The 57671-nt window shown below is 36.3% G+C and carries 54 protein-coding genes and 1 rRNA gene; 36 read left to right on the top strand and 19 right to left on the bottom strand.

The features are described 5' to 3' along the window. Positions 1-56: 56 nt before the first annotated feature. Both ACIQ7L_RS14860 and ACIQ7L_RS14855 read right to left on the bottom strand, forming a co-directional pair. Entirely contained in the window at positions 57-203 is a 147-nt protein-coding gene (locus ACIQ7L_RS14860) for a BH0509 family protein (RefSeq protein ID WP_400570427.1), read from the bottom strand. Positions 204-356: 153 nt separating this feature from the next. Further along, the gene (locus tag ACIQ7L_RS14855) at positions 357-773 is read right to left on the bottom strand and encodes a pyridoxamine 5'-phosphate oxidase family protein (RefSeq protein WP_400570234.1); all 417 of its coding nucleotides are present in this window, start codon (positions 771-773) and stop codon (positions 357-359) included. 179 nt (positions 774-952) lie between these two features. Here ACIQ7L_RS14855 and cax point away from each other — a divergent pair, with 179 nt between their 5' ends. Together cax and ACIQ7L_RS14845 are read left to right on the top strand one after the other, a co-directional pair. Continuing rightward, entirely contained in the window at positions 953-2008 is a 1056-nt protein-coding gene (gene cax / locus ACIQ7L_RS14850) for a calcium/proton exchanger (protein WP_400570232.1), read from the top strand. An 86-nt stretch (positions 2009-2094) separates the two neighbouring features. After that, positions 2095-2892 carry a YfkD family protein gene (locus ACIQ7L_RS14845; protein ID WP_400570230.1) on the top strand — a complete coding sequence of 266 codons (798 nt, stop codon included), beginning with the start codon at positions 2095-2097 and terminating at the stop codon, positions 2890-2892. 44 nt (positions 2893-2936) lie between these two features. On the opposite strand, the gene yfkAB is transcribed toward ACIQ7L_RS14845, so the two are convergent. Further along, positions 2937-4064: a radical SAM/CxCxxxxC motif protein YfkAB gene (gene yfkAB / locus ACIQ7L_RS14840; protein ID WP_400570228.1), complete on the bottom strand. Its 1128-nt coding sequence runs from the start codon at positions 4062-4064 to the stop codon at positions 2937-2939. A 256-nt stretch (positions 4065-4320) separates the two neighbouring features. Between yfkAB and ACIQ7L_RS14835 the strand changes: the two genes are divergently transcribed. From ACIQ7L_RS14835 to ACIQ7L_RS14795, 9 genes are all read left to right on the top strand, one after another. After that, a complete protein-coding gene (locus ACIQ7L_RS14835) occupies positions 4321-4503 on the top strand; it encodes an SE1561 family protein (RefSeq protein WP_097898737.1) in 183 nt (60 codons plus the stop codon). Between the two features lie 238 nt (positions 4504-4741). Continuing rightward, positions 4742-6265, top strand: coding sequence for a class I fumarate hydratase (gene fumA, locus ACIQ7L_RS14830; RefSeq protein ID WP_400570226.1), 1524 nt, complete (start codon positions 4742-4744; stop codon positions 6263-6265). Between the two features lie 132 nt (positions 6266-6397). After that, positions 6398-7180, top strand: coding sequence for a delta-lactam-biosynthetic de-N-acetylase (gene pdaA, locus ACIQ7L_RS14825; protein WP_400570224.1), 783 nt, complete (start codon positions 6398-6400; stop codon positions 7178-7180). Between the two features lie 59 nt (positions 7181-7239). Next, entirely contained in the window at positions 7240-8103 is an 864-nt protein-coding gene (locus tag ACIQ7L_RS14820; RefSeq protein WP_400570222.1) for a DNA-3-methyladenine glycosylase family protein, read from the top strand. Between the two features lie 10 nt (positions 8104-8113). After that, positions 8114-9499, top strand: a complete 1386-nt coding sequence (rlmD, locus tag ACIQ7L_RS14815; protein WP_400570220.1) for a 23S rRNA (uracil(1939)-C(5))-methyltransferase RlmD — start codon at positions 8114-8116, stop codon at positions 9497-9499. Between the two features lie 498 nt (positions 9500-9997). Next, on the top strand, positions 9998-11599 hold the full coding sequence (gene dcuS / locus ACIQ7L_RS14810; protein WP_400570218.1) for a DcuS/MalK family sensor histidine kinase: 1602 nt from the start codon (positions 9998-10000) through the stop codon (positions 11597-11599). Further along, entirely contained in the window at positions 11596-12303 is a 708-nt protein-coding gene (locus ACIQ7L_RS14805) for a response regulator (RefSeq protein ID WP_400570216.1), read from the top strand. The genes dcuS and ACIQ7L_RS14805 overlap by 4 nt, the downstream gene beginning before the upstream one ends. Before the next feature lie 231 nt (positions 12304-12534). Then, positions 12535-13503 carry a 2-keto-3-deoxygluconate permease gene (locus tag ACIQ7L_RS14800; protein WP_400570214.1) on the top strand — a complete coding sequence of 323 codons (969 nt, stop codon included), beginning with the start codon at positions 12535-12537 and terminating at the stop codon, positions 13501-13503. 226 nt (positions 13504-13729) lie between these two features. Continuing rightward, the gene (locus ACIQ7L_RS14795; RefSeq protein WP_400570212.1) at positions 13730-15448 is read left to right on the top strand and encodes an NAD-dependent malic enzyme; all 1719 of its coding nucleotides are present in this window, start codon (positions 13730-13732) and stop codon (positions 15446-15448) included. Positions 15449-15841: 393 nt separating this feature from the next. On the opposite strand, the gene ACIQ7L_RS14790 is transcribed toward ACIQ7L_RS14795, so the two are convergent. Then, complete coding sequence (locus ACIQ7L_RS14790) at positions 15842-17290, bottom strand: L,D-transpeptidase family protein (protein ID WP_400570210.1); 1449 nt, start codon at positions 17288-17290, stop codon at positions 15842-15844. A gap of 585 nt (positions 17291-17875) precedes the next feature. Here ACIQ7L_RS14790 and ACIQ7L_RS14785 point away from each other — a divergent pair. Next, positions 17876-18736: a DnaD domain-containing protein gene (locus tag ACIQ7L_RS14785; protein WP_400570208.1), complete on the top strand. Its 861-nt coding sequence runs from the start codon at positions 17876-17878 to the stop codon at positions 18734-18736. A gap of 418 nt (positions 18737-19154) precedes the next feature. Further along, entirely contained in the window at positions 19155-19892 is a 738-nt protein-coding gene (truA, locus tag ACIQ7L_RS14780) for a tRNA pseudouridine(38-40) synthase TruA (protein ID WP_400570206.1), read from the top strand. A 162-nt stretch (positions 19893-20054) separates the two neighbouring features. Here the strand turns inward: truA and ACIQ7L_RS14775 are convergent, their stop codons facing one another. Further along, entirely contained in the window at positions 20055-20708 is a 654-nt protein-coding gene (locus ACIQ7L_RS14775; protein ID WP_400570204.1) for a helix-turn-helix domain-containing protein, read from the bottom strand. Between the two features lie 136 nt (positions 20709-20844). Here ACIQ7L_RS14775 and ytaF point away from each other — a divergent pair, with 136 nt between their 5' ends. Further along, positions 20845-21453, top strand: a complete 609-nt coding sequence (gene ytaF, locus ACIQ7L_RS14770; protein WP_400570201.1) for a sporulation membrane protein YtaF — start codon at positions 20845-20847, stop codon at positions 21451-21453. Between the two features lie 118 nt (positions 21454-21571). Next, positions 21572-21730 (top strand): hypothetical protein, encoded by a 159-nt coding sequence (locus tag ACIQ7L_RS14765; RefSeq protein ID WP_097898751.1) that lies wholly within the window; start codon positions 21572-21574, stop codon positions 21728-21730. Positions 21731-21751: 21 nt separating this feature from the next. On the opposite strand, the gene ACIQ7L_RS14760 is transcribed toward ACIQ7L_RS14765, so the two are convergent. Together ACIQ7L_RS14760 and glsA are read right to left on the bottom strand one after the other, a co-directional pair. Further along, a complete protein-coding gene (locus ACIQ7L_RS14760) occupies positions 21752-22093 on the bottom strand; it encodes a DUF3969 family protein (RefSeq protein ID WP_400570199.1) in 342 nt (113 codons plus the stop codon). 111 nt (positions 22094-22204) lie between these two features. Beyond that, on the bottom strand, positions 22205-23134 hold the full coding sequence (gene glsA / locus ACIQ7L_RS14755; RefSeq protein ID WP_400570197.1) for a glutaminase A: 930 nt from the start codon (positions 23132-23134) through the stop codon (positions 22205-22207). Between the two features lie 321 nt (positions 23135-23455). Here glsA and nagE point away from each other — a divergent pair, with 321 nt between their 5' ends. The 6 genes from nagE (at position 23456) to ACIQ7L_RS14725 (ending at position 32583) form a co-directional block, all read left to right on the top strand. Next, complete coding sequence (gene nagE, locus ACIQ7L_RS14750; protein ID WP_400570195.1) at positions 23456-24949, top strand: N-acetylglucosamine-specific PTS transporter subunit IIBC; 1494 nt, start codon at positions 23456-23458, stop codon at positions 24947-24949. A 265-nt stretch (positions 24950-25214) separates the two neighbouring features. Further along, positions 25215-26462, top strand: a complete 1248-nt coding sequence (locus ACIQ7L_RS14745; protein ID WP_400570193.1) for a serine hydrolase domain-containing protein — start codon at positions 25215-25217, stop codon at positions 26460-26462. Positions 26463-26742: 280 nt separating this feature from the next. Further along, positions 26743-27558 carry a sugar ABC transporter ATP-binding protein gene (locus ACIQ7L_RS14740; protein WP_400570191.1) on the top strand — a complete coding sequence of 272 codons (816 nt, stop codon included), beginning with the start codon at positions 26743-26745 and terminating at the stop codon, positions 27556-27558. A gap of 393 nt (positions 27559-27951) precedes the next feature. Then, positions 27952-30201 (top strand): formate C-acetyltransferase, encoded by a 2250-nt coding sequence (gene pflB, locus ACIQ7L_RS14735; RefSeq protein ID WP_400570189.1) that lies wholly within the window; start codon positions 27952-27954, stop codon positions 30199-30201. A gap of 68 nt (positions 30202-30269) precedes the next feature. After that, entirely contained in the window at positions 30270-31001 is a 732-nt protein-coding gene (gene pflA, locus ACIQ7L_RS14730; RefSeq protein WP_400570188.1) for a pyruvate formate-lyase-activating protein, read from the top strand. Positions 31002-31416: 415 nt separating this feature from the next. Further along, entirely contained in the window at positions 31417-32583 is a 1167-nt protein-coding gene (locus ACIQ7L_RS14725; RefSeq protein ID WP_400570186.1) for a diglucosyl diacylglycerol synthase, read from the top strand. A 362-nt stretch (positions 32584-32945) separates the two neighbouring features. Here the strand turns inward: ACIQ7L_RS14725 and ACIQ7L_RS14720 are convergent, their stop codons facing one another. The 4 genes from ACIQ7L_RS14720 to ACIQ7L_RS14705 form a co-directional block, all read right to left on the bottom strand. Next, positions 32946-33065 (bottom strand): YfhE family protein, encoded by a 120-nt coding sequence (locus ACIQ7L_RS14720; RefSeq protein ID WP_097898759.1) that lies wholly within the window; start codon positions 33063-33065, stop codon positions 32946-32948. Positions 33066-33189: 124 nt separating this feature from the next. Further along, positions 33190-33747 carry a GNAT family N-acetyltransferase gene (locus ACIQ7L_RS14715; RefSeq protein WP_400570184.1) on the bottom strand — a complete coding sequence of 186 codons (558 nt, stop codon included), beginning with the start codon at positions 33745-33747 and terminating at the stop codon, positions 33190-33192. Positions 33748-33996: 249 nt separating this feature from the next. Then, the gene (locus tag ACIQ7L_RS14710) at positions 33997-35118 is read right to left on the bottom strand and encodes an amidohydrolase (RefSeq protein ID WP_400570182.1); all 1122 of its coding nucleotides are present in this window, start codon (positions 35116-35118) and stop codon (positions 33997-33999) included. 208 nt (positions 35119-35326) lie between these two features. Beyond that, a complete protein-coding gene (locus ACIQ7L_RS14705) occupies positions 35327-36235 on the bottom strand; it encodes a TIGR01777 family oxidoreductase (RefSeq protein ID WP_400570180.1) in 909 nt (302 codons plus the stop codon). Between the two features lie 82 nt (positions 36236-36317). Here ACIQ7L_RS14705 and recX point away from each other — a divergent pair, with 82 nt between their 5' ends. Together recX and ACIQ7L_RS14695 are read left to right on the top strand one after the other, a co-directional pair. Next, on the top strand, positions 36318-37130 hold the full coding sequence (gene recX, locus ACIQ7L_RS14700) for a recombination regulator RecX (protein ID WP_097898763.1): 813 nt from the start codon (positions 36318-36320) through the stop codon (positions 37128-37130). 9 nt (positions 37131-37139) lie between these two features. After that, positions 37140-37457 carry a YfhH family protein gene (locus ACIQ7L_RS14695; protein WP_400570178.1) on the top strand — a complete coding sequence of 106 codons (318 nt, stop codon included), beginning with the start codon at positions 37140-37142 and terminating at the stop codon, positions 37455-37457. Between the two features lie 64 nt (positions 37458-37521). Here the strand turns inward: ACIQ7L_RS14695 and ACIQ7L_RS14690 are convergent, their stop codons facing one another. Then, positions 37522-37674 carry a YpzG family protein gene (locus ACIQ7L_RS14690; RefSeq protein ID WP_097898764.1) on the bottom strand — a complete coding sequence of 51 codons (153 nt, stop codon included), beginning with the start codon at positions 37672-37674 and terminating at the stop codon, positions 37522-37524. Between the two features lie 37 nt (positions 37675-37711). Beyond that, positions 37712-37870: a small, acid-soluble spore protein K gene (locus ACIQ7L_RS14685; RefSeq protein WP_002113845.1), complete on the bottom strand. Its 159-nt coding sequence runs from the start codon at positions 37868-37870 to the stop codon at positions 37712-37714. A gap of 121 nt (positions 37871-37991) precedes the next feature. On the opposite strand from ACIQ7L_RS14685, the gene ACIQ7L_RS14680 reads away from it, so the two are divergent. Then, complete coding sequence (locus ACIQ7L_RS14680; RefSeq protein ID WP_097898765.1) at positions 37992-38258, top strand: YfhJ family protein; 267 nt, start codon at positions 37992-37994, stop codon at positions 38256-38258. A gap of 28 nt (positions 38259-38286) precedes the next feature. Here ACIQ7L_RS14680 and ACIQ7L_RS14675 read toward each other — a convergent pair whose 3' ends face one another. Continuing rightward, the gene (locus ACIQ7L_RS14675) at positions 38287-39267 is read right to left on the bottom strand and encodes a metal-dependent hydrolase (RefSeq protein ID WP_400570175.1); all 981 of its coding nucleotides are present in this window, start codon (positions 39265-39267) and stop codon (positions 38287-38289) included. Positions 39268-39416: 149 nt separating this feature from the next. Here ACIQ7L_RS14675 and mutY point away from each other — a divergent pair, with 149 nt between their 5' ends. Continuing rightward, positions 39417-40514: an A/G-specific adenine glycosylase gene (mutY, locus tag ACIQ7L_RS14670; protein WP_400570173.1), complete on the top strand. Its 1098-nt coding sequence runs from the start codon at positions 39417-39419 to the stop codon at positions 40512-40514. 267 nt (positions 40515-40781) lie between these two features. On the opposite strand, the gene ACIQ7L_RS14665 is transcribed toward mutY, so the two are convergent. Then, positions 40782-40976 carry a hypothetical protein gene (locus ACIQ7L_RS14665; protein WP_400570171.1) on the bottom strand — a complete coding sequence of 65 codons (195 nt, stop codon included), beginning with the start codon at positions 40974-40976 and terminating at the stop codon, positions 40782-40784. Between the two features lie 108 nt (positions 40977-41084). Here ACIQ7L_RS14665 and ACIQ7L_RS14660 point away from each other — a divergent pair, with 108 nt between their 5' ends. From ACIQ7L_RS14660 to ACIQ7L_RS14645, 4 genes are all read left to right on the top strand, one after another. Next, the gene (locus ACIQ7L_RS14660; RefSeq protein WP_400570426.1) at positions 41085-41381 is read left to right on the top strand and encodes a gamma-type small acid-soluble spore protein; all 297 of its coding nucleotides are present in this window, start codon (positions 41085-41087) and stop codon (positions 41379-41381) included. A gap of 227 nt (positions 41382-41608) precedes the next feature. Continuing rightward, positions 41609-41863, top strand: coding sequence for a YgaB family protein (locus ACIQ7L_RS14655; protein WP_097898771.1), 255 nt, complete (start codon positions 41609-41611; stop codon positions 41861-41863). Positions 41864-42596: 733 nt separating this feature from the next. Next, positions 42597-43127, top strand: a complete 531-nt coding sequence (gene ntdP / locus ACIQ7L_RS14650) for a nucleoside tri-diphosphate phosphatase (protein ID WP_097898772.1) — start codon at positions 42597-42599, stop codon at positions 43125-43127. 53 nt (positions 43128-43180) lie between these two features. Beyond that, on the top strand, positions 43181-44941 hold the full coding sequence (locus ACIQ7L_RS14645) for an ABC transporter ATP-binding protein (protein ID WP_400570168.1): 1761 nt from the start codon (positions 43181-43183) through the stop codon (positions 44939-44941). Positions 44942-44954: 13 nt separating this feature from the next. Here ACIQ7L_RS14645 and ACIQ7L_RS14640 read toward each other — a convergent pair whose 3' ends face one another. From ACIQ7L_RS14640 to hemL, 3 genes are all read right to left on the bottom strand, one after another. Next, on the bottom strand, positions 44955-46043 hold the full coding sequence (locus ACIQ7L_RS14640; protein ID WP_400570166.1) for an aromatic acid exporter family protein: 1089 nt from the start codon (positions 46041-46043) through the stop codon (positions 44955-44957). A 351-nt stretch (positions 46044-46394) separates the two neighbouring features. Continuing rightward, a complete protein-coding gene (locus tag ACIQ7L_RS14635; protein ID WP_400570164.1) occupies positions 46395-50831 on the bottom strand; it encodes a glutamate synthase-related protein in 4437 nt (1478 codons plus the stop codon). Between the two features lie 277 nt (positions 50832-51108). Further along, entirely contained in the window at positions 51109-52407 is a 1299-nt protein-coding gene (gene hemL, locus ACIQ7L_RS14630; protein ID WP_400570425.1) for a glutamate-1-semialdehyde-2,1-aminomutase, read from the bottom strand. A gap of 121 nt (positions 52408-52528) precedes the next feature. On the opposite strand from hemL, the gene ACIQ7L_RS14625 reads away from it, so the two are divergent. The 6 genes from ACIQ7L_RS14625 (at position 52529) to perR (ending at position 56836) form a co-directional block, all read left to right on the top strand. Next, positions 52529-53542, top strand: a complete 1014-nt coding sequence (locus ACIQ7L_RS14625; RefSeq protein ID WP_400570162.1) for an ABC transporter ATP-binding protein — start codon at positions 52529-52531, stop codon at positions 53540-53542. Next, positions 53535-54326 (top strand): ABC transporter permease, encoded by a 792-nt coding sequence (locus ACIQ7L_RS14620; RefSeq protein WP_400570160.1) that lies wholly within the window; start codon positions 53535-53537, stop codon positions 54324-54326. Before ACIQ7L_RS14625 ends, ACIQ7L_RS14620 begins: the two co-directional genes overlap by 8 nt. 4 nt (positions 54327-54330) lie before the next feature. Next, positions 54331-55116: an ABC transporter permease gene (locus ACIQ7L_RS14615; RefSeq protein ID WP_400570158.1), complete on the top strand. Its 786-nt coding sequence runs from the start codon at positions 54331-54333 to the stop codon at positions 55114-55116. 70 nt (positions 55117-55186) lie between these two features. Beyond that, a complete protein-coding gene (locus ACIQ7L_RS14610; protein ID WP_097898780.1) occupies positions 55187-55591 on the top strand; it encodes a potassium channel family protein in 405 nt (134 codons plus the stop codon). A gap of 45 nt (positions 55592-55636) precedes the next feature. Further along, on the top strand, positions 55637-56092 hold the full coding sequence (gene bcp, locus ACIQ7L_RS14605; RefSeq protein WP_400570156.1) for a thioredoxin-dependent thiol peroxidase: 456 nt from the start codon (positions 55637-55639) through the stop codon (positions 56090-56092). 315 nt (positions 56093-56407) lie between these two features. After that, positions 56408-56836 carry a peroxide-responsive transcriptional repressor PerR gene (gene perR, locus ACIQ7L_RS14600; protein ID WP_170958192.1) on the top strand — a complete coding sequence of 143 codons (429 nt, stop codon included), beginning with the start codon at positions 56408-56410 and terminating at the stop codon, positions 56834-56836. A gap of 63 nt (positions 56837-56899) precedes the next feature. Here perR and ACIQ7L_RS14595 read toward each other — a convergent pair whose 3' ends face one another. Beyond that, a complete protein-coding gene (locus ACIQ7L_RS14595; protein ID WP_097898783.1) occupies positions 56900-57256 on the bottom strand; it encodes a YgzB family protein in 357 nt (118 codons plus the stop codon). A gap of 344 nt (positions 57257-57600) precedes the next feature. On the opposite strand from ACIQ7L_RS14595, the gene ACIQ7L_RS14590 reads away from it, so the two are divergent. Further along, a 16S ribosomal RNA gene (locus tag ACIQ7L_RS14590) occupies positions 57601-57671 on the top strand; the annotation flags it as partial.

Genomic DNA, 57671 nt, shown 5'->3' with positions numbered 1-57671 from the left:
CGCAGAAATATGGAAAGCCCACCTCGTATCCTTGGATAAGGTGGGCTTTCCATATTTTATTCTGCAATCTCCTCATATAGAAAGTAAGTTACATTATAAATGTGTTCTACTTCATCATCTGTCATAAATAACAAGTCTTCACGTTCAATTCCCTTTTTCTTTTCAATAAATTCAATCATATTTTTCCGTTCTTCTCTTTTCATCATCTTTCATTCTCCTCTCAATCTGTTTTAATACAGTTTATTTAAGTTAATAGTATTATATAACAGAATCTTTAGAAAGTTCCATATTTTTTATATATTTTTGATAAGAACTTTTCGACAAAACAAGTCCTTTTGAAGGGACTTGTTTTTATCTCAAAGTCGTAAAAACTCAGGCTGAGTCGTACCGGCACGATCAATGTAGTAAATTGTATCCGGATTAATTTTAATGAGTACATAGTTTGGATCTTCAGCTCCAAGTAACCAACGTTTTAGGCTATTATTCCAAAATTTGTTTTTGAGTGTTTGATCTTCTTCTATTGAAGCTATGCCTTCGACTTCAATATAATCTTCATCCAAGTTCTTTCCTTCGCGTCCAAGTAATACGTGTACATTTGGATTTTCTTCGATGTCCGTTAATTTTTTTGAATTACGATCTGTTGCAACGTATAATACAAAATCTTCATGAAAAAACATCATAAAAGCGCTATGAGGTCTATTGTCGCGTACAGTAGCAAATACGCCAGTTTTTTGTCCTTGAATAATGGTTGCGATTTTTTCTTTTAAGTGCATTTTTTTGCTCCTTTTCACTATTCATAATTTGTTTAGCATGAACTTTGAATTTCTTGAGATCTTTTATACTTTTTTCTTCAATTGCATTTTTTAAACGTAATTGTGATGAAATGGGACAAGTTAGGAGAAGAATAATGATAATGGTGAGGAGAAATACATAAGATGGAAGGATGGAATACATGTTTAATAAAATTTTTCTAATACTTGCACTTGTTGGAGTGCCACTTTCTATTCTTGGAAAAACAATGCATTGGCCACAGACAATTATGTTTGTTGTATATTGTATTACCATTATTGCACTAGCCGCTTTTATGGGAAGGGCAACAGAAAGTTTAGCGATTGTTTCTGGACCACGGATTGGTGGACTATTGAACGCGACTTTTGGTAATGCGGTAGAGCTGATTATTTCAATTTTTGCCTTACAAGCAGGGTTAATAGAAGTCGTGTTAGCTTCTTTAACAGGTTCCGTTCTTGGGAATTTATTATTAGTAGGAGGCCTTTCTTTTTTTGTGGGGGGGCTTAAGTACAAACGGCAAAGTTTCAATGTTTATGATGCGAGACATAATTCCGCATTATTAATATTTGCAGTTGTAGTAGCTTTTGTTATTCCTGAGATTTTTTCAATGAAGATGGATATAGGAAAAACACATCAATTAAGTGTTGGTGTTTCTATTATCATGATTATTATGTATTTAGCGGCCTTATTCTTTAAATTAGTCACACATCGTGGCGTGTATCAGCATAAAAGTGATGAGGTAGAGCATGAGGAAGAACCTGAATGGTCAAAAGGAAAAGCGCTGCTTATTTTAGCAATTGCAACAGTTGCAGTAGCTTATGTTTCAGAGGCACTTGTTCATACATTTGAAACGGTGGCTAAATCATTTGGCTGGTCAGAATTATTTATAGGGGTTATCATCGTTGCAATTGTTGGTAATGCCGCAGAACATGCTTCTGCAATTATTATGGCGTATAAGAATAAGGTAAATATTGCAGTTGAAATAGCGGTCGGTTCTACATTGCAAGTTGCAATGTTTGTTGCCCCTGTATTGGTACTCCTTTCCATGTTTTTTACAGTGAAAATGCCGTTAATATTCACGATACCAGAGCTTATATCTATGATCACAGCGGTCTTTTTGACAATCGCGATTTCAAATGACGGGGATACGAATTGGTTTGAAGGAGGCACATTATTAGCGGCCTATTTTATTATGGGAATTGGTTTTTACTTATTATGAAAAAAGTGGGATAACAATGTGATGGAGGGAAAACAATAGATAAAGTAAATCATTTACATACTGTTATGTAGGAAGGAGCCAGACAGGTGAAAAGAGTGTACAGTATATGCCTTTTAATTATAGCCACACTTATTTTATTATTTCCTTGTAGTAGTCTTGCGAAGACAACGATACAAGTAAAGGTGCCCTCATCTGTTTTAAATATTTCAAAAGACAATACGTATCCAAATGAAGCACAAGATTTACCGCGTTTGCAACCGAGTAAATTTGCAAAAGAATTGTTAAAAACATCAACGATTAGAATTGAAAATCCAGATTTAATTCGGATGTTGAATGAAACCTCGATTTCAAATGCGCCTCTTGCAATAGGGTATAAGGCAAAAATTTATTTAGGCCAATGGCCGTTAAATTATGAATCGACAGACACAACAATTAATTGGGAATATAAACAAGTGAATCGAAATGTATACGATAATCGAGGGGTAGAACGACTATATCCACTTCGCTATAAACAAGAAACACAAAGAACTGTAGAAGGTAATCTAACAGCAGATATTAAAGATGCAACAGATGTGAAAAAAATGATGCTTTTAAAGGCGTTGGAAAAAGTACAATTACCACTCTCTTTTAAAACAACAATTGGTTACGGTACAGGTCATGAGCGGGTATATAATATTAGTCCAAAACAAATGGGGTACTTATATGCTTATACACCAGCAGTAAATGAAAAAGGAAAAGTCACATTTGGAGAAGTGTATCTTGTTTTGAAAGGAAATCAAAAAAGACTTGTTATTAAAAATATTACATCGCAAGGAATTGGAGCAGCTATTCCGATTCAAGATCACTTGTCTTTTAAATTTATTTCGTCACTACAACCACAATGATAGTAATCGTTAAAAACGTCAGCATATGGAGCTGACGTTTTTAACTAGCGTGTAATATTGGTTTCTTTTGTTAAGAAATTTTCAGTTGGATAATAGCTATTTTTCACAAGAATATTTGGTCCAAGACATTTCACAGCTGGACAATGACAGCTTAATGATTGCGCTGTTTTTGAACTGCCCCATTTGTCATATGCTTCTTGTAATGTATTTGTTTGCACATTACCGAGAATAGGAATATCACCAAAATCTGTCACGATAATATTTCCATCAAAAATATTCACATTTAAACGAGAACGTCCATCTGGATCATTACGAACGGTCACGTTTTTGCTCTCATGTAATTTCTTTAATGTAGCTAAATCACGTTCATCATCACTACATGCATAGAAAGGTAATGTACCAAATAACATCCATACGTTTTCATCACGAATATCTAATAAATGCTCAATTGCACTTCGAATTTCAGCTTTTGTTAAAATTTCAAGGTTGCTAGCAAAATCACTTGGATACATTGGATGCACTTCATGACGTTTACAACCCATTTCTTCAACAATTTGACGATGGATGTTTTCAATATGTGGTAGGGTACGTTTATTTAACATTGTTTCTGCTGAGACAAGAACACCTGCATCTGATAGAGCTTTGCTATTTGTAATCATTCGTTCAAATAACTTGGCACGTTGTTCATAAGTAGGCTTGCGAGCCATCATCGCAAAGCCGCCTTCAACGAAGTCATCGATTGTTCCCCAGTTATGTGAAATATGCAACACGTCTAAATAAGGAATAATTTGTTCATACCGGGCTAAATCTATAGTTAAATTTGAATTGATTTGAGTGCGAACGCCTCGTTCATGGGCATATTTTAAGAGTGGTGTTACATAGTTATCGACGGATTTCTTTGACATCATAGGTTCTCCGCCAGTAATACTTAAAGAACGTAAATGAGGAATCTCATCTAACCGCTTTAATAAAAGCTCCATCGGAAGCGGATTTGGATCCTTCGGTTGTAATGTATAACCGACAGCACAATGCTCACAGCGCATATTGCATAACGTTGTTGTTGTAAATTCAACGTTTGTTAATAGTAATTTGCCGTACTCTTCAAGGTCCATATACGCTTCCCATGGATCGTAAGAAGGAGTAATCGGCTTCATTGTTTGTGATATACTCATCTGAAATACTCCTTTGACTATTGAAATAACAATTTGTCCATTCTCTATAATAGAAGAATATGGACTTTTTATAAAGTGAAACTTTTTGTAACGAGAATTACTTGATTTGTTTATTTCGCTTTTAAAAAAAGAAAGCGCCTTATATTTCTGTTTGCATAGAATGGAATTCTAGGGCAAAATTGATGAAAATTCATGCCCATGATACTCGTTTTTGCGGTATAATAAAAGCAACTCGAATAAAAAGGAGAGTGCCTTCGTGGGAAAAGCAATTCATGATAAAGATTCACAACTAGTATATTTAAAAGAACGTTTAAATATGTTCATTGAAGTAATTGATACAATTGAGCCAGAAGAAGTAGAACTAGAAGATGTAGATCGTCTTCTTGCAATGTTAGATGAATTAGAACTGAAATGTGAGCAATTTAAAAAAGACGAATAATATATTAAAGCGGCTGTCAATGATGTATTGGCAGCCGTTTTCTGTAAGTACGCTGCCTTATTATAAAATATGCGGATTTCCTGTTGTATTAAAATAGAAGGAATATGGAAAAAAGGGTATAATCAAGTTGTGAAAAATTTCATTCAATCTTAAGAGTCATTAAATAAATAGAGATTTAATGATGAAATTTTCATCTCATAACGTTTTGATAGCGTTCACAATTGAGGGGGAAGTAACAATGGAAAAGCTTCAAGAAACTATGTATCAACTGATCGTTGAAACGTCGACGAATTTACCGAAAGATGTTCGCCGTGCGATTCAGCAAGCGAAAGAGCGAGAAAATGCAGGGACTCGTTCAGCAATGGCACTTGGCACGATTACAAATAATATTAAAATGGCAGATGACAACATCTCGCCAATTTGCCAAGATACAGGGATGCCAACGTTTAAAATTTATACACCAGTTGGTGTGAATCAATTGAAAATGAAGGAAGCCATCTATAGTGCGCTTGAGCGGGCGACAAAGGATGGGAAACTTCGTCCGAATTCCGTTGATTCTCTTTTCGGAGACAATAGTGGAAACAATTTAGGGCCAGGTACACCTGTGATTAAGTTTGAACAATGGGAGAAAGATTATATTGATGCACGTTTAATTTTAAAGGGAGGCGGCTGTGAGAATAAAAATATCCAGTATAGCTTACCTTGTGAATTAGAAGGACTTGGACGAGCTGGCCGCGATTTAGAAGGAATTCGTAAATGCCTTCTTCATGCAGTATATCAAGCACAAGGACAAGGGTGTAGTGCAGGTGTAATCGGTGTTGGTATCGGGGGAGACCGCACATCAGGTTATGAATTAGCAAAAAATCAATTGTTCCGTACATTAGATGATGTGAATCCAATTCCAGAATTACAAAAGCTTGAAGAGTACGTACTAGAGAATGCCAACAAACTTGGCATTGGTACGATGGGATTTGGTGGAGAAACAACTTTACTTGGTTGTAAAATTGGAGTGTACAATCGTTTGCCAGCTAGTTTCTATGTGTCTGTTGCGTATAATTGCTGGGCATATCGTCGTCTTGGTGTAACAATTCATCCTGAAACAGGTGAAATTATTGATTGGTTATATCAAGAAGGAGAAGACACACTTCAGCAAGAAGCGACACAAGAAAAAAATGAACAGCGTGAAATTGTATTACAGGCTCCAATTACAGAAGAGCAAATTCGTGAACTCCGTGTTGGTGATGTTGTTACAATTAATGGCATGATGTACACGGGGCGTGACGCAATTCATAAGTATTTAATGGATAATGATTGCCCAGTAGATTTAAATGGACAAATTATTTACCACTGTGGTCCAGTTGTAGTGAAGGATGAAAATGACAATTGGAAGATTAAAGCAGCAGGTCCAACGACAAGTATTCGTGAAGAACCATATCAAGGGGATATCATGAAGAAATTTGGTATCCGTGCTGTAATTGGTAAAGGCGGCATGGGAGCGAAAACATTGGCGGCACTAGCAGAACATGGTGGTGTATATTTAAATGCGATTGGCGGTGCCGCACAGTATTATGCAGAATGTATTAAAGAAGTGAAAGACGTTGACTTCTTACAATTTGGTATTCCAGAAGCAATGTGGCACTTACGCATCGATGGCTTTAAAGCGGTTGTAACAATGGACTCTCATGGTAATAGTCTACATGCAGATGTAGATAAAACATCACTTGAAAAATTGGCTAGCTTTAAAGAGCCAGTATTTAAGTAAATGAAATAAGAAAATGCACCTCGAACAATTCGAGGTGCATTTTTTGGTACATATAGAAAAACTTGTTTAGGATGAAAGGAATATTGAAAACAGAAACTACAGGTACGATGATATATGGAAAGGAGACTATTTATGAAGTATAAATGGTTATATATAGGTCTCATTTTTTCAATTATAATGGCACTCGTTCCAGTTTCTGCTTTCGCGTATACGAACGCGCCCAATCACTGGGGAATTCCACGAGCTAAAAATGAGACTCCACCAGATGCGGGGAAAAAATTTACTGATTTACTCCAGGGTAACGGTGGTTTTTATTTAGGTGATACAAGTAAAAAGGATATATATTTAACATTTGATAATGGATATGAAAATGGATATACTGGACAAATTTTAGATGTGTTAAAAGAAAAGAAAGTACCAGCAACATTTTTTGTAACAGGTCATTATATAAAGACGCAAAAAGAGTTATTATTAAGAATGAAAAATGAAGGGCATATTATTGGAAATCATTCTCGAAGTCATCCTGATTTTACAACTGTAAATGATGAGAAACTTCGGGAAGAATTGCAAAGTGTAACGGATGAAATTAAAAAAATAACCGGACAAAAAGAAGTGAAATATGTACGTCCTCCGCGTGGGATTTTTAGTGAGCGTACGCTAGCTCTTACGAAAGAAATGGGATATTATAACGTGTTTTGGTCGCTTGCATTTCTAGATTGGAAAGTAGATCAGCAAAGAGGATGGCAATATTCTCATAATCATGTTATGAATATGATTCATCCAGGGTCCGTTATATTACTTCATGCTATATCAAAAGATAATGCAGAAGCACTTGCAAAAATCATTGATGATTTGCGCGAGAAAGGGTATCATTTTAAAAGCCTAGATGATTTAGTAAAAAGCAATCAACCGTAAGCATGTATGCTTGCGGTTTTCTCATGCTATAATGATGTGTAAAAAGGATGGGGAAACGTATGTGGAGCGAACATGTTACGTTAAAGAATCCGTACCACTTTGAAGAAGTATTAAGGCGTCTATCTTTTGATCCACTAAATGTTGTCCAGTTAGAAGAGAAAATAGTTTATGTTCCACTTCTTATAGATGAAGAACAAATTGTTGTTCGCGTGCAAGGGATTGGCACGCTTCAAAATCCACAATTTTGGATTTCAAGCCAAACAGGGGAACAAGAGAAAGTTGTGAAACGCATCTATTCCATTTTTCAATGGAATGAATCTTTTCAAGATATACAAACCCATTTTATAAACACATCATTACGTCCGCTTTTTGAAACATATGCCTATACACCACTTATTTTAGAGTTTGATTATTTTGCTTGTCTTCTTCGTTGTATTATTCATCAACAAGTACATTTGAAATTTGCTACTGCACTTACAGAACAATTTGTAAAACGGTATGGAACAGAGAAGAATGGTGTTTTCTTTTTTCCTACACCAGAAAGGGTAGCAAATATTTCAATAGAAGAGCTTAGAAATCAGAAGTTTAGTCAACGAAAAGCTGAATATATGGTAGGGCTAGCAAAACATATTGTGGAAGGTAAGTTAGAGTTAGCGGAACTAGAAAAACAAACAGAAGAAGAAGTGTCAGCGCAATTGTTACCAGTGCGAGGGATTGGTGCATGGACAGTGCAAAACTTTTTATTATTTGGACTGGGGCGGAAAAATATGTTTCCGAAAGCAGATATCGGGATTCAACGTGCACTTCAAGGGATATTTCAATTGGAGAATAAACCAGATGATGCACTTTTAGAACAAGTGAAACAAGAGTGCGAACCATACTGCAGTTATGCAGCGTTATATTTATGGAAAAGTATAGAGTAGAGGTGTAATGATGATACAAAAGCAACACGAGAGTAAGTTGGAAGTTGGTCAAACGTTTCCTGTGACAATTAAGCGTCTTGGGATTAACGGAGAAGGCGTTGGTTATTTTAAGAGACAAGTTGTTTTCATTCCAGGGGCATTACCAGGAGAAGAAGTTGTTGCGGAAGCAACGAAGATTCAGCGTGGCTTTGCTGAAGCAAAAGTGAAAAAAGTTCGTAAAGCGTCACCGCACCGTGTAAAAGCACCGTGTCCAGTATATGAAAAATGTGGCGGCTGCCAGCTGCAACATTTGGATTATCAAGAACAATTAAATCAAAAACGAGATATTGTTGTACAAGCATTCCAAAAATATATGAACAACAGTTTGGAAGAGAAAATTCGTCCAACGCTTGGTATGGAAGACCCGTGGCATTATCGTAATAAGAGCCAACTGCAAGTGGGGCGAAAAGACGAGAAGGTTATTACGGGATTATATGAGCAAAACTCACATCAATTAATTGATATTTCTCATTGTATGATTCAGCATAAAGCAACAAACGAAGCGACAAAAGTTGTAAGACGTATATTAGAAAAACTGAACATTTCTATTTACAATGAGAGAAAACAAAAAGGTCTTGTACGTACAATTGTGACCCGTGCTGCGGTTCAAACAGGAGAAGTACAAGTCACGTTAATTACAACAAAAGAAGAATTACCAAATAAAGAGCAGTTTATTGCAGAAGTACAAAAACAGATGCCAACTGTAAAATCGATTATGCAAAATGTGAACTGGCGTAAAACATCTGTCATTTTTGGTGATAAAACATTCCGATTAGCTGGAAAAGAAGTCATTCAAGAAACGCTTGGTGATTTATCATTTGAATTATCAGCACGTGCATTCTTCCAGTTGAATCCAGAACAAACCGTTGTCCTATATAACGAAGCGAAAAAAGCTGCTGCGTTAACAGGTACGGAAAAAATTGTTGATGCATATTGCGGCGTTGGTACAATCGGACTTTGGCTAGCAAATGATGCAGCAGAAGTACGCGGTATGGATGTGATCCCGGAAGCGATTGAAGATGCAAAGAAAAATGCAAAGCGTCACGGATTTACAAATACAAAGTACGAAGCTGGTAAAGCAGAACAATGGCTACCAAAATGGGTGAAAGAAGGCTGGCGTCCAGATGTAATTGTTGTTGATCCACCTCGCACAGGCTGTGATGATAAGTTGCTTGAAACAATTTTAAAAGTAAAACCAAAAACAGTTGCATATGTTTCTTGTAACCCTTCATCGTTAGCTCGTGATGTGAAAGCATTAATGAAGAGCTACGAAGTGGAATATGTACAACCGGTTGATATGTTCCCACATACGGCGCACGTGGAGAATGTGGTTAAGCTTGTTAGAAAAGAAAATTAAAGGTGTAGCAGTGAGAGATAGGTCTTATCGAAAAATCGATAAGGCCTAATTTTTATTTGGGATGTTTTATCAGGGAGTGAAAGGAAGTGCTCAAGTAAAAACTCCATAATTTTTTTAGCCATTCCTTGCTTTTGAAAACCTGTTTTATTTCCCTGCTCAAACACTTTTTTTAATTACAAAAAGTGTCCTGCCATTTTCAAGTACTACAATATAATTGGATAAATTTCTTTTTATGAAGTGAAAGTGTGTTCGGGGGTGATATCTTTGAATTTTACACCTACTATGTTATTATTGGAATTTATTGGGAGTAAAGGGTGTTCAAGTGTCAATTTTAAAAAATGCAATGGTTCTCACCTTAATTATGGCAGGTGCCATTTTGCTAATTCGATGATTAATGATAAAGGCTGCTTACAGCTTTTTTATGAGCTTAGCGGCCTTTTGTCATTTTTGGGATAAGTCTTACACATACTATAATTTTGATAATACTTGGAGGAGATTATGAAGAAGGGCAAACTTAGTTTACAAGCCATTATTATTATATTTGTTTGCATTGTCGTCGTATTATCACTTGGAATAACTGATTTAATAATAAGCAATAGAATTACTTCCAGTGTGGAAGAAACAGAGAAAGAAAAGGCCCTCAATGTTGCAAAGATGGTAGCCCTTAGTCCGCAAGTGATTGAAGCCCTTGAAGGGAAAGGAAACGAGAAAAATGTCCAAGTTTTTAGTAATCAAATTAGAGAAAAGATCAATGTCAACTTCGTTGTTGTTATGAACATGAAAGGAATCCGTCAATCCCATCCGGACCCCGAATTGGTTGGAAAGCCCTTCATGGGAGGAGATGAAGGGCCAGTTCTTAAAGGAAAGGAGTATGTGTCCGTTTCAAAGGGGACTATTGGTCGATCTATGCGGGCATTTACTCCAATAAAAAATTCACAGGGAAAACAAGTGGGTGCGGTTGCTGTAGGAATTACTTTAGAGAACGTTACAAAGGCGGTACAGAAAGGACGACTGGCGGTCGTTATAGGGACGTTAATCGGAATCCTAACAGGTGTAATCGGTGCAGTGTGCCTAGCAAGATACATCAAAAAAATCCTTTTAGGACTCGAGCCGATCGCTATTGCTAAGCTGCTTGAAGAACGTAGTTCCATGCTTCAGTCTGTGCGTGAGGGAATCATAGCTATCGACCAAGAAGGGAATATCACACTTGTAAACAGGGCAGCCAGTAAGCTTTTTAAAAAAGCCGGACTTGGAGAGAATCCTATAGGGAAGAACATTGAAGATTATTTGCCAGAGACCCGGTTAAGTCGCATTATCAAATCGGGTGAGACAGAGCTCGACCAAGAACAGAACCTGCATGGGGTTACCATTCTAGTAAACAGGGTACCAGTGATTGTGCAAAATCAGCCGATGGGAGCAATCGCAACATTCCGTGATAAAACCGAAGTTCAAGTTTTGGCTGAACAGCTTACAGGTGTACGCAATTATGCGGAAGCTCTTCGTGCTCAGACTCATGAATTCATGAATAAACTTCATGTCATTCTTGGCCTGGTTCGTACTGAACAATACGATACACTTGCTAACTATGTAAGTGAAGTCGTTAACCACCGTGAAACGGAAGTGGGCTTTGTAACGAAAAAAGTCCAAGATCCGGTTCTTGCCGGGTTTCTGATTGGCAAGCTAAGCTTTGCAAGAGAATCAGGGGCCTTACTTTCATTTGATAGCGCAAATACACTTCCCAAGCCTGCCAACTCGGAAATTACACATGATTTAATAACGATAATTGGAAATCTCGTCGATAACGCAATGGAGGCAATTGCAGACAGTCCAAACAAAAAAGTCGACCTTATACTGGATTACGCAGAGGATATTTTAACAATAGAGGTTAAAGACACAGGAGTGGGAATGACGAATTCACTCCAAAACAAAATATTGAATAAAGGCTTTTCAACGAAAGGAAATCACCGTGGGTTCGGATTATACCTGTTGGCGCAGGCAATTGAAAGACTGGAGGGGGACCTGATTATTTCGTCCAAGCCTGGAAAGGGAACGAATTTTGGTGTATATATACCTTATAAAGCAGAGGATGTATGGAAATGATTAATGTAATGATTGTTGAAGATGACCCGATGGTAGCGAAAATCAATAAGCAGTACCTTTCTAAAATTGCCGGGTTCCGTTTAGTTGCAATAGCCAATTCAGTTGCTGAAGCCATCCAACTTTTAGGAAAGAATGATATTCAGCTCATTCTCCTGGATATTTTTATGCCGGGAAAACAGGGCCTGGAGCTGTTATCGTACCTTCGGAAAAATGATCTTGAAAGTGATGTTATCATTATTTCAGCGGCCTCAGATCTTGAACGAATTAAGAGGGCATTAAGGTATGGTGTTGTCGACTATTTAATTAAGCCTTTCGAGTTTGATCGGTTTAACGCTGCACTTGCTGCCTACCTTGAGCAAACTCGGTTAATTGATAAACAGGATTCGGTAAGTCAGCAGGAGCTCGATCACTTACTTTTGCACAGAGAAGAAGCCGTAATCGCAGAGGAACTCCCAAAGGGATTAACCAAGGATACCTTAAAGCAGATATGGGATGCGGTTCAAGAGTTGAAGCGGGGGCCTTTTTCCACTGATGAAGTAGCTAATGTTGTAGGAATTTCAAAGGTTTCAGCAAGAAAGTACCTTAACTTCCTAAAGGACTTAGGAATACTTGAAGTCAAAGTCATCTATGGAACAATCGGACGGCCTGTGTATCAGCATGAATATAATCAATATAAGGAACACCTAATAAAAAACTTTTTGTAAGCAGTTTTTGAAACTGCTTACTTTTTTTATTTACAAAAAGGATTATTAAACTTTCATAAACTATGAAAACGCTTTCTCTCCGAATATGATAGACATGTAACAAAACAAATGGAGATTAAAACATAGTACAAGATGCAAGAGAATTGGAATCGATTTCTTCAATTATTAGAATAATTGGTAAAATAACGGATTCCTTTCGAGATTATAAAAACTACTTTAGGAGGGGTAAAAATGCAAATTCCAATTAAGAAAACGCTTGATAAAATTCCAGGTGGTATGATGGTTGTTCCACTTTTTTTAGGAGTATTAACGAATACCTTTTTCCCGGAAATTTTAAAAATTGGAAGTTTTACAACGGCATTATTCAGTAAAGAAGCATCATCTACCATTTTGGCATGTTTTATGTTTTTAATTGGTTCACAAATTAATTTCAAATTAGCACCAAAGGCAATAAAAAAAGGTGCAATATTATTAACAGGAAAATTTATAATAGGTGCTGGTATAGGTTTAACTGTAGCAATGATTTTTGGGCCTGCCGGAGTACTAGGATTATCACCATTAGCCATCCTTGCAGCGTTATTAAATGCTAATGGTGGATTATATGCATCTCTTGCTTCATCGTATGGTGACGAAACTGATGTAGGCGCATATGCTGTATTTTCTTTAAAAGATGGTCCATTTTTCACATTAGTTGCATTAGGTGCATCCGGACTTGCCACAATTCCTTTTCAAACACTTGTAGGAGTATTAATTCCAATCGTAATAGGAATGATTTTAGGAAATATTGATCCTGATATGAGAAAGTTCCTTGGAAGCAGTAAATTATTATTAATCCCATTCTTCTCATTCCCATTAGGTGCAGGAATGGATCTTTCAACTATTATAAAAGCGGGAGGTCCTGGCATATTACTAGGATTAATAGCTGCATTCACTGGAATTGGAGCTTACTTACTTTTGAAGTTATTTAAAGAAAATCCTATCGTTGGTTTAGCAACAGGGTCAACTGCAGGAAATGCTGTAGCTACACCAGCTGTTGTTGCAGCAGCAGATCCAACCTTAGCTTCAATAGCACCAGGAGCTACTGCACAAGTTGCAGCAGCATGTGTAATATCTGCAGTAGTCTGTCCGATTATTGTTAGTTATGCATTTAAAATGTCCGAAAAGAAAAAAGCTAAAAAATCAATTGCAGGGGCAGCATGACAATAAAGTGAAAATCTACTGTTATCCTAGCCATCATGCTGCTGAAGCTTTTAAGCCAATTTGAAAATGAAACAAAGACAAAGCAGTCAGCGGTTTCACCGTCTACTTTGTTTAGTTGCAAAAAAGGGTCATTAAGTTAAAAAAACTAGTGGGATAAGGAAAAATTTATTAACATGGTTGCGGTATTGTCGGAATAGCTATTTTAAGATAGGAGGAAGGAAACGCCATGAATATACCTGAGAATGTTATTATTACTACAATAAAAGGAAAAGAAGTTCTCTCCAATCCTTTTTTGAATAAAGGAACAGCTTTTACGAAAGAGGAAAGGGAAGACCTTGGACTTGAAGGTCTGTTACCTCCACAAGTACTCACCCTTGATGAACAAGTTAATAGGATCTATGAACAATATTCGATGCAGACGACGAATCTGTTCAAAAACGGGTTGCTTTATGATTTATACAACCGCAATGTTGTTTTGTTTTACCGTCTTTTGAAAGAACACCTGGCAGAAATGCTCCCTATCATCTACACTCCTACTGTCGGTGATGCAATCCAGTCATACTCCCATAGCTACCGTCGCCCAGGTGGCTTATATCTTTCCATTGATGATCCTGAGGGCATTGAAAAGGCATTATATAATCTAGGAAAGCCCAAAAATGGTATTGATTTAATCGTCGTTACCGACTCTGAAAGCATTCTTGGTATTGGGGACCAAGGGATAGGCGGTATTAATATTGCGATTGGTAAACTTGCCGTGTACACGGCTGCAGCTGGGATTGATCCGAGTCGTGTTCTGCCAGTCGTGTTGGATGTTGGCACGAACAATCAAACTTTGATTGCAGACCCTATGTATATCGGCAACAAATTCGCACGTGTCCGCGGTGAGCGTTATGATCAATTCATTGATTTATTCATTCAGACTGCAAGAAAGTTCTTTCCAGAGGTTCTCATTCACTGGGAGGACCTTGGCAACGTCAATGCGCGAAAAATCTTGGACAAATGCGGTGACAAAATCCTTACCTTCAACGATGACATCCAGGGAACAGGTGCTGTTACTCTTGCTGCTATTATGTCTGCTTTGAAAGTAACGGGAGAATCCCTGAAGGACCAGCGCATTGTTGTCTTTGGACCAGGGGCTGCCGGCATTGGTAACGCAGACCAAATGGCAGATGCCATGGTTCTAGAAGGGTTGACTAGAGAAGAGGCCTATGATCGTTTCTGGGCTGTTGACTATCGGGGTCTACTAATAGATGAAACACCAGATGTTCTGAACTTCCAGAAGCCTTATACAAGACAGGTGGATGAAGTTAAGGACTGGGATAAGAATGAGGAAGGGATCATTTCATTAATGGAAGTAGTTCGAAGGGTGAAGCCAACCATCCTGATTGGTACTTCCGGACAAGCCGGTGCCTTCACTGAGGATATTATAAAAGAGATGGCCAAGTACGTTGAACGTCCAATCATCATGCCAATGTCCAACCCGACTGCGCTGGCTGAAGCAGTGCCAGAAAACCTAATCAAATGGACAGATGGCAAGGCGTTAATTGCGACTGGCAGCCCCTTTGCCGATGTAAAATACAAAGGTGTTACCTATGAAATCGGGCAGTCAAACAACGCATTTGTATTCCCGGGGCTTGGACTTGGAGCAATTGTTGCAAAAGCTGAAATCATCTCAAAAGGAATGTTCGCAGCAGCAGCAAATGCAGTTGCCAAAATGTCAGATACCAGCACATCAGGCGCATCCCTGCTGCCATCCATTGAAAAGCTTCATGAAGTCTCAAAATACGTAGCCATTGAAGTAGCCCATGCTGCAATACACGAAGGAATTGCAAGAATAGATATTCAAGATGTTGAAAATGCTATTGAAGATGCTATGTGGAAACCTGAGTATAAAGAAATTAAGAGTGTAGGTATTTGGACAAAGATTAATTCCTATGCATATTAAATAGTTAAATAAAATGCCTGTACTCCTGGTAATTGATCGAACTTTCGGTATTCCAGGCAGTGACAGGCATTTTTGTAATAAACTAGATTAAATGGGGCCAATCTTTTTTGGGAAATCTTTCATATATACGGTTTATTGTTTTGATCTAAACCTGTGAGTGTTTTTTTGTTGGGATATTTATTTTGTCACCGAAATAAGTATTTTAATTAAAATCTCATTTAGATCTATCACGCTGAACCGTATCATAAGTAAATGGGTTTTTATGGCAGTTGAATATAAGTATACAACTGTTTTCCACTCTGTACAGGAGAAATACGGAGCATAAATAATAAAAATAAAGAAGCAGAAAATCACTTAGGATTTTCTGCTTCTTTGTTTTTATACTGCTATTTGCTAGTACACGACAACCGGTTCATAAGTGCTGAGATTATCATACACAGTTTTCGCAACACTAGGAGAGAGGTTAACACATCCGCCCGAACCTCCCGTTAAATAGGCATTATTTGCCCAGTTTGTCCGCCAGCCCGCATCGTGGAACCCTTGTCCGCTGTTAGTAAACGGAGCCCAGTAATTTACATTAACGGAATAATCGGCTTTACCTACTGCGCTGCCTTTGAGTGTGTACGGTGATCGTTTATAAAGGACGTACCATACTCCCGGTGATGTATCTTCACTCGTGCTATGTTTACCAGTTACTACATTCGTTGAAACTGCCAAATTTCCATCTTTGTAAATCCAAATTTGCTGTTCTGCAATTGACACTTCAGCATACGTGTCTCCAATGCCATTATTTGCAGTTGTTTCATAACCGATGCCTTCATTATTCCAGCCGTTTCCATAAATATTAGAAGCAGAAAGCGATTTTTCCCCTTTTTCGAAGGCTTCTTGGATTCGTTTTGCTTCTTTTTCAACATTTATTGCCCAGCCGTAGCCTTGTCCTTTTACTGATATGACCGAACCAGAATGGGTTTTAAATGCGAAGTCTTTATTTAATGTTGATTTAGAATTATTAATTTCAGCAATCTTGTTCTTAATGTCACTTTCATCGATTGTAACCTTCATATCCTTTGACATAGAGGCATTTTTAATTAGATCTTTAGCTTTTAAAGAATAAACTTCATTTTGTACCTTATAATCAATGGTTTGTTGAAGAAGATCCTGTAGCGCTTGTTCTTCTTTTTTGACAATCGAATCGTTTTCTTTAATAGGCTGTATGTATACAGGATTCAGATGGATTTCACTTTTATACTTCTGCTTGTCATAATCCTTCAATAGACTAGCGACATCATACTGTTTTCCGTCCATGCTTTTTGAAATCACAACTTTGCCCTGTTCGAGCTTCGCCATAGCATCTTGAGGCGCTTTTAAATCTTTATTCATAGATAGGAGCTTTTCTTCTACAAGTTTTTTCATTGTCTCACTTCGATAGTGATCAGCTTTTTCCGGTAGCAGCGAATAATTTTTTTCCTTTGAGGAAGGGAAAAATGTCCATTGGCTTTTTAATAGTTTCTTAACTTTAGGCAAATCCTCATTCGTAAGTTCCGTTTGCGTATCTTTTTCATCTAAAATTTGTTGTTGGCCGACATAGACTTTGTTTTCTAATCCAGATGTTTTTAATTTCTGCATTGCTTGATCAGCAGTCAGACCGCCGACTTTTGTGTCATTAATCGTAACCTGTGAATTGAAACGAGTTGCCTGATAATAACTCATTCCCCCAATGAGAAGTGCAATGATACCGACGCCACCCGCTGTGATAAGCTTCCAATTTGTAGAACGCTTGCGTGAGTTTACCCGTTTTTTATCAATTTCTTCAACTGATTCATTTATTGTGTTGTTGTTCATAAACCATTCCTCCGTATACATCAACGTCAATCGACTTTAAACTAGTGTGTTTACATACTAAACCATTGATTAGTTTACCTTATTATTCTTAAATTTTCATTATTTTTTTACCAGATTTTACAGTGTTGAATTGCCCAAAGTTGGATTTTGGTCAATAGAATGAACACGTTAATAGCCTAAAGTAAACTTTTCAGCCTCGTTAAACGTAACCGAGCGCTAGGAAGAATGGGGAGCACATAACAGTCCTACATACAACAGACTTATTTTGTAACACATAGAGAATGATACATAAAATTGTATAACCCTAAAAGCTCCTTAAATGATAGCCAAATCCTTTCGATTCACAATGAATAGCCCCTTCCATACCCCTTGTAAGCCCATTACAAGCCCCTTACAAGTAATAAATCATTACAAAAACAAAAAACAAAACAAAAAAAAAAACTACTACAAGAATCACCCCCGAAAGAAACAAAACCGTAGTAGTAATTTTTTATAAAATTAAATTACCCAATTTCTTCACTTGTCTTTATATCTATTAAGGAAACGGCAATTTCATATTTGCCGCAAAAGATGGGAGGAATCAATATGGCAGTATACCGGAATGTACAGGTGAATTTTTGGCAGGATGATTTTGTATTGGACTTAACGCCGGAGGAACGATACTTTTACATATACTTGCTGACATGCTCTAAAACGACGCAATGCGGCATTTATCCGTTGCCGAAGCGTTTGGCAGAGATGGAAACAGGGTATAACCGGGAGACTGTTGAGAAGTTGCTGCAGCGGTTTATTGACTATGGAAAAATATTATATGATGCAGAAACGAAGGAGCTATACATTCAGAACTGGGTGCGCTATAACCCTATTACGAATACGAACGTTGAGAAATGCGTATTGCGTGAGTTAAAGACTGTGAAAAGTAAAAAGTTTATACATATGTTTCTTCAAAAATGTTTGGAGGAAGGGCTGAATATTCCGCTATTACTAGAGCATTTTGGCATACCGGATGAAGAGCCTGTGGTTATTCCTCAAGAGATTTTTGAAAGTGATGAAACGGATGGGGAAGTAGAAGAAGTGGAGCCGGGAAGCAGTGTATTCCTGTTTTATGAACAAAACTTTGGTAGTTTGTCGCCTTATACTGCGGATGAATTAAGTGAATGGATTGCAGATTTGTCAGATGAACTTGTATTGAAAGCACTCCAGATTGCCTATGAAAATAACAAGCGGACGCTTGCTTATGTGAAGGGCATTTTACGGGACTGGTATGAAAAAGGATATACGAGGCTTAGTGAAGTAGAGAAAGCGGCAGTGAGGTTTCGGAAGAAGGAACCGTCTGTTGCCTATGAGACTGAGGAGTTTCTAAAGGAGTGCGAAGAGTGGGAGAAACATGTACCGTCTGAAGAAGAGCTACAGAATTTTTTGCAGGAACATGGGTGGCGTCCATGAACTAGATTGTACACTATTGATTTAATATGTGTAGTTTATGCGCATAATACATTGGCAGAAGTATATAAATCCATTTTAATTTTTCGACATCTAAATCCCTGCTATGCAGAATAAAAAGTAACCTACACTCGTTTGCTCTTTCTGTTCTTACTTTGCATGTGGCAGAAAAAGGCCTTGATCGCTTCTATGCATGGCCAGATGCTCTCTCCCACCAAAAAGAGGGGGTTTATGTCGGCTTTTTAATTGATGTATATATAGACACGAAATGAGCTCTCTTGTGTTACTATGAAAAGAAGATTACGAAAAACATCATAGAATGCTTAAAATTTTTGTTTTATGTAACGGAAAAAGAAAGGCGGTGAGTCTGTTAATAAAAACATGAATAGGCAAATGTCTATGTTTTTAATAGCAGAAAACAATGAACAACTACAAATTAACAATTCAATATGACGGCGGCCGCTATAAAGGCTGGCAACGTCTTGGAAATAATGATAATACGATTCAAGGAAAAATCGAAAGTGTATTATCAGAAATGGTCGGAAAAGAAATCGAAATTATCGGTTGCAGCAGAACAGATGCTGGTGTCCACGCCCTTAATCAAATAGCTAATTTTAAGATTGATGAAAATTTACCAGAACTTAAAGTTAAAAAGTATTTAAATCAATACTTACCAAACGATATTAGTATTACGGATGTGGAGTTAGTTTCTGAACGTTTCCATGCTCGTTACAATTCGAAAGCGAAGACGTATTTATATAAGATTTGGAATGAGGAACATACGAATCCATTCATGCGTAAATACAGCATGCACGTTGGTAAAAAGTTAAATGTTGAAAATATGAAGAAAGCAGCGCAATATTTAATTGGTTCACATGATTTTACTGCTTTTTCAAACGCGAAATCTAAGAAGAAGTCTATGGTTCGTGAAGTATATATGCTCGATATCGTGGAAAGTGAAGGTTTCATCCAAATTAGAGTGAGCGGAAACGGATTCCTTCATAATATGGTGAGAAAAATCGTTGGAGCATTAGTAGAAGTGGGGTTAGGTCAGTTAGATGCTGATACGATTCCTCAAATTTTAGAAGCGAAACAACGAAATCAAATTAATTGTCTTGCGGATGCGAGCGGATTACATTTGGAGAAGGTTGATTTTTAAAGATTTATAATAAAAAAATAAGGGGTATTCTGTAATATGAAAGGTACCTGTCGTGGAATCGTACAAGCTTTAATGTTTGTACGATTTTTTTAGTAGGAACTATTTCAAAATCTAGGTAAGCTAAGCTTCCGAAATAGTTCCGTATGTTTTCTAAGAAGTCCTCTACGTTTTTTTTCTCATTTCAACCAACTTCTCTTTTGCTAACTCCACTGCGATAGCATCATCTAAATAGCCAATTGGAAATATATAATCTGGGATAATATCTGTTGATAAAACGAAATACAATAAGGCACTCCCAATGATAGCGCGTTCTTGAAGGGGAGTAGATTCTTTGCAAAATTGATGATACATATCTGTTAATTGCTCAATGAAAGGTCCTGTGCTGTCAATTTGCTCTAGCTTTGTTGAGAAACTTTCATGAATACGTTTTTGTCCTTCTGTTGTTTGAGCATACCGCTCATAACTTTCAAGTTCCTGTTTTACACGAGTTGTTGTGTAGTCGTAATCGAATAGGTTAGATGATTGTAATGTATGTTGAATTGCGTCGAGTGATGTGTACATATCTGTTTTTTCTCTTTTTGTGTGAGGAGAATCAGAGTACATCGCATCATATAACAATTGCGGTGGAACTTGCAGAAATTCTGCAAACTTTTGAAGGTGTTTTTGCTTTGCTTGTTGCTTACCATTTATAATCCGTGAAATTGTTGAAGGATCAATGTTTGTCAGTGTTCCCAATTGACGCATAGATAAGGCACGCTCTTTTAACAATTTTTTTATTAACGTACCAAGCTGGTCATTTGGATTTTGAGTGGGCATGGTTTAGGCACTCCTTCTCTTTTAAAAGTGTTGAAAAAATGTTGAGCGTTTATTACAAGTATATGAAGTTGACAGGCACAGTTGCTCAACATTTTCATAAGATGCATGGAAAAGCCAAAAGAAGGAGAGAATGTTGATGAGTACAGCAGGCTTATTTTCCATTTTTCTAATTGGGATTGCTTCTAATTTAGATAATGCAGGTGTAGGTATTGCGTATGGAATTCGTAAAATTCAAATTTCTTGGGTTAATAGTTTTATTATTGCCCTTTTTGGTTTTCTTTTTACTTTATTAGCTGGTTTTTTTGGCAATTGGATATCATTGTTTATTTCAGATTTTATGGCAAATTTAATTGGGGCAATTGTACTTGGCATCATTGGGGGATTTATTTTATGTCAGCCACTACTTAGCAAGGAAGAAGCACCAGAGAAAAATGCCAATATGTTTATAAGAATATTACGTAATCCAGAAAATGCTGATTTTGATGGTTCTAAAACAATCAGTTTTTCTGAAGCACTTATACTAGGGGTTGCATTATCAATTAATAATATTGCAGGGGGATTTGATGCAGGGATAACTAATTTAAACCTTTGGTGGACTGCAATTGTCTCAGGTGTATTTAGTTTTATTTGTGTTAGTGGTTTTTCCTATATAGGGAAAAGATTTTTAGCGGAATACTTAGGGGAATGGGCAACAATTATTGCTGGTATTTTACTGATTCTTATTGGAATCGACCAGTTGATGTAATGAGAGTGTTGAACAACAATATTCGGGTATTTCCTTGGAAATACAACAAAGTATTGCATATATCGACGAGCTTTTATTCATACTAACATTGATTTCTTTTATGGAAAGGGGGATGAATATGGGACGTGGTAAAGCATTTGATCATAAGAAAAAGGGTCATGATCATCAGCCACCTAAAGGAGCATATGTTCATAAAGATGTAAATGAGCATACACTAGAAGAGGAAGAATTACCTGTTAATATTGAAACGTATAAAAATAGCTTAAAGAAACATTAAAGCACCTATCCAGGTGCTTTTTTAACGTATATCTTCAATTAAATGCTGTGATTCTTCATACATACCATATTCACCTAAAACTTGAATGCATCGCCATTTTAATTCCTCAATACTTTGTTCAAGCTCTTCCGGGAGTACATGGAGAATATCCTCAAGGCCCATTCCGAAATGAATGAGTTCTAATACTTGATCCTCAATATTCCGGTCCATTAATAATTCTAACACCTCTAAATTAAATATGTATCGATGTGCCTCATCGAGCGAAACAACTTTTAGCTTCAAGCCTTCTACAATACTCAGTATAAAAAGAAGGATTGTTTTTTCAAGAACAGGCTGCTTTGCCATTTGGAATATTAGTTTCATCTTTAACACCTCCACCGTATAGCGCTAGGTTGTACTATATTATTCGAGAGGAGCGTAAATATGCATAATAAAAAAGTTATCCTGTTAAAATAGAGCAGGATAACTTTCTGTTTAAAAAATACTCCAGCCTTCTTGAGCGGATAGTAGTTCTAATATTTTAAAACCAGCAATACTATTTCCGTTTGCATCTAGAGCGGGTCCGAAAATTCCGATTCCCATTTCTCCTTTTACGCACCCGAAAATCCCACCAGCTACACCACTTTTTGCAGGGATTCCAACACGAATCGCAAATTCTCCAGACTCGTTGTACATGCCGCAAGTTACCATGAATGTTTTACAAATTTTCGTAATGTGTTTCGGGATAATTTGCTTTTTCTTATATGGATCATAGCCATCCATTGCAAAAATTAAACCGATGCGTGCCAAATCAATGCAGTTTACTTCGATTGCACATTGACGTGTGTATAAATCCATTAGTTCCTCAACATCACTATCGATGATGCCATTTTGTTTCATATAGTAGCAAAGCGAACGATTTAAATAAGCTGTTTCTAATTCAGAAATCGCAACCTTTGAAGAATAGTTAATGGAAGGGTTATCTGTTATTTCACGTACAAATTGAAGAATCCGTTCCATTTTCTCTTCATTACTATTCCCTGTAAGCATGCTTGTAATAGCTAACGCACCAGCGTTAATCATTGGATTAAGAGGTTTAGAAGGACTAGTAGTTTCTAACTTAATAATTGAATTAAATGGATCACCAGTTGGTTCCATTCCAACTTTAGAGAATACATAGTCTTCGCCACGATCTAAAAGGGCAAGAGCAAGTGTAATTACTTTTGAAATACTTTGAAGAGTAAAAAGGGTTTGTGAGTTACCAGCATGGACATATTCTGTCTCTTTATGATAAATAGCAATTCCTAAATCATCTGGATTTGCATTTCCTAGTTCGGGGATATAAGTAGCAAGTTTCCCCTTTTTTGTATACGGTTTCACTTGTTCTAACAACTGTTGTAAGTTGTTTGTTTCAACACACTGCATAGTACCAACGCTCCTATTTCTAATTAACTAAGTTTACTGTTCCCATGTACATCCGGAAATAAATAATAACATGAAAAAGTGGAATGATAAAATGAAACTTCTATATGTTACGTTCCCTTTTTTTCAATATATTCGCTATTGGTAAGGAGAATTTTCCTTTTGTATAACAGTTTGGAAATAGAGAAGATATCCATGAAAAGTCCAAAAATAAAAACTACACATCTATACAACTATATGTTATTATGAATTTGGAATAGAAAGCGTTTTCTAAAATATATTTATAATGGTAACGATTTCATAAATTGAATAGGGGGAATTACAATGTTGCAGTTTTTACAACGTATTGGTAAAGCGTTAATGCTTCCAATCGCAGTGCTACCAGCAGCAGGACTATTGCTTCGTTTAGGACAGCCAGACGTGTTTGATATTCCTGTTATGGCACAGGCCGGTGCAGCAATTTTTGATAACTTAGCACTTATTTTTGCAATTGGTGTTGCAATCGGTTTATCTGTTGATGGTAGTGGTGCCGCAGGTCTTGCAGGTGCGATTGGTTATCTAGTTATGAAGAATACAACGAATACTTTAAGTGTTGGTTATTCAACAGCAGAATTAAATGATAAATTAAAAAGTGTTCAAGACCTATTAGGTTCAGTTGATCCAAGTAAGTTAGCAGATACAATGACAAAAGTTTCAAAAGCAGCGGCTTTAACACCGAAGATAAATATGGCTATACTTGGCGGTATTATTGCTGGGGTTGTTGCCGGATTATTATATAACAAATTCCATAAAATTAAATTGCCAGAATGGTTAGGATTCTTTGCAGGAAAACGTTTTGTACCAATTATTACTTCTGTTGTCATGCTTCTTTTAGGATTAGTATTCGGTCAAATTTGGCCAACAATTCAAAGTGGTATCGATGCAGTAGCACACGGTATTGTAAACTTAGGTGCAATTGGTGCTGGTATATTTGGTTTATTAAACCGTCTATTAATTCCAATTGGTTTACACCATGTAATGAACACATATTTCTGGTTTGTACTAGGTGACTTTACAAATGCAGCAGGCGATATTGTTCATGGTGATATTGCTCGTTTCTTTGCGCAAGACCCAACAGCGGGTATGTTTATGACTGGTTTCTTCCCAATCATGATGTTCGGTTTACCAGCAGCATGTTTCGCAATGATTGCAGCTGCTAAACCTGAAAAACGTAAAATGGTTACAGGGATGTTAGCAGGTCTTGCATTAACATCATTCTTAACTGGTATTACAGAACCAATTGAATTCTCATTCATGTTCTTATCTCCAGTATTATATGGTATTCACGCTGTATTAACAGGTATTTCATTATTTGTAACAACAACACTTGGCATTCATGATGGTTTCTCATTTAGTGCAGGTGCAATTGATTACTTCTTAAACTTAGGTATTGCAACAAAACCGTTATTATTAGCGGGAATTGGCTTCATTTATGCAGCAATTTACTTTGTAGTATTCTACTTCTTAATTAAGAAATTTAACTTAAAAACTCCAGGTCGTGAAGATGATGAAGAAATAGAAGAAGAAGGTGAAGCACCAGTTGCAGGTTCTATTGGTGAAGCATACGTAGCAGCATTAGGCGGAAAAGACAACTTAACAGTTATTGATAACTGTGCAACTCGTCTACGTCTACAAGTAAAAGATGCGAACTTAGTAAATGAACCAGCTTTAAAACGTGCCGGTGCAAAAGGTGTTATGAAATTAAGTAACACAAGTGTACAGGTTATCGTAGGTACAAACGTTGAATCAGTTGCTGATGATATGAAAAAACACGTATAAATAATTAGATAAGAGGATATCCAAAAAAGATTGATAAAACTTAATCTTTTAGGGGATATCCTCTTTTTTTAATAAACTTTTTACAGGGGATCTCACTTTCGAAAATTTTCTTTTTCTTTTTTGTACATATTGGTTGGTAATAGGTTCATCGCATGATACAGTAAGTAGGGTATAAAACAAAATTTCCATTAGTTAGGAAAAGATTGTGGAGTGTATCTTTCATATTTTGATTAAATTATTGATAAATAAGGGGAAAAAAGTAACTATGGAACAAGAAAAGGATAATACTAGTAACAAAGCTCGTAGACCAATTGTATACATAAAAAGAACGGCTATTCTCATTCTGTTGTTTTCGCTTGTGTATTTCGGATATACAAAGATTATGTCACATAATAAAAAAGAGAATACGTTAAAAGCAGCAAAAGAAGCAAAAGAAACAAAAGAAACAAAAGAAGTGAAAAAGAAAGAAGAGGTTAAGAAACCAGAGCAACAAGTAGAACAGCACCAGAAACAAGCGCAACAAACGAAAGTAGCAGAACAACCTGCTGAAGGTCCACCACAAGAAATTAACGAAAATGCTGAGTTAGATCAGTATTTGCAAAGTAAAGATTTTAGTGGAACCGCGGTTGTTGTGAAAAATGGTAAAGTACTTTTGAATAAAGGGTATGGATTGGCAAATCAGGAGAAAAAAACACCAAATAATTCAGAAACAACATTTTATATTGGCTCCATTTCAAAGGCGTTTGTAGCAACTGCGATTATGCAGTTAAAAGATCAAAATAAACTTCAAACAGAGGATACAGTAGCGAAATATATTCCAGATTTTCCGCAAGGTGATGGAATTAAGTTAGTGCATCTACTAACTCATACATCAGGAATTCCGGAATATGAAGCTGGGGCGGACGATATTTCTCATGAGGAATTGTTAAAGAGAATTGGACAACAAAAACGTTTAGCGAATCCAGGGGAGAAATGGAAGTATTCAGATTCTAACTATTCCATACTTGCGTATATTGTTGAGAAAGTGAGCGGACAACCATTAGAAGAATATATTAAACAGCACATTTTTGATGCCATTGGTATGAAACATTCAGGTTTTGGAAGGGCATTAGAGCAAACAAAATATCCTTCTACTGGTTATAAAATCGTAAATAATAATATGACAACGCCCGCTATTCCAAGTATGTCGCAACTCTATGGGTGTGGGGATATATATACGAGCGCAAATGATTTATATTTATTTAACGAGGCTCTATTTTCTGGAAAACTCATTTCAAAAGAGAGCTATGATCAAATGTTTACAGCCTTCAAGAAAGATTATGGATTTGGTTGGTATGTGAATCCAGGAAGTTATTCTAATCATGGTGTAATGCCTGGTTGGAATTGCTTGAATGGATTTAGTAAAAATGGAAGTGTATATGTTGTTTTACTATCTAACATTCAAAACAATATTAAATCATTTGGTAAGGTTAATAATGACATTTATACAATGCTACAGCATATTGAAGTGTGAGAGACTATCTTTTGAGATGGTCTTTTTTTTAGGGGTAATTTGAGGGATAGTGTATCTATATATACATCAATTAAAAAACCGACATAAAACCCCTCTTTTTAGGTGGGAGAGAGCATCTGACCGTGCATAGAAGCGGTTAGGGCCTTTTTCTGCCACATGCGAAGTAAAAACAGAAAGAGTAAACGAGTGGAGGTTACTTTTTATTCTGCATAGCAGGGAGTTAGATGTCGAAAAATTAAAATGGATGTATATAATGAAAAAAATGGAAAAGGGGGCCGTTATGAGCATTCAGAAACATCATGCACGTAATGCGAGACGAATATTATTTGTAGCTATTATTGTATGGGTTATTATTGCGATTGGATTTGTAGTGGAGTATTGGAAAGGAACACTTTTTAGTTTGGAAAAGGATAATCTAAAACTAATCAGTGTTGTGTTACCGGCATGTATGTTACTGATTTATAGTTTGATAGAAAGAAGCAGAGCGAAAGGGATAGAAAGGATAACTCAAGATAAAGGGATATCCCTATTGTTGGAGCAGCGAAGATTTGTTGTTCGCAAGGAAGCAGGTATATTCAAGACGATTACATATTTTGGATTAGACGGAAATACAATAGGGACGATCAAAGAAAGGTATGATTCCCAGATTCAAAAGATATGGAAATGTATTCTGTCGTTCCTCGTCAATGGAATATATGAGCAACAGTTTTATTTATGTAATGAATTTGAAGAAGAGTTGCTAGTAGTTAAGAAGAAAAGAGGCGTAAGGAATTCATATTCATTTTATAACGTAACAGGAGAAAAGATTGGCGAATTGAATCAATTGTTAAGTTTTACGAAATGGCAATGGTGTTTTTTATCAGCAAATGGGGAGGAAATTGAAAGAATCACAGGAGATTTATCGGCGACATTGCAGAAGGGAAATTGGAGAGATGGAACTTATATTGATGTGAAAGAGGATGGGATTCCATTAGAAGCGGTTCAATATTTCTCTGCAAGTGGGGGATCACTTGTTACAGTATCTGTAGCGGAACAAGCAGAATTACAACCAAAGGTATATTATGCTGTAGCTGCAATTATAGCTTTTAAAAATTAAAAAACATGTCAAATGCTATTTTGTGTTATCTGTATGGTTTTGTATAAATAGGAAGAGCAGAAGTGTACCAAACAGGTACACTTCTGTCTATTCTGTTACCAAAATAATGTAACAGAATAGGAGGTAAGGGTATTACAGTTTACAATGGGTATGACTCTTATACTACAGAATAGGATTCGTTTATAAGGATACCAAAAAAATACAATTAAGGAAAGAGTGAATTTAAAAGAGTTTTAAGTGTAGTTAACACTATGTCTATATTGGTTTGCTCAATATTTCACAAATGTGTCACAACTATTTCGTCCACTTTTCAAAAAAAGTAGTATTCTAAATGTGTAAGCTGTTATATAAAAAATCTTAGTCCTGTACTAATCAAAAATGGAGGAGATTAGGATGACTGAAGTATTAGAAAATGTAAAAAATGCATGGGAAAACTTTAAAGGTGAAAAGTGGAAAGCAGAGATTGATGTCCGCAACTTCATTTTAAATAATGTAAACGTATACGAAGGTAATGAATCCTTCTTAGCGGGAGCAACAGAAGCGACGAAACAACTTTGGGATCAAGTAATGGATTTAACAACACAAGAACGTAACAATGGCGGAGTCCTTGACATGGATACGAAAATTGTTTCTTCTATTACATCACATGACCCAGGATATTTAAATAAAGATATTGAAAAAGTAGTCGGTGTCCAAACTGACAAGCCATTTAAGCGTTCATTACAACCATACGGTGGTATTCGTATGGCAGAGCAAGCTTGTGAATCTTACGGATATGAAATGGACAAAGAATTAAGCCGTATTTTCAGAGACTGGCGTAAAACGCATAACCAAGGTGTATTCGATGCTTATACTCCAGAAATGAGAGCAGCTCGTAAATCAGGCGTTATTACAGGTCTTCCAGATGCATACGGACGTGGTCGTATTATTGGTGACTATCGCCGCGTAGCATTATACGGTATAGATCGTTTAATCGAAGCGAAAAAAGAAGATTTGAATTTAACTGGCGGTGTAATGAGCGAAGATACAATGCGTTTACGCGAAGAATTATCTGAGCAAATTCGTGCCCTTCAAGAATTAAAACAAATGGCAGCTTCTCACGGTTTTGATATTTCTAAGCCAGCAACAAATGCACAAGAAGCATTCCAATGGTTATATTTTGCTTATCTTGCAGCAATTAAAGAACAAAACGGTGCAGCAATGAGTCTTGGCCGTACGTCTACTTTCTTAGATATCTTTATTGAAAGAGATTTAGTAAACGGTACATTAACAGAAGAAGAAGCACAAGAAATTGTTGATCACTTCATTATGAAATTACGTCTTGTGAAATTTGCAAGAACACCTGATTATAATGAATTATTCTCTGGTGATCCAACTTGGGTAACAGAATCTATCGGTGGTATTGCACTTGATGGCCGTCCGTTAGTAACGAAAAACTCATTCCGTTTCTTGCACACATTAGATAACTTAGGACCAGCTCCAGAACCAAACTTAACAGTTCTTTGGTCTAAACAATTACCACAGGGCTTTAAAAACTACTGTGCGAAAATGTCTATTAAAACATCTGCAATTCAATATGAAAATGATGACATTATGCGCCCAGAGTATGGTGATGATTACGGTATTGCTTGTTGTGTATCTGCAATGAGAATTGGTAAGCAAATGCAGTTCTTCGGAGCTCGTGCAAACTTAGCTAAGACACTATTATATGCAATTAATGGCGGTAAAGATGAAAAATCAAAAGAACAAATTGCACCTGAATATGCACCAATTACTGCTGAAGTATTAGATTATGAAGAAGTAATGCGTAAATTCGATGTGACAATGGAATGGCTAGCAGGTTTATATTTAAATACACTAAATGTCATCCATTATATGCACGATAAATATAGCTATGAACGCATTGAAATGGCACTTCATGATACAGAGGTTCTTCGTACAATGGCAACAGGTATTGCTGGATTATCTGTAGTAGCTGACTCTTTAAGTGCAATTAAATATGCGAAAGTAAAACCAATCCGTGATGAAAATGGTATCGCAGTTGACTTTGAAATTGAAGGGGATTTCCCTAAATACGGTAACAATGATGATCGTGTAGATGAAATTGCAGTCAATCTTGTAAAAACATTTATGAACAAACTTCGTAAACATAAAACATACCGTAATTCTGTTCATACAATGTCAATCTTAACAATTACATCTAACGTTGTATACGGTAAGAAAACTGGTAATACTCCAGATGGTCGTCGTACTGGAGAACCATTTGCACCAGGTGCAAACCCAATGCACGGTCGTGATACAAAAGGTGCACTAGCATCATTATTATCTGTTGCGAAATTACCATATGAAGATGCACAAGATGGTATTTCTAATACATTCTCAATTATTCCAAAAGCACTTGGTAAAGAAGATGATGTACAAGTTCGCAACTTAGTATCTATGCTTGATGGATATGCAGTAAAAGAAGGACATCACTTAAATATTAACGTATTTAACCGTGAAACATTAATGGATGCAATGGAACATCCTGAAAAATATCCACAATTAACAATTCGTGTATCTGGTTACGCTGTTAACTTTATTAAATTAACTCGTGAGCAACAAATTGATGTAATTAACCGTACAATGCATGAAAGCATGTAAGTAAAAAAGTTTCCCCCTGTTGTTAATAAGAAGCAGGGGGAAGCTGTTTCAATAAAGGAGGAAGTAACATGGTAAAAGGAAGAATTCATTCTGTAGAGTCTTGTGGTACTGTTGATGGCCCAGGAATTCGTTATGTCATATTTACACAGGGGTGTTTATTACGTTGTCAATATTGTCATAATGCTGATACATGGGAGATTGGTAAAGGAAAAGAAATAACAGTTGAAGAAGTGATGCAGGATGTTACATGTTACCTTCCCTTTATTGAGGCTTCAGGAGGCGGCATTACAGTGAGTGGTGGAGAGCCGTTACTACAGTTAGACTTTTTGACCGAGTTATTTAAAAAGTGTAAAGAAGCGGGAATTCATACGACAATCGATTCTTCCGGAGGATGTTATTCTGAGGAACCAGAATTTCAAAAGAAATTAGATATTTTAATGGACTACACAGATCTAGTTTTATTAGATTTAAAACATATTGACTCCAAAAAGCATCGTAAATTAACTGGTAAACCAAACGAACATATTTTACAATTCGCTCGTTATTTATCGGATAAAAAGAAACCTATATGGGTAAGACACGTATTAGTTCCTGGTGTTACCGACAATGAAGAGGATTTACAGCGACTATCTAGCTTTATTCAAAGTCTATCTAATGTAAAGAAAGTAGAAGTCTTACCATATCATAAACTTGGTGTATATAAGTGGGAAGCACTTGGACATAAGTATCCACTTGAGGGAGTAGAGCCTCCGACAGAAAAAAATGTTCAAAATGCAAAGCGTATTTTACAAGCAGTCTAATCCAACTATTGGATTAGACTTTTTGTTTTACTTTAATAAAACCTAGAGTATATGCAAAGAAAAGAGTATACTAAAAGTAGAATATCCATATTTTTGTAAAGAAATAAGCGAATAAATTTGCATAATTGTAAAGGGAAATTTAAATAGTAAAAAGAATTAAGAAGTATTAGGATGAGTATTATGGAATATAGAATACTGGTAAGTTATTGCGAAAGCTCTTATAGGAAAGTATAATGTAAAGATATGAGCACAGATAGGATTAAGGGGTCAATCTTATATGCTTTGCATATCCACGACAGGTACATAGCTAACATGAAAGTGTTGGAATCCAAATATGTAATTTTTTTAAGGAAAATGTTTTTCCTATTGTCGTATATGCAATATGGAGAAGCGAAAAAGCTAGGAGTGGATTTGTTTGATAAAAAACCCCAAGGTTTTAATATTAACTGCACATTACGGGAACGGTCATGCGCAAGTAGCAAAAACATTAGAACAAACATTTCGTCAAAAAGGAATCGAAGATGTGATCGTGTGTGATCTATTTGGAGAGTCGCATCCGGTTATAACGGATATTACAAAATATTTATATTTAAAAAGTTATACAATAGGTAAAGAGTTATATCGTTTGTTTTATTACGGTGTAGAAAAAATTTATGATAAGAAGATCGCATCGTGGTACGCAAACTTTGGAAGAAAACGTTTAAAAGCACTCTTACATGCGGAAAAACCAGATATTGTTATTAATACATTTCCGATTATTGCCGTACCAGAATTGAAAAAACAAACGGGTTTTTCAATTCCTGTGTATAATGTGCTAACAGATTTCTGTTTGCATAAAATATGGATTCATCGTGAAGTAGATCGTTATTTTGTCGCAACAGATCATGTGAAAAAAGTAATGGTTGAAATCGGTGTGCCTTCAGAACAAATTGTAGAAACAGGGATTCCAATTCGTAGCAATTTCGAGTTAACTATGAATCCAGAAATTATATATAATAAATATCAGTTATCTCGAGAGAAAAAGATTTTACTTATTGTAGCAGGGGCGCACGGTGTATTAGGAAATGTAAAGGAATTATGCCAATCATTTATGTCAGTTCCTAACCTGCAAGTAGCTGTTGTCTGCGGAAAAAATGATACTTTAAAACAGGAATTGTTAGGACTACAGAAGCAGAATCCTGAGGCGCTAAAAGTATTTGGTTATGTAGAAAATATTGATGAGTTATTCCGTGTTACTTCTTGTATGATTACCAAGCCAGGAGGCATCACATTAAGTGAAGCAGCAGCTTTACAAGTACCTGTCATTTTATACAAACCTGTACCAGGACAAGAAAATGAAAATGCACTGTATTTTGAAAAAAAAGGAGCTGCGATTGTAATTCGTGAAGATGCTGAAATTTTTGTGAAAACGGAAGCTCTATTACAGGATGACATGAAACTTTTACAAATGAAAGAAGCAATGAAAAGTATTTATCGTCCAGAACCAGCCTGTCACATTGTGGATATCATTTTAGAAGAAAATCATGTACAACCTAGTCATATACCAATTAAATCAACAGTTCTTGCCCAATCTTTTACGTAAGATGAAACCCTCTTTTCTGCTTTGAAGGAGGGTTTTTTGTTATTTCATTAAGGTTTCACTTTATATTGATAATAAATTTTCTATCTTTTCAGTAGGAGAGAGTAGGTGATAATAGTTGAAAATCCCGCATTTTATCCACAAGAGAATCCGCTTTCAATAGAGGTTAAAATCAGAATATTAACAATGATATCCACACAATCCACATTTTTTAGAAAAAATATCCACAAACAAAACACTCTATATGTGATTAAATACATGATTATCCTCAATAATGGTTGAATTTATACACAATTCCATTAATTCTGTGGATAAAGTTTTCCACAGAAAAAGATCCCTCCTTGAGAAGAGATCTTTTCATATCATTATACGCCTTTTGGACGATAACCAGCTGCACGGTCTGCTTTTTTAAATTCTCTTTGATAGAGAACTTCTTGTGTACCAGATAATGTATTTCTCAATTTTTCACGTTTCTTTTTATCCATTACCATTCACCTCGCATCATAAAGTCACTATCTATCGTTTCCAATGGTAGTAGGTGATATACATAATAAACTAGTATTACTGCTCGTAAAAGTCCGATTGGTGAGGACTGCTTAAAGTTTCACTTTAAGCTTCTTTTAAATGATGCGTATCTTGGAATGTATTGTCGCGCATTGTAGCAAGTGTATATTGGTCTTTCGAAATTTCATATAAATTATATACTTCTTCGTGTGCATTAATTTGATCGTAAACAGCCTTTCTTGTTTCGTTGGCTATGTTTACATATTGAAGCTTTTCGGCTGCTTTAATAGAACGAATATTGACTTTACGAATGCGCATAAAGATTGTTTCAATGTCTAATTCATAGAAAAGTTCGCTGAAAAAAGCATCCTTTGCTAATTTATTATATCCTTGACCATGATAAGGTTTACCAAGCCATGTACCAAGAAATCCAGCTTTTTCTTGCACATCAAATAAAGTAATCGTACCGATAGGGTTTCCCCATTCATCTAAAATTGTACGTGAAATCAATTCACCGCGCTCTTCAGCTTCAATTGTTTGCTTTGTTAAAAATAAAAATTCTTCATATGAATAAGCCTTTTGACGCACAAAAGGGAAGACAGCAGGATCCACCATTAAATCGTATAGAACGTGGCTGTCGTGTAAGTCGCGTTTCTTTAACATACTAACTCCTCCTCACACGAGGGTAGCATGACGAAAAAACACCCCACCCTCGAAATTTTTATATCAATCTTTAAAAAATTTCGGGGTGGGAATCGAACCCACTAGAACCAGTCTATAACGCTGGTGGCGCACCATTTGCCTTCCCCATTCATCAATTTGAAATGAATAATCACGACACAAATTGATTATGGTTTCATTCAGTTTATAATCGTATAATACTTTATCTAATCAAAAAAATAAACTAGTTTTTTATTTTTTTTTGTAAATTATTTTTCCGTTAATCATAGTGAGTACAGGTTTGGCTAAATAATGGAATGGATGGTGAGTCCATAGAACAAGATCGGCGTCTTTTCCAACTTCAATGCTCCCAATTCTATTTTCTAAACGCAAGTTGCGAGCAGGGAAAATGGTAATTCCTTCTAAAGCAATTTTCTCGTCTAATCCTTCTCGAACAGCGAGGGCTGCACAGACATTTAAATATTGAATTGGCGTATAGGGATGGTCTGTTGTGATGGAAACTTCTATTCCTTTTTTTGATAGGATATGGTAAGTGTCCCAAGACTTATTTTTTAGTTCGATTTTTGAGCGGCGTGTGAGGGTCGGACCAACAGAGATTTTTAAATTGTGCTTACTTAGTTCATTAACAATGAAGTGTCCTTCTGTACAATGTTCAATACGTAAATCAAGATTGAATTCTTGTGCAAAGCGAAGAGCGGAACTAATATCATCTGTACGATGCGCATGGATACGTACAGGGATTTCACGGCGTAATGCTTTTAAAATGGGAAGCATTCGAAAGTCTGCATCGTTTCCATAGTGTTGTGCTTCATAGAAAGATTCACGAAGTAAGCCCATAATACCCATGCGAGTAATGGATTCCTTTGTGCCATTACTATGAATGCGTTTTGGATTTTCTCCAAAGGCAATTTTCAAACCAGCGGGTTCTTGAATGATCATATGATCGATACAAGTTCCGGCTGTTTTTATCACGCATGTCGTACCGCCAATAATATTTTGACTTCCAGGCATAACGTGAACGGTTGTAATGCCACTTTGGACTGCATCTTGAAAAGCTATATCAAAGGGGTGTATGCCGTCTAAAGAGCGGATATGTGGTGTTAATACTTCAGATGTTTCATTGGCATCATTTCCAGCCCAACCGGTCCCTTCATCGTATAGACCAAGATGAGTATGAACATCGATAAATCCAGGTAAAAGATGAAGAGCTCTCGCATCAATAATGGTCATATCTTGAGTTGACTCAATATGTGGTTTTACCTCAGTGATTTTGTCTCCTGTAACTAATACATCCCCTTGAAACTTTGGAGATGTAATAGGGTATACGGTTGCTTGTTTGAGCAGTATTTTCATAGGTACCTCATTTCCATTGTCTTATATTGTTTTGGAGAGCAAAATAAAAACAATTTGAAAGATTGATCCCATATTAAAGGATGATAATATCCCCCTCATTTCAAAATTCAGATAAGGAATAAGCGCGTGAAATTCTGAATGGATAGGGCTGAAATCAGTAGGAATGAAGAACTGCTCCTGATGACTGTTGCAATGTATTTTAGAAGTACTACATTGTATGCGATAGTATATTTTGTAATGCATGGCTTAATGTCGGAAATGAGTGTTTATATCCATAATCGAGCGCTTTATGGGGTAATGCATATTGGCCTTGTAAGATGAGTATACTCATCTCCCCGAGTAAAGTATGTAGTACAAATGCTGGAGTAGGAAGCCAATGCGGACGCCCGATGACATTTGAAAGTGTTTTTCCGAATTCTTTCATCGTTATAGGCTCTGGAGCTGTAATGTTAAGAGGACCTTCTATTTCTTTTGCTTGTATTGCGAAATCAATCATACGAATAGCATCATGCAAATGAATCCAGGATAACCACTGTTTACCAGAACCGATTGTACCACCAATATATAATTGATAAGGAAGTAACATCTTAGGAAGAGCACCTCCTTCTGCGTCTAAAACAACTCCAAATCGTGCATAGATAGTTCGAATGCCGAGAGGAATAGCATGAGAGGCTTCTTTTTCCCATAAATGTACTGTATTTGCTAGAAAATCATCTCCATGTTCTGTATCTTGTTCAGTAAAAGTCTTTTCGATGGATGTGCCATAATACCCAATAGCACTAGCATTAATAAAAGTATGAGGTTTCGTTTGTAATGTCTGTAATTGTCTAATGAGTCCCTTTGTCGTATGAAGACGACTTTTTAGGATGTTCTCTTTTTGTTTTTGTGTCCAGCGCCTATTATTAATAGATTCTCCTGCTAAATTGATAACAACGTCAACAGAGGAGAGAGGAAACGTATGTGAATTAGCAGTCCATTGCAAGTATTGAATGTTGGAATCAGGAGAGTTTTCTATCGTTTGCCGGGTAAGAATGTAAATTGTATGTCCTTTTAAGTTTAAAAATTGAGCTAGTTGTTTACCAATAAAACCAGTACCTCCAGAAATCGCGATTTTCAAAAAAATTTCCCCCTCATTATATCTATTCATGGAAAGCAAATTTGCTCCGCAACTATGTTAAAATAGTAGCGGGGTGAAGAATATGGCTGTCATTACAAAAATAGAAGTACAAAAACGAACGAAAGAACGATTTAATATTTATATTGATAAGGGACAAGGTGAAGAATACGGGTTTAGTGTAAATCAGATTGTTTTAATTAAGCACGGATTGCAAAAAGGCTTAGAAATTGATGAAGTAGAGTTAGCTAATATTTTGTACAATGAAGAAGTGCAAAAAGCATATTTGCAAGCAATCTCCTATTTATCTTATCAAATGAGGACAAAACAGGAAGTTGAAGAGTATTTACGAAAAAAAGAAATTGGACAGGCCATCATCTCTGAAGTTGTTTCGAAATTATTACATGATCGCCATATTAATGATAAAGAGTATGCAATTTCATACGTGCGAACTCATAGTAACGTAAATCAAAAGGGACCAACTGTGATTAGGCGTGAACTTCTTGGTAAAGGTGTTCAAGATGTAATAATTACTCATAGTTTACAAGAGTATCCGAAAGAAAAGCAAATTGAAAATGCTTTTGCACTTGTAGAGAAAAAGAAAAAGTCTTATCAAAAGCATTCTTTTTTACAAATGAAACAAAAATTAGAAGAAATGCTTGTGCGTAAAGGATATTTTCGAGATGTAATTCAAATTTGTCTTGAAGAGTTGAAAGATGAAAAGGATGACTCACAGCAGCTGGAGGCATTGTTATATCATGGGAATAAATACCATGAAAAGTATAAAAAGCATGATGGATGGACATATGAAAATAAGATAAAGCAAGCGCTATATCGAAAAGGGTTTTCTATTGATGAAATAGAGACGTTTTTACAAATGAAACGTGAAGAGGGATGAGGAAATATGATGAATATGCCAAAACGCTATAGTGAAATGACACCGCATGAGCTAAGAGAAGAAGTTGGTATTTTAAAAGAGCAGGCTGTGAAGGCGGAGCAGCTTGGTATTGTAAATGAATTTGATGTATTAATGAGAAAAGTGGCAATGGCACGTGCTTATATGACAGATATTAATAAATTTCAAATTGGTGAAACATATGAACTGATTGAAGAACCAGGTGTATTATTTACAATTACGTATTTCAACGGGGTATTTGCTTGGGGACATAAACAAAATGATAGTGAGGAAATTGGAATTCCAATTTCACTGTTACAAGAGAAATAAAAACCAGAGAGTAAATATCTCTCTGGTTTTTATCTTTGGTAGGCGTTAAAGGAGATAGGAGATTTTAAATTTGGCGTTTTCGCATTTCGTTCGCCAATATAATGAGAGACTGGGTTTGTTGCGTTTGTCCATTTACTTGTGCCTTCGCATGTTTTGGACGTGCCCACGTAGGGTTAAATAATTCAGAACGACTATCTAAATGATCACGGTAGCTCATCTTTATCACCTCGTGTAGGAAGTTATATTATTTTTGACTATTCTTCCTGCTGATTTGCAGCACGCATACGTTCCTGCGGGTGCGTGTTAATTGTGCCGTTAGGTCTCTTTGAAGCAAAGCGAGACTTTGCTTTCGGTTGACCTTCGATTTTGCTGTTGTTTTTTGATTCAGACCAAAATTCGGCTTGTCTACCCAAGAAGAACGCCCCCTCATTATAAGTTGATACTTGTTAAGAAGTATCAATTATAGAATGTGCAAAATAGAAGAAAATATCCTTTAGAAATTAAGGGAAGAAATGAATAAAAGGAGAATATAACATGAATGATATTTATGAAACATTAACAAAAGAATTATTAGCAAAAAACAACTTTCTTTCTTATGCTCAGGCTCGCGCATGGGTTGAATTATTATGGGAGGATTTTCAAGTAACATATGCAAAATCTGGTCGTTATCAAGGAGAAGAAATGACTGAGCAGGTAGTAAGAAAGTGGATTCATAATCATGGTGAACGTCTTCATGAAATTCGTACAAATAATCCTAAATATAGCCATTTAATTAATCAAGAAGATCATTTAAAACATTAAGAAAAGCGACCAAAGGGGGTCGCTTTTCTTAATGTGGAAGCAATTCCAATTTTTTTCGAAGTTTTTCTTCACTGAAAATCCAGCCTGTATAAGAATTAATGATATTTAAATTTTGATCTAGTTGAACGATTGCGACGAATGGATAATAATCTTTACTACGGTAGCGTAAATCGATAAAGCGCACTTCATAATAGTTGTCGTAATCAAAAATATCCCAACGGTATACGGGTGAAAAAGATAAAAAAGCAGAAATGTTTTCATCTTTTTGTGCAGCCCGGATAATTTTATTATCTGGGAGTGGAATACGATCAAATTTATCATGTACCATAATATGGCCGCGGTGCCAACGAGCAACATAATAGTGTTTTTTTGTTACAATAGCCAAATGATAGTGATAAAAGCGATAGGAAGGAGAAATAATGACTTCCTCTACATCTTCAAATCGTTTGTACACTACACTTTTGACATTTTGTCTCATTACAAATCGACCGATATAGTAGACAAACATTAATATATATGCGGCTAAAGCAGTATATCCTTTATCGGAGCCAACAAGCATACAGGCAATAGCGAGTATATGGATAAAGAAAATGATAGCATCAAATGTATTAATTACACCAAGTGCCACCCATTTTTTTGTAAAAGGCCGCAATGCTTGTGTACCATAAGCGTTAAAAATATCAACAAATACATGAAGAAAGACGGCAATAAATGACCAGAGTAGCAGGTGAAGATAAGGAGCTTCTGAAAAGAAGGCAAAGGAAATTCCACTTATAAGGAATGACCAAAGAATAACTGCAGGAATGGAATGGGTAATCCCGCGATGATTTCGTATATATTTTGCATTATTCCGCAACTTTAAGACAGTATCTATATCAGGAATATTGGAGCCAGCAATCGTTGCAAGCATAACTGCTTGTGGTCCAAAATCACTTTGAGATATGGCTGGATCTAATGTTGCTAAACTACCTAATGTGACGCCCATAACAAGGTGAGTGGCTGTGTCCATAAAAACACACCTCCGTTTTTTTATTAATGTAACTCTTTTTATTCGATACCTCAAGTCATTTGCCTTCTATTTCCTATATCATCTTACTTAAATTTTTTCCTAAAATCTTTATAATAGTACGTATATGCAAAAAATGAGGGGGACCCGGTTTGACACTTGAAATATTAAATGAATTTAACATAGAGCAATTTCAAGATGATTTAATTAGTTGGTTTGAAAAAGAGCAACGCGATTTACCATGGCGTAAAAATAAAGATCCGTATCGTGTTTGGGTTTCTGAGATTATGTTGCAGCAAACACGAGTAGAAGCTGTAAAACCATATTACGCAAATTTTATGGGAAAGTTCCCAACGTTAGACGCATTGGCAGCGGCAGAGGATGAAGAGGTATTAAAAGCATGGGAAGGCCTCGGTTATTATTCTAGAGCACGGAATTTACATGCAGCAGTAAAAGAAGTAAAAGAAGTATACGGCGGGAAAGTACCTAGTGATGTGAAAAAAATTGAAAAATTAAAAGGTGTTGGTCCATATACAAAAGGTGCGATTTTAAGTATTGCATATGGAATACCTGAACCAGCCGTTGATGGAAATGTTATGCGGGTTTTATCTCGCATTTTATCAGTTTGGGATGATATTGCGAAACCGAAGACACGAAAAATATTTGAAGATATTGTACGTGAAATCATTTCAAAAGAAAATCCATCCTACTTTAATCAAGGGCTAATGGAATTAGGTGCACTGATTTGTATTCCTAAAAATCCAGCTTGTTTACTTTGTCCTGTTCGTGAGCATTGCCGTGGACATGCAGAAGGTGTGCAAAAAGAATTACCAGTTAAAAGTAAGGCAAAAGCTCCTAAAATGGTACCGCTTGTTGCAGGGGTGCTTCAAACAGCGGATGGGAATTATGTAATTAACAAAAGACCGAGTACAGGATTACTTGCAAACATGTGGGAATTTCCAAATGTTGAAATAAGTGAAGGGATTCGGAGTCATAAACAACAGCTTACTGATTATATGAAAGAGGGGTTTTCTCTTTCTGTTTCAGTTGATGAATACGCGATGAACGTCCAACATACATTTACGCACCGTACATGGGATATATTTGTATTTTATGGAAAAGTAACAAGTGCTATTAAAGAAACAGATACATTAAAATTTGTGTCTAAAGAAGAATTTGAGAAATTACCTTTTTCTAAATCGCATCGTACGATTTATGAAGAATGTGTTGAAAAAATCTCTGTTAAATAATTGATGAGAGAACGTGTTCCCAAGCTCAGGAACACGTTTTTTTAATCGGACGAAACCCTTGTGCCATGAACCCAACTATATAAATCCATTTTGATTTTTCGACATCTAAGTTGCTACTATGCAGAATACAACATGACCTGCACTCACTTACTCCCTTTGTTTTAAACATGGCATGTGGCAGAAAAAGGCCCTGACCGCTTCTATGCATGGCCAGATGCTCTCTTCCACCTAAAAGAAGGGCTTTTATGTCGGTTTTTTAATTGGCATTTATATAGCTTCGTTTTTTTGTAAACTACCTCGTGACTCAATTTCTTTAATAATTTCTTTGTAAATGGTTTGGCCTTCTACATTTAAATAAGGCATGATTTGCTGCAAGGAATGATGAAAATAAGCTAATTCATCTTGTTTCCATTCTTCTTTCGAAATCATAGATAGTTCTGTCATATCACGTCCGGCGTACATGTTCACACCTCCATCGTATGTAGTTTGAATAAGCAATGAAAAATATATGCGTGAATTAAAAAATGAAATTACGGATAGCTTTTGAAAGGATTGGTTACATTATTGGTTGTGGAGGTGAGAAAAATGAAAAAACAACAAGGATACAACAAAGCAACTTCTGGTGCTAGCATTCAAAGCACAAATGCTAGCTATGGTACAGAGTTCGCAACTGAAACAAATGTGCAAGCAGTGAAGCAACAAAATGCACAATCAGAGGCTAAAAAAGCGCAAGCTTCTAGTGCTGCTCAAAGTGCAAATGCTAGCTATGGTACAGAATTTGCAACTGAAACAAATGTGCAAGCAGTGAAGCAACAAAATGCACAATCAGCAGCAAAAAAATCACAATCTTCTAGCACAAATCAGTAACGAAAGAAAAACACTTCTCGGTTCAAGAGAAGTGTTTTCTTTGTATGGGGAATTATTGTCTTCTAAGAGAAATAACTCAGCAGGATAGTGTTTGTAATTTTACTGTAGATACCGACATAACTTCTAATAAGTCAACAAATGTAGTCAAAGGAGAAAGAAGTGAAAGGTTAGAAAATATTTAGTAGAAGATGTATCTTGTATTAATGCGGGATAAAAGGGGGTAAGTAATGAATTCATTTGATAAGTTGGTAGGGGAGCAGTTACAAACAATGGATGAATTATTGAAACTGCAAGCACATTTGGAGAAATACCAGCAGCTTGAAATGAGTGAACAAGAAAAGTGTGATAAAAAAGAATTGTATTTTATTCGGCAAGAAATATACAAAACAGAATTGGCATTAAAGTTGTTACATGAAAAATTTGAGCAACAAACAAATGAAGTGATTCATTCTTTTGAAACAGAAAAAATTACTTCTAACTAAAGATGAGATGTATTTGGATGATTTAGTTAGAAACGCCCCTCCTTCATGATTGAAGAAGGGTTTTTTCTTATCATACATTGTTTAGTGATATTCTCCGCTTAGCTGCTAGCAAAAGTAAAAAAGTTAGGTGGGGAAGAAAAAGCCGCTATATAAGTCCAAATTGAAAAATCAACATACAACCTTTCTTTTAGGTGGAAGAGAGCATCCGGCCATGCATAGAAGCGGTCAGATCTTTTTCCTGCCCATGCCAAGTGAAAACAAAGAGAGAAAATAAGTAGCGATCACCTTTTGTTCTTCATAGCCGTGACTTATATGTTAGAAAATCAAAATGGATATATATAGTTGAAATTTAAATTTATGGTTCATCACCGTAACATGGGGTTGATTTTTTGAAAAATAATCATTTTTCATACACGGAACGGAGAGTGGCGACTCCTGCGGGAATAGCGAGGAAAGTGAGACCCCGCAGGCTTGCCGAGGAGGCTCGCTCTCGCCCGCGGAAAGCGTCCACTCGGAGTGAAGTGTACATTACCTATATGTTACCCCCGTCTTTTGGTGATGAACCAAATTTATAGGAATGAGAAGAGCCTTTGCTGGTTCTCCGAAAGCTGGATGCCATCAGTTTAGTTTTAAAATTTTGACAAAAAAGTTATAATAGAAAAAAAGTGAATGCAGTTCAATACTAGTTGTGCCAATTTTAGAAGAGCATTTGCAGTGAAAGAAGGGAGCATGTATGGGATTTCCCAAAGAAGGAGAAAAAGTACAAATACATAGTTATAAACATAATGGCTCCATTCATAGAATGTGGGAAGAGACTACAATTTTAAAAGGGACACAAAGTCTTGTAATCGGTGCTAATGATCGGACAGTAGTTACAGAATCAGATGGCCGGACATGGGTTACTCGTGAACCTGCGATTTGTTATTTCCATGCAAACTATTGGTTTAACGTAATCGGTATGTTAAGGGAAGATGGAGTATACTACTATTGTAATTTAAGCTCTCCATTTGCATACGATTCAGAAGCGTTAAAGTATATTGATTATGATTTGGATATTAAAGTATATCCAGATATGACATATACTCTTTTAGATGAAGATGAGTATGAGAAGCATAGCCAAATTATGAAGTATCCTCCTGTGATTGATACGATTCTAAAAAGAAATGTAGAGTATTTAACGCAGTGGATTCATCAAAGAAAAGGGCCGTTCGCACCGGACTTTGTAGATATGTGGTATGAGCGATATTTAATGTATAGAGATTAAAGCAAACCTGCAGGGGATTTCCCGGCAGGTTTGTCCTATTAAGGGGGAATTACATGCAGGGAATCAAACGATATTTACAATTTGTGAAACCATATCGTTGGCTTATTGTCATCACGATTATTATTGGACTCGTTAAGTTCGGAATTCCACTTATTATGCCATGGTTATTAAAGTATATTATTGATGATGTGATTCAAGGAGGAGGATCTCTTCAGGAAAAAACATCGGGGTTAATAACGGCAGTTGGAATTGCTTTTTTTATTTTTGCAGTAATAAGACCACCAGTTGAATATTATCGTCAATATTTTGCACAGCGTATTAGTAATACAATACTTTATGATTTGCGTAAACATATTTTTGACCATCTGCAAAAGTTAAGTTTACGATATTATTCAAACACAAAAACAGGTGAAATTATTTCACGTGTCATTCATGATGTAGAACAGACGAAGGATTTTGTTGTTACGGGATTGATGAATGTTTGGCTCGATACAGCTACGATTTTTATTGCGGTTGTAGTTATGTTTTCTATGAATATAAAATTAACGCTTGTTGCATTGCTGATTTTACCAATCTATGCAGTGGCAGTTAAATATTTTTTTGGACGTCTTCGTAATTTGACGAGAGAGCGCTCGCAAGCTTTAGCAACGATGCAAGGGTATTTGTATGAGCGTATTCAAGGGATGCAAGTAACGCGCAGTTTTGCATTAGAGGAATATGAAAAAGGGCAGTTTGAAAAAAGAAATAATGAATTTCTGACGAAAGCGTTGACACATACAAGTTGGACAGCAAAGACATTCTCAGCAGTGAATACGTTAACGGATTTAGGACCATTACTTGTTATTGCATTTGCAGCATATGAGGTGATTCAAGGCTCATTGACACTCGGAACTATGGTTGCTTTTGTGGGGTATATGGATAGCTTATATAGTCCGCTTCGGCGCCTCGTGAATTCTTCTACGACACTAACACAATCTTTTGCGTCTATGGATCGTGTTTTTGAGTTATTAGATGAAAAATATGATATTGTGAATGAACCTAGCGCAATACAGGTTAAAAAGTTAAACGGTGAAATCGTATTTGATGAAGTTTCATTTCGTTATAATGTCAATGAAACAGATGTATTGCATAATCTTTCGTTTACCATTCGCCCAGGAGAAAAAGTTGCGCTTGTTGGAGCAAGTGGAGGCGGAAAGTCATCCCTTGCTAGTTTAATTCCACGTTTTTATGATGTTTCCGGCGGTGCCGTTTATGTAGATGGTGTAAATGTAAGAGAGTATGACATGAGGAATCTACGTAGTCATATCGGTATTGTGTTGCAGGATAATTTATTATTTAGCGATACGATTCAAGCTAATATTTTATATGGAAATCCGGAAGCTACGGAAGAAGAAGTGGTCACTGCTGCAAAAGCTGCACAGATTCATAACTTCATTATCGGTTTGCCAGATGGTTATGATACGATTGTTGGAGAACGAGGGGTGAAGTTGTCTGGTGGGCAGAGACAACGTATCGCGATTGCCCGGGTGTTTCTAAAAAATCCATCGTTGCTTATATTAGATGAGGCAACATCAGCTTTAGATTTGGAGAACGAAAGATATATTCAAGAGGCTCTTCAAACATTGGCGGCTGATCGAACAACAATTATTATTGCTCATAGATTGGCAACTATTACACATGTCGATACAATTATTTATATCGAAAATGGTGAAATAAAGGAAAAAGGTTCTCATGAGCAGTTAATGCAAAAACGAGGATTTTATTATAATTTGTATCAAATTCAGCATGTAGCAGAAACAACCCCTTTAGCGTAAAAGGGGTTGTTTTTTATTCATCTTCTTTTTTTTCATCAATTTGTAGTTCGTCTTCTGGTTTGTGATATGTGTAAAAACTATCTACAAGTAAATCTAAATGCTCAACTTCCTCACTATAATTAATGATGGAAGAAATAAGTGGGAAGAGATGTAACCATATTTCGTAGGACTCTTCATCATCTTTATCCTGATAATCCATAAAGATATCAATTAGTTCCTGCTTACCTGTTTCAACTTCATCAAGCATTTCAACGGATTGTTGTTTTTTCGCTTTACCAATAAATTTTAATAAAACTTGTTCATGGTAGTGCGTTAATGAATCGAGCTCGTTTTGAATGGATTCTTGAAATGATTCAGGCATATACCGTAACTCGTTTTCAGTTCGATGTAGTGACTTTAATGTACTTAGAGCGCGACTTGTTGTCGCTAACATTTGTCTGAATAAAACAAGCTTACGAATTTTGGCGAACTGTATTTTTTTTGTATAACTTCTTTCTTCTTTATAAAGCAAATAGTAATGATTTAGTTTAATCATTTTTTCTTTCATACGATCAATATCTGTTTTTAACGTTGTAAAATCAGAAGCTTGCCTGCTATTCATACGAATCCATTTCACAATTTCCTCCGTATCATCAACGATGCGATGATACAGTTTGGTTTCGTATTTTGGCGGCATAAATACTAAGTTCACAAGTGAAGCAGCAATAATCCCAGTCATAATAGTTGCAAAGCGGAGTAGTGCGAAATCAAAGAAATTTGCTCCTTGATATTCCATAATAGCGATGACCGTTACTAAAGCAATTGATATTGTGTTTTCTAAACGCAATTGTAGTGTAAGAGCAATAACTAATATACAAGTTAATCCAATAATAAAAGGATTATTTCCGAAAGTAAAAGCAAATACGATAGCGAATACTGCACCAATTACGTTTGCTTGAATTTGCTCAAGTGCTGTCAAATATGAGCGGTATACAGATGGTTGAACAGCGAAAATTGCTGAAATCCCCGCAAATACTGGACTTGGTAGGTGGAACAAAGTAGAAGCAAATAAAGCTAATGTAATGGCAATACCCGTTTTTAAAATGCGAGCACCAAGTTTCATACCCTTATTAATATCCTTTCTCTCTTGTCATAATGAATGTACAACATGATACTATACATTCATTGCAATATGTTAGCAAGTGATATTTTAGTGGATGTGCAAAAATTCCGATAAAGATAGCTGTCCGATTTATTCGTCGCGTCGCCAGTTCGGTATTCATGCAGTTTCATCTACACTCCGTACCCTTCTAACTTCTGTGCCTCGAACTGCTCGGCTCTATTCATCCTACTGTTTGAATGCTTATTTTAGTGAAAAAACCTGCTGAATTTCAGCAGGTTTCAAATTGTTATTATAGATTACTATGTGATGCTCACTTCGTCAACTTTCCAGTGGTTATAAAGTATAGTAAAATCATTCAGTTGAAACAGATGGATCTGCTTGTTCTTTTTTCGGGATGATTTCATAAAAATGAAGCTGAATGTCATCTAGTAATGGGGTTAAGAGAGCAACTTCTTCATATTGCTCATGCTCATTTAGTACCCGAATATAGTCAAACAATAATTCTGTAACGTCTGATTTACCATTTTTGCTAAGTGACTGTAATGTGACATTGGCTCCTTTGGCAATTCTTCTTTTTAAGGCAGGTTCTGTTAAACCGAGTTCAGGTTGATGACGTAAATAAACGACACCGCCAGTCATACCAGCACAAATCCATGGACCAGGATCCCCTAACACAAGGGCGCGGCCATTTGTCATATACTCGAAGGCAAAGCCTTTTATATTGGAATGAGAACCAAGGTTTCCATGTTCTTTTTCACGAAGTGCTTTTGTGACTCTACCTCCAATAACCATATCTGCTCCAGAGAGACGGATACCTGCACGTGCATCAGCGTTTCCTTGCACATATAAAGCTCCTTTTTGTGCGCCATATCCAAATCCTTTTCCGACAGAGCCGTTGTAGTATACACCATCTTTTCCTTTTGCTTTTGTAATGTAAATACCACCACCAAATGAAGTTTTTCCAATGCCATCTTGTGCACCGCCATTAACGTGGATAAATAAGTTTTCGCTATTGTAAGCACCTAATCCATTTCCAGGAACAGAACCATTTGTATACTTTAATGTAAGTGGTTCAAGGCTAGTGTTTTCATACAATTTACTACGGACACGATAGCATGATTCTAAACCGCCCATCACTCGTTGATCTACACCGACACCAACTAATTCTTTTGATTGGAAAAATTCAGCTATTTTATGTTGCTTTTGCTCTACGGATTCTATAGAAGTTAAGGATGAGTTTTCTAAAATTTGTAGTAAATTGTGTAAGTCTAATAGATCTGTACCACGAGTTTGTTCTAGCAAATCTGAACGTCCAACAATTTCTTGTAAATTCATATAGCCGAGTTGTCCTGTTAAACGTTTAAGTTCTGTACCAAAAGTAGTAAATAAGTGTAATAATCCTTTTACAGCATGTTCAAATTGGCGCGGGACAAAGCGACGCAGGCCATGTTCTTTTGCTTGGGCTTCTGATTCGATTTGAGTGGCGATTCCGACATGACACGTATCTAGATGGCAGCCACGACAAGTTGTACAACCAATGGCAATCATTGATAGGGTACCGAAGCCAATTCGATTTGCACCAAGAAGCATAATTTTAAGTGCATCATTTATGCTACGAATACCACCATCTGCCCAAATTTCTACATTGTGCCTCATGTTTGCTTCTAATAGAGCATTATGAGCAGCTTTGACGCCAATCTCTACAGGAAGACCAACATGTTGCAGGGCATGAATACGTGCGGCACCAGTTCCGCCATCAAATCCGCTAATATTAATAAAATCGGCACCTGCTTTGGCAATTCCTACGGCAATTGTTCCAATGTTAGGGACAACTGGAACTTTGACAGCGACTTTTGCGAGTTGATTCGCGGTTTTAATTTCTGTAATCATTTGTGCTAAGTCTTCAATTGAGTAAATATCATGGTTATTAGAGGGTGAGATTAAGTCTGAACCAATTGTTGCATTACGTGCTTCAGCGATTTTTGAAGTCACTTTTGATCCAGGTAAATGTCCACCTTCACCAGGTTTTGCGCCTTGCCCAATTTTTATTTCAATTAAATTCGATGAGTTGAGTAGTTCGGCATTCACTCCAAAGCGACCAGAGGCGATTTGTTGGCCGCGTGTATGTGGATATTTGCCAATCATATCTTTAATTTCTCCGCCTTCACCATTTAAACTAATCATATTCAGGCGATTTGCAGCCTCTGCATAGGCGCGGAAGGCGATTTCATTTTGAGAACCAAACGACATGGAACTAATAATAAATGGTAAATCATGATTCTTAATTCCAATAGAAACATGTTCAGTTGGAACGGTTTGTTGCACTTCTTTTATTTGGACAAGATGACGAATTGCGATTGGATTTTTGTCTTCTAGCTCAGTTAATTTCTCCCGGTAATCATCATAGTTATTGCCTTTTGCTACATCACCAATTGCTTTCCAAATCCGCGGGAACATATGGAATGTTTTGCGCATTTTAACTTTTGGGTTACCATAATCAATTGCCCGAGCTTTCGCATCCTCTGTAAGTGATTCAAGTGAGAAAGCCAAATTGTTTGATCCAAAGAAATTAGTAATTTGTAATATATCTGCGATTTCTTCGTGTAAGCCAATGGAAGAAAAGAGACGACCGTAACCACGTAATTCATGGATTCCAATTGTTGAAATTACTTTCTCTAGTCCTTTGTTTAATGCGTTATACAAATTAGCGATTGCTACTTTAGTGCCGTCGTTTACAGTTGCAAACATTAAGTATGGATTCATAACATCTGCCCCTAAACCATATAGCGTAACAATGTCGTGTAAAGAGCGGAGAGCACCAGATCTTACAACAAGAGAGCAATTTCGGCGTAATTTGTTTTCAGTTAATACTTGATGGACTTTTGCTGTAATTAAATGTGGATCAATCCATAATTGTTCATTTTGGTGTGCTTTCGCATCATCTAATAGTAAAAGGGTAGCTCCTTTTTTAATGGCTGTTATAGCTTCAGAGCTAATTCGATTTAATGCATCATATAAAGTCTCTGATGCTGTAAAGGTAATGGACAGTTTGTAGACGGCACTATGGGTAACAAATAGTTGTGTAAGTTGTTCGTGTGTAACTGTTTCTAAATCTTCGGCGATGGATTGTGCTAAATTTCCCTCTAGTATAATTGGTGATAGAAGTTCAGCGACAAAAGGATATTGGGATGTCCGGCATAAATTTGGGCGTTCTCCTAACACTGTACGTGTAGAAAAGTGTTCAATTTCTCTGTCACGATCAATTGCTGGGTTCGTAACAACTGCTACACTTTCTTTTATGAAATCAGCGATGTTCCGTCTATCAGTATCAAGTGCTGCAAGGGGGGCATCGTGCCCAAGAGAACGGATTGGTTCGACGCCTTTTGTTGCCATTTGTTCAAGAAGCTGAATATGTTCACGATCCCATCCGAAAGCCACGTATTGTTCTGTTTCAACTTGTGTATAATCTAATAACCCCTCGATTTTTTCTACAGATGGGATAGATAAATTAAAATGATAGTCAGTGAAATCAATTCGCTGTTTTAGGCGTTTATATACTTCGTCTTGGTATCTTTCATATTCGTAGAGAACAAGGTTATCTTGTTCGTTCCACTTTAAACCTATTTTCTCTCCAGGAGCAAGTGGTTTTGGCTCTGCTACATATTCAGTTGGCGATACAACACCTGGTTCAGATGAAAAGATATAGGAAGTTTCTGTTTCTACTTTCCAAACCGGTCGTAAACCAAGTGAATCAACACTAAAAACAGCTTCGTCTTTATAACGTGAAATAATGCCAGCTGGTCCTTGAGCAAAATGCCCCCATGCTTCACGAATATACGTATATAGATCTTGCAAGTGAGGTTCGTATAATTTTATCTCATTAATAATTGGTGGGAATAATATATCCATTGCTTCAAATAAGCTGTAGTTATAGTGAACGAGAAGTGTTTCTAAGGTGCGGTTTAAATCTTGAGAGTCACTGCCTCCGTTAGTAAGTGGTACATCAATCATCTTAGCTTGATCACGTAACTTGGCAATGGTATTAATTTCACCATTATGTCCGAGGATACTAAATGGCTGTACACGAAAAAAATTTGATAATGTATTGGTAGAATAGCGATTATGCCCCAGTGTCATTGTTGATGCGATAAGGGGATGTTGTAAGTCATCGTAGTAGGCAACAAGTGTATCGCCAGCACCAAGAACTTTATAGACAACATGATTGTGACTTAATGACGCCACATGAATCGCTTCATTTTCTTCGATTGCAATTGTTAAAGAGAATAGTGTTTGGTCAATATTTTTAGTTTCGCTTTCTGCAATAAGTGCAATTTGCCAGAATAAAGGTTCTTCTTGTTTACCAAGAGGACCGAGTGCATCAGAATTTATAATCTCCTCATCCTCGAAGACAATTGTGAAATTTTCATTTTCTAGTTTTGTACGAATGCTATTTTTTAAATGATTTACATTTTCTTTTTTGCTTAGAAAAAAATGTCCAACGATAAAATGGGGATGATCCACAATCGCTGGATTATATCCATTCTTTTTTAGTTTCTCTTTCCAAAGTGCTGTTGGTAAATCAATGTGAATACCAATTCCATCTCCTTCGCCATTAATGAAGCCAGCCCGATGATTCATTTTAACAAGCGATTGTATACAAAGGTCGATGTTTTCTTTCGTAGGAATTTTTTGTTTTTCCATAACGGAAACGATTCCACACGCATCATGTTCTGCATTTACATAATTTCGAAATAAAGACGGTGTCCATGTATTTGTTGTACTTAGCATCCGTCAATCCCCCCTTTAAGATGTAACATTAAGAATAGTCTTACTATTCAAAGCGTGAAGCGCTTTGTATACGAAATTAATAATAAATATAAAGTGAAACTTTAATTAGTGAGGGGTCTTCATCCCTCACTGATTATTAGTTCTCACCAATCGGGATAAATGAAAATAAAACAGATAATTATGAATAATTATACTATTAATGCGAGATTTATGAAATAGAAAAAAGAAAAAAATAGAGGGTGGCCTCTATTTTTTCCTTTTCTTATGCGTTGCAGTTTTATTTTGCTAAGGCAGCAAATGCTCTGCCAACAGCTTCAATTGTATATTCAATATCTTCTTTTGTATGTTCTGTTGTTAAGAACCATGCTTCATATTTGGATGGTGCTAAGTTAATTCCTTCGTTGAGCATAAGCTTGAAGAACTTGCCGAACATTTCACCATCTGTATTTTGTGCAGCATCATAATCTTCAATTGTATCTGTTGTAAAGTACACAGTTAATGCCCCTTTTAAACGATTTACTGTAATATCGATGCTATGTTTTTCAGCTTGTTCTAAAATACCTTTTTCAAGCATTTCTCCAAGCTCATCTAGTTTTTCATATACGCCTTCTTGTTTTAGGACTTCTAGGCATGCGATACCAGCTGCCATAGAAGCTGGGTTTCCGGCCATTGTACCAGCTTGATAAGCAGGTCCAAGCGGGGCAACTTGTTCCATGATTTCTTTTTTACCACCATATGCACCGATTGGAAGACCACCGCCAATTATTTTACCAAGCGCTGTTAAGTCTGGTGTTACACCAAGTAAATCTTGAGCGCCGCCGTACATAAAACGGAAAGCAGTAATAACTTCATCGTAAATAACGAGTGCGCCAGCCGCGTGAACAAGTTCATTTACTTTTTCAAGGAAACCAGGTTTAGGTTCTACAATTCCGAAGTTCCCAACGATTGGTTCTACAAGAATAGCTGCTACTTCATGTCCCCATTTATCTAGTGCCTCTTTTAATGTTTCCACATTATTAAATGGAACGGTAATAACTTCTTGTGCGATACTTTGTGGTACTCCGGCTGAATCAGGCGTGCCAAGAGTAGAAGGACCTGAACCAGCTGCTACAAGTACTAAATCTGAATGACCATGGTAGCAACCAGCAAATTTCATGATTTTTGTGCGACCTGTGTAAGCACGAGCTACGCGAATCGTTGTCATAACAGATTCTGTACCAGAGTTTACGAAACGAACTTTATCTAAAGCAGGCATTGCTTCTTTTAACATTTTTGCAAACTTTACTTCTAGTGCTGTCGGTGTCCCGTATAGTACACCATTTTCAGCAGCTGTTTTAATTGCTTCCGTTATGTGAGGATGAGCATGCCCTGTAATAATTGGACCATATGCTGCTAAATAGTCGATATATTTATTACCATCTACATCCCAAAAATAAGCACCTTTCCCACGTTCCATTGCAACAGGTGAACCACCGCCAACGGCTTTAAAAGAACGTGAAGGACTATTAACACCACCAACAATATGTTCTAACGCTTCTTTATGTAATGCTTCTGACTTTGTGAAATTCACTACAATTCATCTCCTTACAAAAATCTATGTATTATTTTAACATGTTTTTCAAAAAGACGTATTGTTTGTGATAGGGATAGTAGTTGGGTAAACTATTCGTTGTGATATTTAGGGAGGAGGTCCGGTTATGAAATCGGTAATTGAGGTACAAGGATTACGTAAAGAATTTACAACATATTCAAGTCGTTCGGGCTTAAAGGGTGCTTTTCGCGATTTATTAAATCGTAACTATAAAATAGTACCAGCAGTGAATGATGTTTCGTTTACTATAAAGCAAGGTGAAATGGTTGGGTATATTGGGGAAAATGGTGCTGGAAAATCAACGACTATTAAGATGTTAACTGGGATTTTAACACCAACGTCTGGACAAATTACAGTGAATGGTATGAATCCGCATAAGCAACGAGAAGAATTTGTAAGAACAATTGGTGTTGTATTTGGACAACGTTCTCAGCTTTGGTGGGATATCGCAGTGCAAGAATCATTTCGTCTATTAAAGAAAGTGTATGGTGTATCGGATAGCCAGTATAAAGAACATATGGAGCATGTTATTGAAACATTAGATATTGGACCGTTGTTAGATAAACCGGTGCGTAAATTATCGCTTGGTCAACGAATGCGTTGTGAATTGGCAGCAGCATTAATTCATAATCCACCACTTTTATTTTTAGATGAGCCAACAATCGGATTAGATGTTCTTGTGAAATTAAAGATTCGTGAATTTTTAAAAGAGATGAATGAGCGTTATAAAACAACGATTCTTTTAACAACACATGATATTACTGATATTGAAGCGTTATGTGAGCGCGTTATTATGCTTGATGAGGGAAGTATTATGTATGATGGTTCGTTAGAAAAACTGCGTTCGCAATGGGGAGCGGAAAAGGAGATACATTTTCAATTTGTTTCGCCGGTTTCGTATCAACAATTATCAATGATTATGCCAGATGATCATGTAGTTTGGTCGCAGGCGAGAGAAGAACATACATGGATTGCGAAAATACCGAATGAAGAAGTTATAATCTCTATGCTCATTTCAAAAGTAGTACAAGCTTTTCAAATTAAAGATTTAAAAATTCATGAAGTGTCTACAGAAGAAATTATTCGTAACATTTATGAAGAAGGTATCATTCATGGGTAAGTATATTGAAATGATTCGTATTCGTTTTTTAATGATGCTTGCTTATCGAACAAACTATTATAGTGGAATTTTAATTTATACGATTAATATCGGAGCATATTACTTCCTATGGCAAGCTATTTACAGTGGAAAAGAGAATATTGAAAGCTTATCGATTTCTCAAATGACGACCTATATTGCTATTGCTTGGATGGCCCGTGCTTTTTATTTTAATAATATTGATAGAGAAATTGCGATGGAAATTCAAGAAGGGCGTGTAGCTGTTGAGTTAATTCGACCGTATAACTATTTAGGGATGAAAGTTATGCAAGGGCTTGGAGAGGGAATATTTCGTTTTGCATTCTTTTCAATCCCAGGTATGTTGATCGTTACGCTGTTGTTCTCCTTGCAAATTACAACGAATTTTCAAACGTGGCTGTATTTCTTTCTATCGTTAATATTCAGCTTTATTATTAATACGCAAATTAACTTAATGACAGGAATGCTCACTTTTTTCTTATTTAACAACAGTGGAATTATGTACGCAAAACGTGTTGTTATTGATTTGTTTTCAGGCTTATTACTACCGATTAGCTTTTATCCTCTATGGGCCCAAAAAGCGATGGTATTCTTACCATTCCAAGCAATCAGTTATATTCCGAGTATGATTTTCTCTGAAGGAATACAAGGAAGTAAGTTGTATCAAGCTTTATTATTCCAAATGATTTGGGCAGTGGTACTTATTATTCCAATTGTGCTGATGTGGAAAACGGCGCGAAAACGCCTAATTGTACAAGGGGGATGATGAGATGTTGTATATAAAACTTTTTTTGCAATATGCAAGCCAATATATCAAAACGAAACTAGAATATCGTGGTGATTTCATTGTTGGGTTATTATCCGACTTACTATTACAAGCTGTTAATTTAATTTTTATACTTGTTGTTTTTGGACATACACAGTCATTAAAAGGGTGGAGCCGTGAAGAGGTTATTTTTATCTATGGCTTTTTCTTAGTCCCATTTGCTATCTTTTCTTCTTTCTTTAATATATGGGACTTTAATGATAGGTACATTATCAAGGGAGAAATGGATCGTGTCTTAACAAGACCGATTCATAGTTTGTTTCAAATTATATTAGAACGAATGGAATTAGAGTCGTTAATTGGAGCTATAACAGGAATGATTGTAATGGGATATGCAGCAGTGCAGCTTCAATTATCTTTTTATTGGTATGATATCTTCTTGTTCTTGCTAATGGTAGGAGGAGGAGCGCTTGTATACGGCGGGATATTTGTAACACTCGCGAGTATCGGTTTTTGGTCAGATGCGAAAAGCTCCATTATGCCGCTTATGTATAATATAGGGAATTATGGACGATACCCTGTAAATATTTATAATCGCGTTATTCGCTTTATTTTAACCTTTGTATTACCGTTTGCATTTGTTGGTGTATATCCAGCGGCATACTTTCTTAGAAAAACGGAATGGAACAGTTATGCATTTGCAACACCAATTGTTGGCGTAATTTGTTTTACGATTGCAATTACACTTTGGAATCAGGGTGTGAAAAGGTACCGTGGTGCTGGAAATTAAATAGGGGCTCATTGGTTTCTGTGGGATAAATTATTTGTTGTCCTCATACATATAGGATGAGGTGGAGGACATGTTATGGGGACTGATCCTATTAATCGCAGTAATTGCTGTTTTAAGAAGTGTTCAATTGTTATGGAGTTCATATTCGGAGTCAAAGCGCTTTTTTTCTTTGTATAACTTGACTTCATTGTTCTTAATTTATACAACGGTACTGATTGCATTTGGATTAAGCTATGTTGTATTAGAGGAAAGTGGATTTTCGATTTTAAGGGAAGATGGCGAAAGATTGAATGGCCATTCTTTTCAACTTGTAGAAGTATGTTTATATTTTAGTGCAGTTACTTTATTATCGGTTGGATATGGTGATGTGACCCCAGTTGGAATAGGACGATGGGTTGCGATAGTTGAGGCGCTAATTGGATATACACTACCGTTTGCTTTCGTAGTCCGGACTGTGATAGACAATGAAAAATAAGGTAATATTTGTTATAGTAGAAGGAAAATATAAGGAGTGATAAAGATGGTCGCAATAGGAGAAATAGCACCAGATTTTACACTAGAAGGAAGCGATGGGGAGCAGGTTGAATTATCCAATTTTCGCGGAAAAAATGTAGTGTTATATTTTTACCCGAAAGATATGACACCAGGATGTACGACGGAAGCATGTGATTTTCGAGATGCATACGGGTTATTCCAAGAAAAGGATACAGTTATTCTTGGTGTAAGTCCTGATCCAGCAAATAGACATATGAAATTTATTGAAAAACATGATTTACCATTTTTACTTTTAGTGGATGAGGATCATAAAGTGGCAGAACAATATGATGTTTGGAAACTGAAGAAGAACTTTGGAAAAGAGTACATGGGAATTGAGCGTTCTACATTCCTGATTAATAAAGACGGTGAACTTGTAAAAGAATGGCGTAAAGTAAAAGTGAAGGGTCATATCGAAGAGATTCTTTCTTATATAAAATAAGAGCTTATATGAGCAAAGGAATAAAGAACGAAAGAAGTTTCTCATATAAGGCATATGCCTATACACTTTTTATGATGTTTCATAAGTTAAAAGGGTAGGGCATACCTCCTCAGATGATAGTATTCCAAGTGCGATTATTTCGCACTTTTTTTCTTTACGAATGTATAAGGAAGGGACAAATATACATAAGAATAAGGTTAGGTGAAAAATAAAACACATGATTATAGTAGAAATATTGACGATTGACAAGAAAAGGAGTACACTATTTATAAGAATTATAAAATAATAATCCGTATAGAATCGGGGTGCATGACGGTGGTCAAAGAAGAATTAAAAGAAGCGCTAGAAATGCTGAAAAATACGGGTGTACGCATTACTCCACAGCGTCATGCTATTTTAGAGTACCTTGTGGAATCTATGACGCACCCAACAGCGGATGAAATTTATAAGGCGTTAGAAGGTAAGTTTCCAAATATGAGCGTTGCGACTGTATATAATAACTTACGTGTATTTAAAGAAGTTGAGCTTGTAAAGGAATTAACTTATGGAGACGCTTCAAGTAGATTTGATTATATTACAAGTCAGCATTACCATGTAATTTGCGAAAAGTGTGGTAAGATTGTTGATTTTCCTTATGGTGGTTTGGAAAAACTTGAAGATGAAGCTGCGAAAGCAACCGGCTTTGTTATTAATAGTCATCGTTTAGAAATTTATGGCGTATGTCCAGAATGTCATAAGGCGTAAGTATAATTAAAGAAAGAGGCTGACGGCTATGTCAGCCTCTTTCTTTATTATATAAATTCCATTTTATGCTTTATAGCTCTTTTTATTATACTTCTCATCAAACTCTTTTCCTTCTAAATTCCGATCAAGTGTTAAAGGTTGATTGCAGTGCATACATGCATCTACACGACCAAGCATTTTTGTTGGTTTATTACAGCTTGGACAAATGATCTGCACGGTCTTGGTAGATAACATGCCAATCCAAAAGTAAACAAGGGTGCTAGCGATAACAGCTAAGAAACCGAGCATCATAAGGGTAGTCATGATAATAATATTCTCTCGAAAAAAGACGCCTAAGTATGCAATGAAGAGGCCGATAAATACTAAACTTAATGCAAAGGTTCGAATCTTATTGATTTTGTTTGAATACTTAATACCCATTCCCATCACACTCCTATAGCAACAATATAACACAAAATTTAGAATTTTTTATCAAAAAGAAAGGAGGTTGATGAAATTTGTAAGAATGATAAAGTACAAACGGGATGTGAAATTTTTTTGTGAAAAGTATTGACCGTACATGTAGTGCGTGATATATTAATACACGTCGCTGATGCAAAACACGCAGAAAGCGAAAAAAGAAATCAAAAACTTAGTTGACATCGAAAAACGAAGATGTTAACATAAGGAAGTCGCAATTAAGCGGCAAACGAGTTCTCTGAAAACTGAACGAAACAAACAACGTGAAACGTCAATTTTTATTTTAGATGCTAGACAAACTAACTTTATTGGAGAGTTTGATCCTGGCTCAGGATGAACGCTGGCGGCGTGCCTAATACATGCAAGTCGAGCGAAT

This window comes from Bacillus sp. NPDC094106, assembly GCF_044764345.1.
GTDB lineage: Bacteria > Bacillota > Bacilli > Bacillales > Bacillaceae_G > Bacillus_A.
The sequence above is the reverse complement of the archived record's forward strand: the minus strand, read 5'-3'. Positions and strand labels throughout refer to the sequence as shown.

What these genes read in the sequence shown, in the direction of transcription:
- ACIQ7L_RS14635 (WP_400570164.1), bottom strand. Translation starts at nt 50,831, where the DNA reads ATGCTAAGTACAACAAATACATGGACACCGTCTTTATTTCGAAATTAT.
- ACIQ7L_RS14740 (WP_400570191.1), top strand. Translation starts at nt 26,743, where the DNA reads ATGAGCATTCAGAAACATCATGCACGTAATGCGAGACGAATATTATTT.
- ACIQ7L_RS14715 (WP_400570184.1), bottom strand. Translation starts at nt 33,747, where the DNA reads ATGTTAAAGAAACGCGACTTACACGACAGCCACGTTCTATACGATTTA.
- ACIQ7L_RS14800 (WP_400570214.1), top strand. Translation starts at nt 12,535, where the DNA reads ATGCAAATTCCAATTAAGAAAACGCTTGATAAAATTCCAGGTGGTATG.
- ACIQ7L_RS14625 (WP_400570162.1), top strand. Translation starts at nt 52,529, where the DNA reads ATGAAATCGGTAATTGAGGTACAAGGATTACGTAAAGAATTTACAACA.
- ACIQ7L_RS14620 (WP_400570160.1), top strand. Translation starts at nt 53,535, where the DNA reads ATGGGTAAGTATATTGAAATGATTCGTATTCGTTTTTTAATGATGCTT.
- ACIQ7L_RS14790 (WP_400570210.1), bottom strand. Translation starts at nt 17,290, where the DNA reads ATGAACAACAACACAATAAATGAATCAGTTGAAGAAATTGATAAAAAA.
- ACIQ7L_RS14720 (WP_097898759.1), bottom strand. Translation starts at nt 33,065, where the DNA reads ATGGATAAAAAGAAACGTGAAAAATTGAGAAATACATTATCTGGTACA.
- ACIQ7L_RS14695 (WP_400570178.1), top strand. Translation starts at nt 37,140, where the DNA reads ATGAATATGCCAAAACGCTATAGTGAAATGACACCGCATGAGCTAAGA.
- glsA (WP_400570197.1), bottom strand. Translation starts at nt 23,134, where the DNA reads ATGCAGTGTGTTGAAACAAACAACTTACAACAGTTGTTAGAACAAGTG.
- ACIQ7L_RS14765 (WP_097898751.1), top strand. Translation starts at nt 21,572, where the DNA reads ATGGGACGTGGTAAAGCATTTGATCATAAGAAAAAGGGTCATGATCAT.
- nagE (WP_400570195.1), top strand. Translation starts at nt 23,456, where the DNA reads ATGTTGCAGTTTTTACAACGTATTGGTAAAGCGTTAATGCTTCCAATC.
- ACIQ7L_RS14640 (WP_400570166.1), bottom strand. Translation starts at nt 46,043, where the DNA reads ATGAAACTTGGTGCTCGCATTTTAAAAACGGGTATTGCCATTACATTA.
- pflA (WP_400570188.1), top strand. Translation starts at nt 30,270, where the DNA reads ATGGTAAAAGGAAGAATTCATTCTGTAGAGTCTTGTGGTACTGTTGAT.
- ACIQ7L_RS14665 (WP_400570171.1), bottom strand. Translation starts at nt 40,976, where the DNA reads ATGTACGCCGGACGTGATATGACAGAACTATCTATGATTTCGAAAGAA.
- ACIQ7L_RS14775 (WP_400570204.1), bottom strand. Translation starts at nt 20,708, where the DNA reads ATGCCCACTCAAAATCCAAATGACCAGCTTGGTACGTTAATAAAAAAA.
- ACIQ7L_RS14760 (WP_400570199.1), bottom strand. Translation starts at nt 22,093, where the DNA reads ATGAAACTAATATTCCAAATGGCAAAGCAGCCTGTTCTTGAAAAAACA.
- cax (WP_400570232.1), top strand. Translation starts at nt 953, where the DNA reads ATGTTTAATAAAATTTTTCTAATACTTGCACTTGTTGGAGTGCCACTT.
- ACIQ7L_RS14795 (WP_400570212.1), top strand. Translation starts at nt 13,730, where the DNA reads ATGAATATACCTGAGAATGTTATTATTACTACAATAAAAGGAAAAGAA.
- ACIQ7L_RS14820 (WP_400570222.1), top strand. Translation starts at nt 7,240, where the DNA reads ATGTGGAGCGAACATGTTACGTTAAAGAATCCGTACCACTTTGAAGAA.
- ACIQ7L_RS14785 (WP_400570208.1), top strand. Translation starts at nt 17,876, where the DNA reads ATGGCAGTATACCGGAATGTACAGGTGAATTTTTGGCAGGATGATTTT.
- pflB (WP_400570189.1), top strand. Translation starts at nt 27,952, where the DNA reads ATGACTGAAGTATTAGAAAATGTAAAAAATGCATGGGAAAACTTTAAA.
- ACIQ7L_RS14675 (WP_400570175.1), bottom strand. Translation starts at nt 39,267, where the DNA reads ATGGACACAGCCACTCACCTTGTTATGGGCGTCACATTAGGTAGTTTA.
- dcuS (WP_400570218.1), top strand. Translation starts at nt 9,998, where the DNA reads ATGAAGAAGGGCAAACTTAGTTTACAAGCCATTATTATTATATTTGTT.
- recX (WP_097898763.1), top strand. Translation starts at nt 36,318, where the DNA reads ATGGCTGTCATTACAAAAATAGAAGTACAAAAACGAACGAAAGAACGA.
- ACIQ7L_RS14610 (WP_097898780.1), top strand. Translation starts at nt 55,187, where the DNA reads ATGTTATGGGGACTGATCCTATTAATCGCAGTAATTGCTGTTTTAAGA.
- truA (WP_400570206.1), top strand. Translation starts at nt 19,155, where the DNA reads ATGAACAACTACAAATTAACAATTCAATATGACGGCGGCCGCTATAAA.
- yfkAB (WP_400570228.1), bottom strand. Translation starts at nt 4,064, where the DNA reads ATGAGTATATCACAAACAATGAAGCCGATTACTCCTTCTTACGATCCA.
- bcp (WP_400570156.1), top strand. Translation starts at nt 55,637, where the DNA reads ATGGTCGCAATAGGAGAAATAGCACCAGATTTTACACTAGAAGGAAGC.
- ACIQ7L_RS14655 (WP_097898771.1), top strand. Translation starts at nt 41,609, where the DNA reads ATGAATTCATTTGATAAGTTGGTAGGGGAGCAGTTACAAACAATGGAT.
- ytaF (WP_400570201.1), top strand. Translation starts at nt 20,845, where the DNA reads ATGAGTACAGCAGGCTTATTTTCCATTTTTCTAATTGGGATTGCTTCT.
- ACIQ7L_RS14805 (WP_400570216.1), top strand. Translation starts at nt 11,596, where the DNA reads ATGATTAATGTAATGATTGTTGAAGATGACCCGATGGTAGCGAAAATC.
- ACIQ7L_RS14745 (WP_400570193.1), top strand. Translation starts at nt 25,215, where the DNA reads ATGGAACAAGAAAAGGATAATACTAGTAACAAAGCTCGTAGACCAATT.
- ACIQ7L_RS14690 (WP_097898764.1), bottom strand. Translation starts at nt 37,674, where the DNA reads ATGAGCTACCGTGATCATTTAGATAGTCGTTCTGAATTATTTAACCCT.
- ACIQ7L_RS14595 (WP_097898783.1), bottom strand. Translation starts at nt 57,256, where the DNA reads ATGGGTATTAAGTATTCAAACAAAATCAATAAGATTCGAACCTTTGCA.
- ACIQ7L_RS14645 (WP_400570168.1), top strand. Translation starts at nt 43,181, where the DNA reads ATGCAGGGAATCAAACGATATTTACAATTTGTGAAACCATATCGTTGG.
- ntdP (WP_097898772.1), top strand. Translation starts at nt 42,597, where the DNA reads ATGGGATTTCCCAAAGAAGGAGAAAAAGTACAAATACATAGTTATAAA.
- ACIQ7L_RS14855 (WP_400570234.1), bottom strand. Translation starts at nt 773, where the DNA reads ATGCACTTAAAAGAAAAAATCGCAACCATTATTCAAGGACAAAAAACT.
- ACIQ7L_RS14710 (WP_400570182.1), bottom strand. Translation starts at nt 35,118, where the DNA reads ATGAAAATACTGCTCAAACAAGCAACCGTATACCCTATTACATCTCCA.
- rlmD (WP_400570220.1), top strand. Translation starts at nt 8,114, where the DNA reads ATGATACAAAAGCAACACGAGAGTAAGTTGGAAGTTGGTCAAACGTTT.
- pdaA (WP_400570224.1), top strand. Translation starts at nt 6,398, where the DNA reads ATGAAGTATAAATGGTTATATATAGGTCTCATTTTTTCAATTATAATG.
- ACIQ7L_RS14615 (WP_400570158.1), top strand. Translation starts at nt 54,331, where the DNA reads ATGTTGTATATAAAACTTTTTTTGCAATATGCAAGCCAATATATCAAA.
- ACIQ7L_RS14860 (WP_400570427.1), bottom strand. Translation starts at nt 203, where the DNA reads ATGAAAAGAGAAGAACGGAAAAATATGATTGAATTTATTGAAAAGAAA.
- fumA (WP_400570226.1), top strand. Translation starts at nt 4,742, where the DNA reads ATGGAAAAGCTTCAAGAAACTATGTATCAACTGATCGTTGAAACGTCG.
- ACIQ7L_RS14680 (WP_097898765.1), top strand. Translation starts at nt 37,992, where the DNA reads ATGAATGATATTTATGAAACATTAACAAAAGAATTATTAGCAAAAAAC.